Consider the following 43,508-nt stretch of genomic DNA (forward strand, 5'->3'; position numbering starts at 1 on the left):
CTGAAGTTTCCCAATAATTATTTATGGTAAAATTGAAACTATGCTACAACTATATGAAAAAAATAGTCTTTTCATTCGTTTCAAATGCTATTGCCTAAAGGGAATTAAGTAGGGGTTTGCTATAAACATGGCAAAACCACCTAAAATAAACCTCGATACACCAGCATTGTGTATTTCAGCTACTCAATAATTGGGAAACTTCAGATTATTACTATTGAAGACCCTATCGAATTTGTTCACCCTCATTTAGGTTGTATCGTTACTCAACGCGAAGTGGGTATGGATACTGAGTCTTACGAAGTAGCCCTGAAAAACACCCTCCGCCAGGCCCCTAATGTCATTCTTATCGGTGAAATTCGTGCCCGTGAAACCATGATGCATGCCTTAGCCTTTGCCGAGACTGGACATTTATGTCTATCTACACTACATGCTAACAATGCAAATCAGGCTATTGATCGTATTCTGCACTTCTTTCCTGAAGATATGCACAGCCAGGTATTTATGGATCTTTCGCTTAATTTAAAAGCCATTATTGCCCAGCAACTGGTTGCTCGGGCGGATGGTAAAGGCCGCTACCCAGTAATGGAAATCCTTTTAGGTACTCCGCTGGTTTGTGACATTATTCGCAAAGGTGATGTACATAAATTAAAAGAGCTTATGAAATCTTCCAGAGAGTTAGGTATGCAGACCTTTGATCAGGCACTTTATGATCTATATACTTCTGGAAAAATCAGCTATGAAGATGCAATTAATTCAGCTGACTCTAAAAATGAAGTACGCTTGATGATTAAATTAGGAGCACATAATGATTTCTCATCAACTGACAATGAAATCAGCTTAAGCAGTGTAGATGAAGAAGAAGGGGGAAATCTCCGATTTTAAATTCGCTAAGGCCTATAGGAGGAGCTGCTGAACTGAGGCTATCCTATCTCTATACTATGCCACGCGAGTATTCGTTGATGAGTTACGCATTAAACGCTCTACAGCATACCTTACCCTAACGTTGACTTTTATGCTGCAACCCGGAACCCTAAATAAGCAATTATTTGGGTTTAAATTAAAACTGAATCTTAAGCTCTAGTTTTAGTATAGGCAAAAGCGGACTAAAGTCCGCCCTACTCTCCCATATCAATAAAGCCTTGTTGCCGCCAGGCTTCATATAGTGTTACAGCAACGGTATTGGACAAATTCAGGCTTCTGCTTGCCGGTAACATGGGTAAGCGTAATCGCTGATGGTCCGCTAAGTTAGTTAGAATACTATCAGGTAAACCTCGTGTTTCCGGACCAAACATCAGCACATCATCAGGCTGAAATTCGGCATCAGAGTAACATTGTTTAGCTTTGGTGGTTAAAGCATAAACTGTAGCGTACTTCTCATTGCTTAAAAAAGCATGAATATCTTCATGCACTTTTATATCAGCCCATTCATGATAATCCAGCCCTGCCCTGCGCAGTTTTTTATCATTTAGTTCAAAACCTAAGGGTTTAATTAAGTGTAATTTAGCCCCCGTATTTGCGCATAAGCGAATAATATTACCAGTATTGGCGGGTATTTCTGGCTCGAAGAGTAGGATATTAAACATATACAATCCAGTTCAGGAAGAAGGCGCGCGACACACTTGAGCAACTGTGGGGCGCGGATCTTTAGTTCGCCTTTTAAAATGCAGGCTAAAGGCCTGCGCCCCTTATTAACGATGTAACTTATTTCGCGCACATTCCTTAGTAGTTTGTTGATCAAACAAAAAAGCCCGATGTATTTAAAATCTGAAGTTTCCCAATTATTGAGTAGCTGAAATACACAATGCTGGTGTATCGAGGTTTATTTTAGGTGGTTTTGCCATGTTTATAGCAAACCCCTACTTAATTCCCCTTAGGCAATAGCATTTGAAACGAATGAAAAGACTATTTTTTTCATATAGTTGTAGCATAGTTTCAATTTTACCATAAATAATTATTGGGAAACTTCAGTTTAAAATATACATCGGGCTTTTTATTTGAATATTAGCAACTTATTTAACAGTCACTGCTTTCAAATTCCAGATATCATCACTGTAGCTTTGAATAGTACGGTCAGTAGAAAATTTCCCACTATTTGCTGTATTTATAATACTCATTCGCGTCCAGAGATCTTTATCCTGATATGCTGCCTCTACACGTTTTTGTGCATCAATAAAACTACGGAAATCAGCAATAGTCATCCACATATCATCTGAACTCTTAATAGAGTTAATAACATCATCAAAAATACCAGGCTCACACTGATTAAAATGTCCACTTTCAAGCAAGTTCATAACACGCTGCAAGTCTTCATCCTGATTAATTATGCCCATAGGGTCATAATGGTGGCGCATTTCTTCAACTTCCCCTTCTGTTAAACCAAACTTAAAGAAATTATCATCACCCACTTCTTCGCGAATTTCTATATTAGCTCCATCCAGCGTACCAATGGTTAGAGCTCCATTCATCATAAACTTCATGTTTCCAGTACCTGATGCTTCTTTACCGGCAGTAGAAATTTGCTCAGATAAGTCAGCTCCAGGACATATTTTTTCCATCGCTGAAACGCAGTAGTTTGGCATAAATACCAATTTTAACTTCTCACCAACTTCAGGATCATTATTAATAATTTCAGAAACATTACTTATCAGCTTAATAATACGTTTTGCCATGTAATACCCTGGCGCAGCCTTACCACCAATCAATACACAACGATCTGTCCAGTTAGCTGTATCACCACGTTTAATACGATCATATAAATGTATTACATGTAATACATTTAACAACTGACGCTTATATTCATGAAAACGTTTTACTTGCACATCAAACAAGGCATTTACATTAAGATCTATATCATGCTCTGTTTTTTTGTAGTCTATTAGTATTTGCTTGGCACTTTGTTGTAATTCATACCATTTTTTACAAAACTGCTTATCATTAAGAAATTTTTCCAATTTCTTTAGTTCTGATAAATCGGTAATCCATTTATCACCAATTTTTGAAGTAATAAATTCTGCTAATTCAGGATTACATGCGGCAAGCCAGCGTCTAGGAGTAACGCCATTGGTTTTATTGTTAAATTTTTCTGGCCATAATTCATAGAAGTCTTTAAACAAGCCATCCTGTAATAATTGCGAGTGTAATTCAGCTACACCATTGACAGAAAAACTCCCTACAATAGCAAGATACGCCATTCTTACGTGCTTATCACCATGCCCTTCTTCAATCAAAGACATACGCGCTAAACGCTCGTTATCACCTGGCCAGCGCGATGAGACTTCAGCAAGAAAACGTGCATTTATTTCAAAAATTATTTCCATTATACGCGGCAATAAAGACTGAAATAAGCCTACAGACCAACGCTCTAGTGCTTCAGGCAACAACGTATGGTTAGTATAGGCCATCGTTTTTTGCACGATACCCCATGCATCATTCCATTCCAGCCCATGGTTATCAATCAACAAGCGCATTAATTCTGCAACAGCAACACTTGGGTGTGTATCATTTAATTGAAAACAGTTTTTTTCAGCAAAATGGGTAAAATCATTTCCATGTCGTCCCACCCAGTTAGCAACAATATCCTGTAAACTTGCTGACGCTAGTAAATACTGTTGTTGTAAACGCAAGGCCTTACCATTTTCATTAGCATCATTTGGATAAAGCACCATACTAATATTTTCGGCTGTATTTTTTGCAGCTACTGACTCGGCATAATCTCCTGCATTAAACTCGTCAAGTTTAAACTCCTCAGTAGCTGTAGCTTTCCACAAACGCAAAGTATTAACCGTACCATTTTGATAACCTGGAATAGGAGTATCGTAAGGTACTGCTAATATGTCATGCGTATCAATCCACATCCTTTTCTTTCCGCCATGCTCGTCTATAGCATCTACAACCTTACCACCAAACTTGATGCGGTTAGTATATTCAGGGCGCTCTATTTCCCAGACATTACCATTTTTTAACCAATGATCAGGTCGTTCAACCTGTTCACCATTAATAATTGCCTGTGTAAACATACCGTATTCATAGCGTAAGCCATAACCGGTAACCGGTAACTGTAAAGTCGCACAACTATCTATAAAACAGGCAGCTAGGCGTCCTAACCCTCCATTACCCAGACCGGCATCAGGCTCACTATCAATTAGTTCTTCGATATCCAGACCTAAACCATACATTGCCTTAGTAACTTCATCAGTAACACCTAGGTTAAGCATGGCATTACTAAGCGTACGCCCCATTAAAAATTCCATGGACAAGTAATATGCTTTCTTACAATCTGTCTCTCTATAAGTATTGTAAGTATTTTTCCAGCGCTCTACTAGCCGATCACTAATTGCCAAAGAAAGTGCTTCATAGGCGTAATGCGGAGATCGACAGTTCTGATCACGACCTAAGCGATGACTATAATAGCGTTTAAAGTCAGCGACAAAGTCTTTTTTATTGAGCCCTAATTTAGGTAATGTTGTAATATCTGCGCAGGGTTTACTTTTTTTAAAAATATTAGTTGGCATAGCCTTTTACAAGTTAAGATTTAAAATTTAATTCAATATTCATTGCCTAAGAACTGGCACTTAGATCAGTTCTACAGTTTACCGTGACACTGCTTATATTTCTTCCCTGAACCACAAGGGCATGGCTCATTACGGCCTACCTTTCTATCTTCTCGAACAAAGGGAACCTCTTGTTCATCTGGTTTAGTGTTTTCCTGGATTGCTTCCGGTTCTGCTAATGCACTCCCGGCTTCCGCATGTTCAAAATGCATTTCCTGAGGCACTTGGCGTTGCTCATCAATGGCATCTACATCCTCTTGCTGTGTTACTTTCACCTTGGCAAGAATACTAATAACTTCGTATTTAACCTGATCCAATAATGCAGTAAACATATCAAAAGCTTCACGCTTATATTCCTGCTTAGGATCTTTTTGTGCATAGCCTCTAAAGTGAATCCCTTGACGTAAACTATCCATAGCAGCCAAATGTTCTTTCCAGCTATTATCTAAAACCTGTAACATGACAGATTTTTCAAAATGACGCATCACATCTGATGTCATGAGCTCTTCTTTGTCGGCATACTCCTTAGCAATAATATCTACGATGGCCAGTCGCAAAGATTCTTCATGCAAGTTAGTATCTTCCTCCAGCATTTTGGCTACAGGTATTTCGATTTCGAACTCATCGTGTAAATGCGCTTCTAACCCTACTATATCCCATTGCTCTTCCATGGTTTTAGGTGGTATATATTTAGTAATTACTTCATTTACTACATCTTCACGAATGGCTGTAATAATATCGGTAATATCTTCAGACTCCATTAACTCATCGCGCTGCTTGTATACAACTTTACGCTGATCATTTGCGACATCATCATAAGCAAGAATTTCTTTACGCATATCAAAGTTTCTTCCTTCAACTTTTTTCTGCGCATTTTCAATTGATCGTGTTACCCATGGATGCTCAATTGCTTCTCCTTCCTCCATACCAAGTTTTTTCATCAAGCCTGCTACTCTGTCGGAAGCAAAGATGCGCATTAAATCATCTTCTAATGACAAATAAAACCGCGTAGACCCTGCATCACCCTGACGCCCTGAGCGACCACGTAGCTGGTTATCAATTCTGCGTGACTCATGCCGTTCAGAACCAATAACATGCAAGCCACCACTTTCTTTTACACGTTCATGACGCGCCAGCCAGTCTACTTTAACTTTATTTCTGTCTGTATCCGTTGGCTCTTCACCTAGAACAGCGATTTGTGCATCTAAATTTCCACCCAGGACGATATCAGTTCCACGTCCCGCCATATTAGTAGCAATTGTAATTGCTCCAGGCATACCGGCCTGTTCAATAATATGTGCTTCACGTTCGTGCTGTTTTGCATTAAGCACTTCATGTTTAATCTTAGCTTGCGTTAGAATACCGGAGATTACTTCTGAATTCTCTACAGATGTTGTTCCTACTAATACGGGTTGCCCACGTTTAACACAGTCTTTTATATCTTCCGTAATTGCTAGATATTTTTCTTTCGCAGTCAGAAAAATCAAATCTCCTTTATCATCTCTAATCATGTCCCTGTGCGTTGGAATAACAACAACCTCAAGACCATATATTTTATTTAATTCAAAAGATTCAGTGTCTGCCGTACCTGTCATTCCAGAGAGTTTCTCATACAAACGAAAGTAATTTTGAAAGGTAATTGATGCTAAGGTCTGGTTTTCATCCTGAATTTTAGTACCTTCCTTAGCCTCCATTGCCTGGTGCAAACCTTCAGACCATCTTCGGCCTTGCATGATCCGCCCGGTGAACTCATCTACAATGATAACTTCATTATTTTGTACTATATAATCAACATCACGATTGAATAGTGCATGGGCTCTTAATGACGCATTTAAATAGTGCATCAACCTGATATTTGCAGGTTCATATAAACTTGCGCCTTCAGCTAATAAACCATGCTCAACTAGTAATTCCTCTATATGTATATGTCCAGCTTCAGTTAAATGCAGCTGTCTGGATTTTTCATCAACTGTATAGTCGCCAGGCCCTTGTTCTTCCCCTTCTTTTTCACCTTCCTGACGTTCTACTTTCGTTAGATATGGAACAATTGCATTAGTTTTTAAATAAATTTCAGTACTATCTTCGACTGGTCCAGAAATAATTAATGGTGTTCTTGCTTCATCAATTAGAATCGAATCTACTTCATCTACAATAGCAAAATGCAGGCCTCGTTGAACTTTCTGGTCGAGGCTAAACGCCATATTATCGCGTAAATAATCAAAACCAAATTCGTTGTTAGTACCATATGTTATATCGGCGGCATAGGCTTGTTTGCGCTCAGCATGATCTAAATCACTGATTATGACACCGGTTGTAAGTCCTAGAAAACCATATAACTGACCCATCCAGACAGAATCTCGTGAGGCAAGATAATCATTAACGGTAACTACATGCACACCTTTACCAGGAAGAGCATTTAAATAGGCTGCTAACGTAGCCATTAATGTCTTACCTTCTCCGGTTTTCATCTCGGCAATTTTGCCGTCGTTAAGCACCATTCCGCCAATCAGTTGCACATCAAAATGGCGCATATCAAATACGCGCGAAGATGCTTCTCTGACTACTGCAAATGCCTCAGGAATTAAGTTATTTAATTTTTCACCATCAGCAAGTCGAGTTTTGAATTCTATTGTTTTTGCTTGTAATTCTTCATCTGATAATTGTGCATATTCGTCAGCTAACTTATTAACTGACTTTACTAACTTTCTCTTCTTTTTAATTAACCGATCATTACGACTACCGACAACAAATTTAACAAGCTTACCTAGCATCCTTTTTACCCAGTGTGAATTCTTAAATGAAACATATAACTTTGCAATTATAACCTGTTTGCTACCTCTCTGACATAAAAACAAACAGCTTTAATTCAATTTAAGTATATTTTTATCATTTTTAATTAGTACTTAAACGCAAAAAAGCCCCTGTTACTTGCGTAACAGGGGCCCTATGCTATGTAACTCCTACTTAGCCTAAGCTAAGTATTCATTCATTAGATGAATGTTGGAATTAGTGGAGCATCTACCATAACCATTTGACGGTTACCATCTTCGTCGAAGAAGAATAGTAAGCCAGCAAAACGACTATCTGGATCATAGATCAAGTCAGCTAAACGGTAAACTTCCCATGCAGCATCAGAAGCAGTTACTTCAACAGTTCTAGACTCACCTGGAGCGATAGGGCTGTTATCAGAAACAGTTAAACCTTCTTCAGCTAAAAGATCATCAGGATAACCTGACTCATCTTCTAATACATTAGGCTCTAGGAAACGTACAGATGCAGTATTGAACTCACCTAAACGAATACTAGAATCACCATTATTAGTGATAGTTAGAGTCATTTGCATAGCACGACCAGGAACACGATACGTAGCATCTTCAACTTTAACGTTAATAGTTGTTTCAGGCATATCAATCCACTGAATACCACGCATCAAACCCGCTTGTAATGGAGTTGTAATAGGGTATTTTTCATTTGTGGAACCCATAGATACCATGATTAAACCCAAAGTACCTACAGCAAATGCAATCGCAACTTTCTTATCAGTAGCACTGATTAGTGTATCAGCTTTACCAGAAGTTACAGCGATATGACGTGGTATGAACATAGGACGTTTAATCCAGAACAACAACCAAGCTGTACCGATACCCATCCACAATGCGTGCCAGAAATATACGTTATCTAAAGCGTAATTTTCTAGATCAATTGTATCACCAGTTAATGTAGTTAAAGGATTAACGAAGTCACCCATTGAACCAGTAATAGTTACCCATTTACCTGGACCAATAATTGGACCCCCGCCTTCAACGTTCATCATAGTATGTACGTGCCAGTCACCTGGACGACGTGCTTTTAGAAGAACTTTGAACTCATAAGTTTCGCCAAGTTCTAGTGTTACTGAACGAGGAACTAATTGACCACCGATCCAAGATCCTGCACGAATAAATACAGGGCCCGGAATACCAATGTTCAAGAAAGAAACTTCTGGCTTATCAACTGTTTCAGGCCATCCCGCGAAAACGTGGAATTTACCAGAAATAGTCATTGTATCGTTAATTGCAACTTCATCTTTTGACCAATCAAGATCAAACCAGTGAATTGTACGCATACGCATGAACGCTGCTTGAGACTTTTCACCATGTGCAGATGCTGTAGGCGTGTAGAACATCGCAGATGTTACAGCCAATAGCAATGCGACAAATGATAGCTTAGCTATTTTGTCTTTTATTGTTTTCATATATCTCCTCCAAACTAGAGAATTTAATTTCGTTTATTAATAAGCATAAATACTTATCAACTTATAATTATTATTAGATGCCTTCGCCACTAATGAAGTCAGTTTTGTTAAACCAACGACCAAAATAGTGCCATAAGAAGTAAATGATAATACAAACGAAAGCCGAGAAGAATGCAGATACTGGAGCAACATCTTTACCAAATGTTCTTAGTGTTCCTTTCTCTACCATTCTGATGTACTCAGGAGTACCAGTACGTACGTAGTGATAACCTTGTAAATCAGCTAGTGTAAACATCATACCGTTGTATTCAACAGGTACGTGTAAAGGAGCAATAATTGGCCAGTTACCTGGGTAGAAAACTAATCCCCAAGCCATACCACCAATAACCGCTGTCAATACAAAGCTACTAGACATCATTAATACAACGTCAAGTATAATCGCACCAGGAACTAGGTTAGATGGGAAACAGAAGTTTACTGGGAAGTAAGTCCAACCCCAGAAGTTTAAGTATCTGTTAATCCACTCACCGATCATAAGAGCCATAACACAAACTACCGCGCCGAAAGGCAGACGGTAACGGTACCATAACATTGATTGTACAGCAGCAGGAAAAGTGATTGATACGATTGGCGCTACAGTTACCCATAAACGTCTATCTTTCCAATCTGTCCAGAAATCCCAGTCACCACCAGTTAACATGTAGTGAATATGATATCCACCCAGTACTGCGGTGAATAGAGTAAATAAAATCATCCAGTCCAACGTGCGTGAAACTTGTACCGCTTCAGCGCGTGAACGTACAGCTGATTGAGATGCACTCATTAGCTTACCTCCAAAAAAATTATTTTTATTATCATTATCTCTCTTCCATCTCGCCATCAGATGATGGCGAAACAAGGAGATAACAAGTTTTACTACATTATATTAAAAAGCTTGCTTTATATTAAGCTAAGTCTTTTTTAAGTAGTTTAGTTAAAGCTTCAACTTCGATGTTTACAACACCCATGATCGCTAGAGCCGCCCATCCGAAGAATACGAAGCCGTAGTGAAGAGGTGCAACAAACAATTCTTCCATAAACCAGAAAGTGTGTCCCCACTCATTCAAGCCAACATTTGGTAGAATCATGAAAGGACCAATTACTGATACCATATACATTAAAGATAGACCTTCTTGGTAAGCAGGTAATCTTGTTTTTGCATATAAGAAAGCAGAAACACCAGTGATGATGTAAATTGGATATGACAAGTAGAACTCGATGATGTGACTAGGTGTAAAGTCAGTATCACGAACAATAGTTTGATGCCATGTACCATCTTGCTCTGTGAAGTATGAAGCTCCCCAGTAGATAGCCCAACCGTACATTACTAACCATGTCCAGTGAGTGAAATGTCTTCTTAACTCTTCACGTGGAGTGATAGACATAACGTTACGATCACGAGTTTTCCAGATATATCCCCATAGCGTAGAAGCGATTACCACTTCTAGTACTAATTCGATATACAGCATATTCATCCAATATGTTTCGAACTCAGGTGCGAATGAATCTAAACCAGCAGACCATCCGTAAACACCTTCGTACCAACGAATAAATGAATAGAACACTAAATACAACATCCAACCTGCAATCAGGTTAGTTTTGTTTAGTAGTGGTGCTTCTGAAGCATCAGCTTTCACTGAATCAGTTGTAGCAGCCATTATTACCTCCTAAAAGTAAATATTAAATCTCTCGACAAAGTCGAAAGCATTATTACATCCTGTAACATCACTATTAATGATGACACCATTCCATTTGAGTGTTGCTAAGTTTATCAACTTTACACTTCATGTCAAGAAAATCTACACCGTCGCTAACGTTGAGTCGATACTAATATTTTCAAATAGCTGATTTCCCTAATATATTAAAATCCGTTTTTACTTAAATATTATTTAAAGCCTGCCTTAATACTCCGCCATACATGCTATACAAACACCTGATTCGAATTTAAATCTACAGAGACTTTGTAATTCACTTATTAGCTATAAGTGCCACTCTACCTCAGCATTTAACAGCTGACTGCACACTATTAATACAAAAACCTTTCGGTCCTAACTATTTTAATTATGCAGTAGAAGGCACTACATGATTTACCCACTGATACTCGAGCACATAAAATGTTTCCCCTTCCCAGCATCCTCTCGCCAGTTTTTTCTGTTAGAATGGCCGCACTCTTTATTTTTATTTTGACTTAAACATGCAAAAGAAACTTGTTCCCCTTATATTTTTAGCTGGACTTGTTGCCCTAATCCTTTTTCAAAACAAAGCTGTTATGCCACTTGTTGAAAAGATTGCAGCTTCTGATCTTTTTCTTGTTGATACTGACGATCAAGGCAGCAGAATTGCATCTTCAACATCCATGACTAATTACGCATTTATGCATTGCAATAAAGAAATTAGAGATGAAATTGAGAGTGACAAACAAATCACTTTCCCATCCGAACCCTTGCAGCCCTGGTCTTTAGGAAACTATAAATATATCATCAATGCTGAAATTGAACTAAGCGAAGAAGACGGAACATCTTTTTTTAAAAAATATGCCTGCCATATTCAGTATGACAATGGCTCAGACATGGAAGGCGTTATGGATTCTGACAATTGGAGCCTTAATGGCCTGTCTGGAATTTCAGGGCTTTAAGCATATTAAGGTGATTTCTGTCAAAGAATATCACCTAAGCGGTGACTGGTTTTTCTGAGCCTACGCCCATATTTCATTTATTGGCGTATAGCTTTCAAGTAAATTTAAGCTAGTTGCAACTTGCTTATTTGTAATTCTTGATTTGTAGATGTTGATTGCTTTAGCGGATATTTCCTGTAAATGAAACGCAGATACACCCGTTTCAGCCAATTGCTGAATATATATTAAAGTTTCCGAGCACAAAGCTATCGTAGCAGTACGCGGATAGGCCCCCGGCATATTTGCAACACAATAATGAATTACTCCATATTGTTCATATATGGGATTATCATGCGTTGTCGCTCTTGATGTTTCAATGCAGCCGCCCTGATCTATACTAACATCGACGACAACCGCTCCTTTACACATGGATTTAACCATTTCCTCAGTTACAACATAAGGAGCCTTTGCTCCTTTATTTAGTACTGCCCCAATGACTAAATCTGCATCTAAACAATTTTTTGCAATTGTTTTCTTTTCTGAATACAAATATTCAATTCCTTTTAGTTCACCAGTCTTCTGCAGACCTACTTTAGAGTTTGTTAAACCAGCCTGAAACACATTAGCACCCATGCTATTTAATGCACGGGCAGCGTGAAAACCTACTACCCCATCACCTATCACTAGCACTTTCCCATGCCGCTTACCCAGGACTGATCCCAGCTGCACACCATTTCCATGATTAAATTTGGCCAAATAATAGGATCCAACTAAAGCAGCCATATTCCCCGCTATCGCACTCAACGGAGCCAATAGAGGCAAATCACCTTGCCTGTTCTCTAGTGTTTCATAAGCTATAGCCGTTGTTCCGCTCTCTAACAAGCGATAGGTTAACTCTTTTTCAACCCCCGCCAAATGTAAGAAAGTAAATAATAACTGCCCCTGCAAATAATTATATTCAGAATTTAATGGCTCTTTTACCTTGACCACCAACTGTGCCGCCCAGGCTTCCTTAGCTGAAACAATTCTTGCACCAGCCTGTTCATATTCAATATCCAGATAGGCCGAACCAATTCCTGCACCACGTTCCACTAAAACTTCATGTCCTGCAGTTACTAGCTTAATAACTCCCGATGGAATAATTGCAACACGGTACTCCTATATTTTAATTTCCTTTGGCACACCAATAATCATTAGTTTACTCTTTCATTCATTTCTTTACCGAAACAGATGCACTCCATTAGCACTTTTCTGGAGTACTCCTGAATCCGCTTGACTCACTTCTGCCGACCTACTATCTAATGCCTTATTTTAGTTAAATTAATTTACCTTGGGGCGTTAGTATTGATCGTATGCTTTATAAAGTGTTATCTGCCCATCCTTATCAAAAGCAACAACATTAAAAGGTGCTTTCTTACCCCCCATTTCCATACCTGGAGTGCCGGCTACCATACCAGGTACTGCTAATCCTTTAATTTCTGGTTTATTGAGTAGCATGGCTTTAATATCATTAGCAGGTACATGCCCTTCAACAATATAACCATCGATAATTGCTGTATGACAAGAGGCTAATGAGTTATTTATGCCGTATTTATCTTTGATATGCTGCATATCTTCGAGTACATTATCATGCACATTAAAACCATGCGCCTTCAAATGATCCAGCCATTTACCGCAACAGCCACAAGTAGGACTTCTATACACCACAATATCCAATGAACTGTCTTTCATCGCAACAACTGGCGTATCCCAGATACTTTCTGCCTGACTTACATTAAAGCCAAGAATACTGATTGCAAACATTGCTATTAGTAATTTTTTCATCATCACTTCTACTTATGATATGGCTTACTTAAATCATGTACCGCATCAACCATTGCTTTAACATGTTCAGGATTAATATCCGGCAAAATACCATGCCCTAAATTAAACACATGCCCTGATCCAGAACCATATTTTTCTAGTATAGTACCGACTTTAGTCCTGATCACATCAGGATTAGCATACAGAGTGATAGGATCCATATTTCCCTGCAGAGCGACACGCCCTCCTACTCTTGCCCGTGCTTGCTGTATATCTGTTTGCCAGTCCAGCCCGAGTGCATCGTAGCCTATGTCAGCCATTAATTCTAGCCATTGTCCGCCACCTTTAATAAACAAAACTGTAGGTATTTGTTTACCACCTTGCGTAGTATTTAACAATGAACGGACTTGTTCTGCATATCGCAGAGAAAACTCTAAATATTCTTCTGTACCTAAAGCGCCTCCCCAGGTATCAAAAAGCATAACCGCTTGTGCACCAGCGGCTATTTGCGCATTTAAGTAAGCTGCGACTGATTGCGCTAATTTATCTAGCATTTTATGCATCAACATAGGCTGCTCAAACATCAAACCTTTTACTTTAGAAAAGGTTTTACTGCTACCACCTTCTACCATATAGGTTGCCAGGGTCCATGGGCTACCTGAAAAGCCAATTAATGGCACACGCCCTTGCAGGTTTTTTCTTATCAGACTCACAGCATCTACAACATATTTCAATTCTAGTTCAGGATCTGGAATTGGTAATTTTTCTATATCTGCTGCACTACGTACTGGATTTTTAAAACGCGGCCCTTCTCCTTCACTAAAATACAGCCCCAAGCCCATTGCATCTGGAATAGTTAAAATATCTGAGAACAAAATAGCTGCATCAAAATCAAACCTCTCCAATGGCTGCAATGTCACTTCACATGCTAGCTCAGGATTGGTACATAGATTCATAAAGCTACCTGCTTGAGATCTTATTTCCCTATATTCAGGCAAATACCGACCAGCCTGGCGCATCATCCATATTGGCGTCTTATCTACTGACTGCTTCAATAGTGCTCGAATAAATCTATCGTTTTTTAAATCACTCATGTTATGTATTAGTCCTTTTACTATTAAACTTGAATAAGATACACCTTACACAAATTCCAGATATTTGTTTTGAAAACAGGGCGTAACTGCCGTCTACCACTATTGTTTAATTAACGGACATAATCACGCCATTAATAATTAAACGAGGCTTATGAAGTACATTTTGAATTGGTATTGCTTAAAACATCCAAAACACCAAACTTTGAATCAAAAATTTCTTGTTTTTAACTACCCCACTCCAAAGAGTTATTTAGATAATTAATCTCGCCCGTAGTTATTTAAAGTTGCCAGTAAAGCAGTTTTATCTACGCTTATAGGTAAACTCGCTTCACCTATTTTTTTAAGTAAAATTAGGCGTATATCTCCATCGGCATTTTTTTTGTCTACAGCCATTAATTTTATAAATTCCTGCGCGGATAAATCTGTAGGCGGCTGCGTGGGCAATCCCGCCTTTTTAAAAAGTGTCACTATTCGTTTTACATCAGCTTCATCCAACCAGCCTAAACGCTTTGACAAATCTGCTGCCTGACACGTCCCAATCGCAACAGCTTCACCATGTAAATAGCGGCCATAACCCATTCCAGTCTCTATTGCATGACCAAAAGTATGACCTAAATTTAGTATCGCTCTAATACCCGATTCTCTTTCATCACTAGCCACAATTTCTACCTTATTGCGGCAAGATTGTTCAATAATAATCGTTAATGCCTCTTCATCCCTGCTTAATATTTTTTCGATGTTGTCTTCTATCCACGTAAAGAACTCAGCATCCCGAATCAAGCCGTATTTAATGACTTCAGCTAAGCCTGCCGAAAACTGCCGGTCATCCAGCGTCTGTAGTACATTGACATCAATAATGACACATTGAGGCTGATAAAAAGCACCAATCATATTTTTACCTAACGCATGATTAACCCCTGTTTTTCCTCCTACAGAAGAGTCAACCTGTGCTAACAAAGTTGTAGGTATCTGAATAAAAGGGATTCCACGCTGGTAACAGGCAGCAGCAAAACCACTGATATCGCCTACTACACCACCACCCAGAGCAATGAGTGTTGCATTCCTGCTAAATCGATTATTCAACAAAGTGGAAAAAATAATGTCCATCGTTGCCAGTGTTTTGTACTGCTCGCCATCAGGTAACACTACAACTTCTACTTGATATTGCTGTAAATGAGCTGTTACTTGCTGCAAATACAGGGGAGCAATAGTCTCATTAGTTACAATCACCACTTGCTTCGATTTTATATGTTGAGTCAATAACTCAGGTTTACTCAGGTTACCCGCCCCCATATATATTGGATAACTTCTATCACCCAGCTGAACCTGCATGGTATTCATCATTAATTTACTTTACTCATATATTCTTTAAGAATTTCTTTCACAGCCGCCTTGCTTTGTATTTGACCGCTATCAATAACAAAATCAGCACAAGACAAATACAATGATTCACGCTCATCTAATATAGATTGTATTTTTTCTCTGGGGCTATCAACATTTAACAAGGGCCTTTGAGTATTTCGCGAAGTACGATCAAGGATTCTATCGACTGAGCACTGCAAATAAACGACAAAACCGTTTTCTTGTAATCGCTGTCTATTATCTGCATTTAAAATGACCCCGCCACCTGTAGCTAGCACTATATCTTCCAGCTCTGTTAGCTCATTAATCATTTTATTTTCTCTAACTCGAAAGCCCTTCTCTCCTTCAAATTCAAAAATAGTAGCAATATCAACGCCTGTTATATCCTCGATGGCTTTATCACTATCATAAAACGGCACAGCCAAGGATTTTGCCAATAAACGACCTACCGTTGTTTTCCCTGCACCCATCAAACCAATTAAATATATATTTTTTTTATTCATTAACATTTTTTATTCATAAAAAAAGGGGCATTATGCCCCTTTTTTTGTTGTAATTGAAGCTTACTAACGCATTTTCATCGAATCTTTAGTGATTTTAGGAGTAATAAAGATCAATAGTTCTTTTTTGAACTCATTTTCCGTCGTTTTTCTAAACATCCAGCCAACTAATGGTAAATCTGCAAACCAGGGCACTGAATTAACTTCATACAGTGTATCGCCCTCATAAACACCACCTAGAACAACAGTCTCGCCATCTTCTATATGCACACTAGTAGTAATTTGTCGCGTATTAATCGCTACACCATCAGGGGTAATCTCTCCAGGCGAGTCCTTAGTAATATATAAATCCATAATTACACTACCACTCGGGGTAATTTGCGGTGTCACTTCAAGAATTATCGAAGCATCCTGAAATTGAGTCTGCGTTCCATTTTGACTAACCGTCTGATATGGAATTTGTACGCCTTGTTCTATTCTAGCCTGGCAACGATCAGATGTTAAAACTTTGGGATTGGAAACAAATTCAGCCTTCTTATCATCCTGTAAAGCTGAAATTTCCAGATTCAACACATATTTTGCACCACTCGCCAGCGTCATCCCTAACGCACCATAAGGATTAGAAGCTGCCAGGTTAGATAATACAGGAGACACTATATCTCCTGGTGTTCCATTCTTAGGATTACTTCCAGTAGTCGCACCCACTGAGCCATTAGGACCCACATAAGCTGCGCCAAATTTGACCCCTAATTCCTGAGCAAACCCTTCTTCAGCAATGACAATCCTCGCTTCGATTAGGACTTAACGTACTTGCCTGTCTAACTTATCAATCATCTCCCTGATTTCTTCGTGAATTTTACCGGTATCCTTAACAATTAAGGTATTAGTTCGCGAATCAACTATCGCTGTTCCTCTATTTGATAAAAGTGAGTATCTGTCATTACCCTGCCCCGTACCGCCGCCGCCAATACCACTTTCCCCCGCCTTGGCCACCTGATGAACTTGCCCCTTGCGATATGGTACAGCCATCAGCACTGATAGAAGACATTCCAAATAAAATATTTCTAAAATTTTCAGCTTTTGCATAATTAACTTGTATATATTCTGTTTTTAAAGGCTCCAATCGCTCGGCCACCTCTTGTGATTTTAGCTCTTCTTCCTCTAGCTTTAATATTTCAGCTGTTGGAGCTACCAGAATAACATTCCCCGCCTCTCTTTTAGCCAGACCCTTAGATTTCAAAATAAAGTCTAATGCCTGATCCCAAGGCACATCATTCAAACGCAGTGTAATATTCCCACTAACAGCATAGAAGCGACAGTGTTAAGTTCGGTAAAATCCGCTAAAATCTGCAAAACAGAACGAATTTCTATATCCTGAAAATTTAATGATAAACGTTCGCCGCTATAAGGAAACTTATTCTTGCGCTTCTCTTCTTCCTCAGCTGTTGTAATCGCCCTTATTTCTACGGTTAATAATCCATCCGACTGAAAAGTAGAATACCCAAATTGACTATCCACCGGCGTGATTAATACTTTTACTTTTGTCCCTATTCTTTTTGCCTCGATCATTGAAACAGGCGTAGCAAAATCAAGAACATCCATTTTTTTAACGTATGCATCAGGTAACTTAGTGTTTATTCAATCTTTCCAGATCTTTCTTGTGTATTAACCACTGTATTAGGATTGGACAAGGATATTAATAAGCGCCCCTGGCCTTTCTCTCCTCGACGAAAATCAATTTTATTAATTGCCTGCTCAGGCATTAAGGACGCAAACTCAGTCAGGGGTTTTTTAGTTAATTTTTTATGACTATCGCGAGCGATTCTACCGGAACTATGAAAGGTAATGATCACTCGGTTCCCAAGCGATTTTACCTTATAATCAACCAGTTTTACTAGGTCAACAACTACTCGTAGCCGTCCTCCCGCTTCAACAGCAACAAAACTACTGATACCACCTGCATTTATAATATTTTTTCTGTTTTAAGTTACTTTTGACACCAGCAAAATCTAATATTATTCTTGCCGGATTATCGGTATGAAATACTTTTGGCTTAGCAACATTGCCTGTCATTTCAAAAGACAATTGCAAGTTATCGCCAGACAGCGCATTAAAGTTTACCTCACTAAGCGCGACAGCCTGAGCTTCTACTAAAGAAACCTGCCCCAAAAATAATATGCTTATTGCAACAACACGCAATAAAGACCACTGCTTTAAAAAGCTCATACAAAAACCACCTTGCTTAATATTCATATCAATCTCCAGCTCATTCAGATAGCGCTATTAATGTCTGGTGCTCACGCCATGTACCAGGCTGATCTGGAACAATTTCCACTATTTCTATTGCATCTTGCAAAATACGTAATATGCATCCGTAATTTTTGCCTAAATAATTCCCCTCACTAACTCGATGAATAGTACCATCACTGGCTTTAATCAAGCCCCATAAAACACTTTTCATTTTCACTGTGCCAACCATTCTCAAGGTATCTAATGAATAACTTTCCAATTCTTCTTTACGGCGATTAAAATCAGGCTGTATTCCATTTGAAGCAACAGCTTTCGCAGCTAACGTTTCCATGCTCTTTTCAATGGGCTTAAAGGGATCTCTTAAACCATCAGGGTTAAATAAAAAGCTCCCTACTGGCGGCATTGGTTCTATGGGCCTAACGGATATAGCCTTGATATTTTTTCTTTTTTCTTTTAATCTTTGTTCTAGCTCAGGATAAGTAACAACAGTGCTCTTCTTTTTACACCCTGCCACCACCAGACCGTCATGCTCAAGGCATACAAGGGCACTATTATCTAATACTTTGGCATCACTTTCTACTTGGCTATTTCCCTCTCGGTAAGTTGTTATTAAGGCACTCATAGCAAGCATATTATTAGCAGGGTTAATTTGAATATTCTTAATCGTAACAATTCTTGGTAGTGTCGCAAGACCACTAATAAACAATCCTAACTCACTATATTGACCTATAACCTTAATATTAATGGGCAACTCGATAACATCCCCTTTATTAATCTTGCCAGCAGGTTTAAATAATTCAAATTCCAGGCCACTAGATAATCCTGTTTGTGAAATATCTATCAATAAACTAGCAACCTCTGCTTTAGTAGGCATTAACTTCATCATCTCAGCTAAAGAGGATTGTATTTGTTTGTATTGCTTTTGATGTAACTCTAAATTTTGTGCCATCCTCCAGGCATACTGATAATTATTCAAGGCATCCGCGACTTCCTTTTTCTCAGTATTTAATTGCGCTACTTTTTCACTGGTAAATTTATAATATCCAAAACTTACTATAATTATGAACACCAAGACCCCAGCAGCTACTTTAATCGGCTTAGGCCACGCACCTGCTTCATTTATGTCCCAATTAATTTCAGAAAAATTCATTAGAACCCCTCATCTTCTGTTTTAATTTTCCGTTGTTTTGTATAAAGAACAAAATCACTTAACCTGCCATCATTGTTTCTACCTTTAATAACATTCAGTTCAGGACTAACTAGCCAGGGTGAAGCCTCAACATTACGCATAAAGGCTGATACTCTTGCATTTGATTGCGTTTTACCATTCAAAACTACATTAGAATTATTTTGTTTAATCTTGGTAAGAAACACACCGTCAGGTGTTACCCTGGCAATTGCATCAATAAAATGGACTATTTCAGGACGACTTTTTTGTAATGCCTGAATCGCATTTCTTTTACTTTGCAGAACTCCATTTTTCGCTTCAATATCTTTAATTTTAGCGGTAATCAAATTTACTTCAGCTACTTTCGCCATTACAATTCGTTTTTTATCTTGCTGTTCTTCAATCTGACTATCCAGGTATGCCTCAATGCCAAATAAGATTGCTACGGCAACACTTGCAACAAGAGCAATACCAATAAAAACTCCTGCTGCCGTTGCTTGCGTAGCTCGTCACTCCAGGGTAATAAATTAATTCGAGTCATTAATCAAAGCTCCTTAATGCCAACCCACAGGCAATCATCATTGCTGCTGCATCATTGCTTAAACTTTGTGGTTTGATTTTATTAGATAGAGCCATATTAATAAAAGGATTAGCAACAAATGCAGGAATCCCTAATTCTTCTTCAATTAATTTATCAAAAATCAGGAATTGATGCACAACCACCGGCTAACACTACACAATCAATACTTCTATTAGCACTCGAGGAAATAAAAAACTGCAGTGACCTTGCAACTTGCTGTACTAAAGCACGTTTAAATGGCCCTAATACATCACTATTATAATTATCAGGCAAACCACCATGACGTTTAGCAAGCCCAGCTTCTTCATAGGAAAGGCCATACCGTCGTTGAATCTCCTCGGTTAACTGCTTACCACCAAATCCCTGTTCCCGAGTATAAATTGCCCGCCCTTCCTGTAATATATTCAAGGTCATCATGGTTGCACCTATATCAGCAATAGCAACTGTTTGCTCATCATCCGCATTAGGTAGCTGATCCTTAAGCAAAGCAAATGAATTCTCTATAGCAAATGCCCCGACATCAACAATACTAGCCGTCAAACCAGCCATTTCCAGAACTTCTACACGCTCATCTACATTTTCTCTTCGAGATGCAGCTAGTAAAACATCCACCATTTCAGAATTTGCTTCGTTGACTTGCTGCACTTCAAAATCTAATCGTACCTCATCAAGAGAATAAGGAATGTATTGATCGGCCTCAACCATGATCTGTTCTTCCATTTCATCTTCCGACAACTGCGCAGACATGGTAATCACCTTTGTCATCACTGCCGAACCTGCAATAGCAACACAAGCATGACGCGCACGCGCCCCTGACTGCTTTAATGCAACTTTAATAGCTTCAGCTAACTTAAGTTTGCACAAATCTCTTGTCTTGGAGCAATATTTTCTGGCCCTTTATATCCCTGAAAACGTATAGATGACATTTTCAAAGTCGCGGCAGGGTAGGTTTCAATTGCCCAGCAACCCGGATTTAATTCCGGGCTCCAGGCTAAATCTACCTTAGCCCCTGTCAGCATGGTAATTGTATTTAATAATTGCAATGCAGTATGTGCTGTACGGGCAATTCTGTCAGCACCCACATCAAGCGGAAGCTTGCCGGTTTTTTCTTTTATAAATCGGTCGGTATCTCGGCGAAACAACGTATTTGCTTCTGTGTTTAATATTCCGCCCGCCACATGATTGAATAATTCCTGTCCTAGCGATACCGGCCAGCCTAATGGGGCATCTATCGCAAGTAACTGTGTGGATCCCGGCACAATCCAGCTCGACACAATTTCTGCAACGGATTGATTTTTAGCTGGCTTAACCAGCTTATCAACAATTAGTTTGCCATCAGACAGATAGCCATGCGCCAAACCAACTTTATTAGCCTGATGGCACAATCTATACCGATAATAGAAAGGGTCATCAATAATAACTAAATTCCGTATTGCTGCTGATACTCTCTAATTGCATCAATATTCGCACTATAAGATTTATCGTCTTCAATAAATGTAATAATATGCTCTAGCGCAATAATTGATATAACAGGTATATTAAAGCGTTCGGTAATTTCCTCTATTGCAGAAACATCATTTTCACCTTTTTCCTGCCTATCCAGAGCAATCAAAACTCCAGCGGGTGTTGCTGCTGCATTGATAATAACCACAGATTCGCGCACCGAAGTTCCGGCTGTAATCACATCATCCAGAATCAGCACATTACCTTTTAAAGGCGCTCCGACCAAGTTGCCACCTTCGCCATGATCTTTAGCTTCTTTACGATTAAACGCAAAGGGAATATCGCTGTTCTGCATTTGTGCATAGGCAATAGACGCAGCGCTAACTAAAGGGATACCTTTGTAGGCCGGGCCATATAAAACATCCACTTTGATGCCTGAATGTATCAGTGCCTGAGCATAAAACTGTCCCAGTTTCGCTAATTGCGCACCGCTATTAAACAGGCCGGTATTAAAAAAATAGGGGCTAGTACGCCCTGATTTTAATTGGAATTCACCAAATTTTAATACCCCGCAATCTAAAGAATATTGAATAAATTGTTTTTGATAATCAAGCATCTGTTATATCCGTGCCAAGAAAGTTTTCTAAAATACTGTCCAGAAAAAAACAACCTTTTTCCGAACAGACTATTTGTTGCTGGTGTTCATCTAACAAGCCTTGCTGTATACAATCTGCCAGGGCAGGTTGTAAAGATTGCAAAGCTAAACCCGTTCTTTGTCTATAGGTTTCTAATTGAAAGCCCTGCTTTAGCCTTAAATGATTCATGACAAATTCCAGCGGTAAATCTGTCTGACTAATTTCCTGAGCAAGTCTATCACCTTTACTAAGCTGGAGATATTTCTCAGGCTGCTTAGCTTTCATAGTACGCACAATATTATCCGGTAAACCCAGAGTAATCTTGCCATGTGCACCCGCGCCTATACCTAGATAGTCACCAAAAGACCAGTAATTAATATTGTGCTTACATTGTTTACCCGTTTTCGCGTAGGCAGAGATTTCATATTGCTGATAGCCATGCTCCTCTAACAACTGCTGACAGGCTAGTTGCTCATTAAAAATAGCTTCATCATTAGGTAAAACAGGCGGATATTTATGAAAATAAGTATTCGGTTCTATCGTCAATTGATAAAAAGAAATATGGCTGGGCTGAAGTGCAATGGCTTGTTGTACGTCGCTTAAACTATCATGATCACTACTCTCAGGCAGACCAAACATTAAATCCAGATTAAAATTATCAAACCCTGCTTGCCTGGCAATTTCAACCGCCCGTATCGCTTCCTGTCCCGAGTGTACCCGCCCCAGACGTTTTAAATGAGCATCATTAAAACTTTGTATACCGATAGATAAACGGTTAATACCAATAGCCCGGTAATCAGCAAATTTTTCACTCTCAAAAGTACCCGGGTTAGCCTCCAGAGTGATTTCTATACCATCGCCAAAGGGGATAAGACGCTCAATACCCGTCAGTAAGCGCTGTATCTGTTGGGCTGAAAATAAGCTAGGCGTCCCTCCACCCATAAAAATACTGTGCAGCGGTCGAGTTTCCTGAAATTGCTCCAGGTCTTTTGATAGGTCCTTAAGTAAGCTATCAATATAGTCTATTTCAGGTAAGGATCCTTTTACTGCATGAGAATTAAAATCACAATAGGGACATTTCTGAATACACCAGGGGAAGTGAATATAAAGACTAAGTGGGATAGTTGTTTTGCGAACACTGTGCATTGCTATAGGTAAAAAATAGGTAACTGTACTGCAAAGTAGCATAAATCATAAACAACAAAAGTGATATAAAAACTAATAATAACTATAAAAAGCCTTGAGAGGGCATAGTTTGCAAAGTCTTAACCCACTTTGATGATTTAATGCTGTAGAAAGAAAAATGGCATAAGTAAGCTGGTATATTCTTTGACAGAAATTACCTAAGTTTTATTCGGTGCAATGCAGGAAATGAGAGCTCAGTCACAAACGCTTTATAACAAACCAAGTACAATTATTAGCAGAATCTAATAATATCAGACTATAAAATAGAATAGCACAAGCAATACTTAGGACTAAGAATTTTATATTCATTAACAACGAACAGTACAAGTTTTGAAATTTTTTGGAGAAAACATGAACACATTAACTTCATTCATAAGTTACTTCATAACCGTTAGTATTTTATTTTTAATAATCAAATTCACACGGCCATTAATAGTGCTTTTAACAGGCTTAGCTACAGTACTAGCTTTATTAATATTTTTCATTGCAATTATTTCTGACATTAAAACACATAAATACACAACAAAAAGGGCCAATATAAGGTGCACAAAGAAAGTTATAAGAACCCAAGGTAAATTAAATAAGGCATCAATGTAGAAAATGAGAGGTCAGTCACAACCGTTTTATATCAGAACAAGTACAATCATTACTTACATTTGCAGAATCTAATAGAATTAGATGAATTGATTTTTTTAAAATAGGACGGTACTTTCTATGCTACGAACACAACATATCGTACAGTGCTCACCCGCCTCTATTAATGAGTTAAATAAGCATATTGCTTTTCATGAAGCAGGTCATGTAACGGCAATTTATATTAGAAATAAACAACAACAATTACCCCCTGTTTTTTTTCAAATTACTATTAATAAGAGCAGGCAAAAAGATTTCCCTTTTTTTGCCAGGGTTGAAGGTGGTAGGTTAATTGAAAACCTACCCGTTGCTGAAATTGAAAATAAGCATTTTGACACTGCCCTAGAAAAACAACCATTAAAACATGCCTATGAGGCAGATGTGATTAATTTGCTAGCCGGTGGTTTGGCTGAAGCAAAGTTTGTTGCATTACGTGACGACGAGATATTTAACCCGTACTTAGTAAATATAAATGCCTTGAAAAACTACGGTGGTCATTCAGATCTTGAACAGGCTAATCGTTATTTAGAATACTTTATTTCCAATATAGCCGAGCGTGAATTAAAAATTCAGTCACTCTTCGAGCAAACTTTTCAATTTATTGAAGAGCCTAAAAACTGGAAGTGCATTGAACATTTTGCAAACTACCTATTAAAAAATGGGCAATCAACTATTTCTTGTGAAGAAGCAAGCACCGTTCTTGAACAATTTTTGGTCACTTAAATTTAAATAAAGCCCATCTACTCACTCATTTAGCTCTTCTTTTCAAAGTGTGAATTAGAACCGTATTGCTGGGTTACGTTTTTTTACTCTGTAAAATCTAACCCAGCCTACGTCATATCTTATTAAAAAAATTCGTAAATAAACAGTGTTTTGCGTCTGAATATTTACCTTAACTTAATCGCATTTGATAATGCGCCCTTTTTATGCGAGTACAAGCCTATTTACCAGACGCTTTGTCAGGAGAGATCATTGCACCACAACTAGCTTCTTCGCCTTTCATGCCGCCCATTCCCTTCATATTTCCACCTTGCATGCCTTTCATATCGTCCATTCCCTTCATATTGCCACCCTGCATACCTTTCATACCGCCGCCCATCATTCCCATACCACAGCTGCCTTCTTTTCCTTTCATCATGTCACCACACATGCCTTCCATCCCTTTTTTCATCTTTCCGCCCTGCATCATGCCGCCGCACATGCCTTCGCCGCATTTGCCTTCCTTGCCTTTGCCCATATCCATTTTCATGCCGTTATTCATATTTCCAGATGTGGATTTTTTCTTACCCCAGCCGGATTTACTTACTGAATAACCTTTATTTTTTACTTTTTTGTCCGATGATTTAGCTTTCATATCACCGCAAGCTCCTTCTTTTCCTTTCATCATGGCGCCACAGGAATTTTCCAGACCTTTTTTCATTTTGCCATCTTCCATCATGCTGCCACATCTGCCTTCTCCACAAGCCGCTTCCTGCTTCTTGTTCATTTTAGAGCCGCACTCCATTTCGCCTACTTTATCTGACTGCGCAAGTTGCATATAGCCATTGTCTAACTCGCTCATTGCAAATGGGTTACTTTCTGCATTAACAGCGTTTGCCGCAAATGTTGAAGCAACTGCCGAACCAATCGTTGTTAAAGTTTTTGTTATTTTTTTCATGTTTTCCTCTCAATATTTAGTTTATTATTCTTTTATGATGTAACTCTTCCTTCTACACAATTTATGCACGTGTTGCAAGTGCTATTTGTTGACTTTTAATTCCTTGAATTACTTAAGGTATTTAATCAGTCTCCAATAGCTCCTTCATCGCTACACCCATATTTGAAGGTGAGTTGACCACTTCTACACCAGCTGTTTTTAATGCAGTAACTTTGCTTTCTGCCGTGCCTTTTCCACCTGTGACGATTGCTCCGGCGTGCCCCATGCGCTTTCCCGCTGGCGCTGTTAAACCGGTAATATAGGAAACTACTGGTTTAGTAACATGATTTTTAATATATTCGGCAGCCTCTTCCTCTTCACTGCCTCCGATTTCGCCAACCATAATAATGCCCTGCGTATTTTCATCAGCTTCAAAGCGACTAATCACATCAATAAAGTTCATACCGTGAATAGGATCTCCACCGATACCCACACATGTACTTTGCCCCAGACCTTGTTGAGTTGTCTGGTGTACTGCTTCGTATGTTAATGTACCTGAGCGCGAAACGATTCCAATCGAGCCTGGTAGATGAATGCTACCGGGCATAATACCTATTTTGCAGGCTTCAGGTGTGATAATTCCTGGACAGTTCGGACCAATTAACAGTGCATCACTCTCTGCCATCGCGGCTTTAACGCGTAACATGTGTAACACAGGAATTCCTTCAGTAATACAGACAATCAGTTTAATACCTGCATCAACAGCCTCTAAAATTGCATCTGCAGCAAAAAAGGGCGGTACATATATTACACTCGCATCTGCACCTGTTACTGAATAAGCTTCTTGTACGGTATTAAATACCGGTAAGCCTAAATGCTCCGAGCCTCCTCTTCCAGGAGTAACACCACCCATAAGCCTGGTGCCATAATCTAAAGCATGCTGAGCATGAAATGTACCTTGTTTACCAGTAAATCCCTGGCAAATCACTTTCGTATCCTTATTAATTAAAATACTCATCTGCTCGCTCCAGCAAGACTAACCGCCTGTTCAGCTGCATGATCCAGGTTGTCTGCGGCAATTATATTAGGTGCTGCTCCTTGTAGAAGAGCCCGGCCTTCCTCTGCATGCGTTCCTTCCAGTCTGACAATAACAGGTAAATCTGTTTTAATTTGTTTTAACGCGCCTAGAATGCCTTGTGCAATAACATCACAATGCACTATGCCACCAAATATATTTACCAGTACAGCCTGTACATTACTATCTGAGACAATAAGTTTAAAAGCCTCCGTTACTTTTTCTGTCGTCGTCCCTCCACCAACATCAAGAAAGTTGGCCGGTGTCCCACCTTTTAATTTGACTAAGTCCATAGTTGCCATAGCCAGCCCCGCGCCATTCACCATGCACCCTATATTGCCATCCAGAGTAATATAGCTAAGGTCAAATTGTTTAGCCTTATTTTCTTTCTCATCCTCTTGTGCAGTATCCCGTAAAGCAATCATGTCTTTATGCAGGGGCAACGCATTATCATCAAAATTAATTTTTGCATCCAGGGCAAATAATCTGCCATCCTCAATTTCTACTAAAGGATTAATTTCAATTTGACTGGCATCTTTTTCGACAAAGAGTTGTAGCATGCCTGACATTAAGTTTTGCAATGCTTTGATTTGCTCACCCTGTAGGGATAATGCAAACGCAATTTGTCGACACTGATAAGACTGTAAGCTTGCGGAAGGATTAATAAATAAACTGATAATTTTTTCAGGACTTTGCTCAGCAACTGCTTCAATATCCATTCCACCAGCTTCGGAAGCAACAAAACAAAGTTTTTCCTGATGCCGATCAACCAGTAAGCTAAGATAAAATTCACGTTTAATCGGATAGGTTTTTTCTACTAACACTGAATTAATAGGCAGGCCTGCCGCACCCGTCTGCTTTGTAACTAGACGTTGCCCCAACATTTGCGCAGTCAATTGACTAGCTTCCTCTGCAGTTTGCGCAATTTTAACCCCACCCACTTTTCCGCGTCCGCCAGCATGAACTTGTGCTTTGATTGCCCAACTATCACCTGCTAAGGTTTTTGCCGCATCAGATGCCTCATTAGCGCTGATGACCACTATGCTTTCGGGGACAGGTATCTGATAATCTTTAAACAGTTGTTTTGCCTGAAATTCATGGATATTCATCGTTGGCCTTATAGGTAGTATGATGAGCGAATAGTAACCTTACAGTATATATGCAGGGCACTTATATTGCAGTATTTTTTGCTATAGCTGTGCTGTATACAAGTTTAAAAAGCCTTGAACTTAGAAAAAATCAGCTTTATCTAAAACTCATAAAAAAAGGGCGGAACCTCTGTAGAGGTTCCGCCCTTTTATAGCCTGCCCAAAGAGGCAGGCTAATAATTCACGAACTCGTAACTATATAGCTATGATGTTCTCTGCCTGAGGACCTTTGTCGCCCTGAGTTACAGTAAATTCAACTTTTTGGCCTTCAGCTAAAGTTTTGAAGCCAGCACCAGAAATTGCGCTGAAATGAGCGAAAACGTCAGGACCAGACTCTTGCTCAATAAAACCAAAACCTTTAGCTTCGTTGAACCATTTAACAGTACCAGTTGTAGTAGACATAATAATATCCTTTTTCTTTATAAGAGTAATTGAAGCCTTGTAACAAGGCCATTTGGCTGGAAGTGATGCTATTTACTTATAAAAACAGGACGAGCTACTAAAGATAAAACACTAAAGATAAAACATCGAAACGGTGTGCATAAATATAAGACGTACTTTCAAGCTAGAATGATTATATACGGCTTTTCACAGTAGTCAACAAGTATTCCCTATAAATTTAATGGGGTTTGTCATCTGTACCTAGGTAAACCTAAATAAAAGCTTGAAAACTATGCAATTAATTCTTAACTGGCACCTATAATCTACAACTAAAACAAGTAACCCGTATTACGTAAACTGCATACGGGCTACTGTATATGTTAAAGCAACAAGCTGACTATCTAAGGATTGCAATTCCTTTTAATAGATTTAGTGCTTCTTTCAATGGGTAGTCACGCATATCAACGCCTTTAACATCTTCGTCCTTTTCATTCTTCTCTGCTTCTTTTTTAGTCTCTTTTTCCTCGTTCTTACCATTACCATTGGATAAATGACGTGATAAATCAGCTTCTTTAATAGGCTTAAAATTAGTTGCTTCCAGAGTCTCTAGCTTAAGACGTTCAAGTTCTATATCTGGCTCTATACCCGTTGCCTGAATAGATCTACCTGATGGTGTGAAATAACGTGCCGTCGTCATCTTAACCGCGCCACCATTGCCTGTAGGCATGATAGTTTGCACCGAACCTTTACCAAAAGATTTAGAACCCATAATAATTGCACGTTTATGGTCTTGCAAAGCACCCGCAACAATTTCAGAGGCAGAGGCCGAACCCGCATTAATTAATATAACAATCGGTGCTCCGTCTAATAAATCACCCGGTGTTGCATTAAAATCCATTTTTGCATCTTTAATACGGCCCTCTGTATAAACGATTTTACCCGAGTTTAAAAAGGCATCACTGACTGACACTGCGCCATTTAATACTCCACCCGGATTATTACGTAAATCCAGCACCATGCCTTTTAGCTCGCCGCCATTTTCTTTTTTAAGACTATTAACCGCTTCTTCAACAGCTTTACCAGTTGGCGATTGAAAACTACTAATACGTAAATACCCAAAGCCTTCCTCTAAAGTACGACTACGTACACTTTTTACTTTAATTATATCTCTGACTAAAGTTACTTTAAAAGGAGCATTTTTTCCTTTACGAACTACAGTTAATACAATCTCACTACCCACTTCGCCACGCATTATTTTAACTGCATTGGTTAAGGTCATTCCTTTTACGGGTTGTTCATCTAGTTTAATGATTAAATCGCCTGATTGCATGCCCGCTCGCTGAGCAGGAGTGTCATCAATAGGAGAAATAACCTTAACAAAACCATCCTCCATAGTAACCTGTATTCCAAGACCACCAAAACGTCCAGTTGTACCTACTTTTAATTCTTTATACTCTTCTGCATCCAGATAGCTAGAGTGTGGGTCCAGACCAACTAACATACCCCGGATTGCATTTTCCAGAAGCTCTTTGTCATCAACAGATTCAACATAATCCTGTTTGATACGCCCGAAAATTTCAGTAAATGTTCTTAATTCTTCAAAAGGTAAACTAACTGCCTGCTCTGCTTCCTTATCTGCAAGCACTGACCCTGCAGTAGAAACTAAAACACCAAGGCAACACCCAATAAGTAGCATTAAAATATTTTTTTGTTTAAACACGTTGTAAAACTCCGTCACAATATTCCTGATAAATTCTATCTGAACCCATGATCTTAGAAAAAATCAGTTGCTCACGGATTCAGATTTTTTGATTAAGGGTATTTTATATCAATATGCAAATAAATAATCTAATTCAATAAAAAAGAGAGAATATCAATACTTATTAATTAGTAATTTATACGCATTTCACCGCCCAGTCTAGCAATAGCGAGTAGGCTTTAACGCCTTTTTTTACACCATTTTTTCGGGTTAAGTGGCTTATTTTTCTTACGAATTTCAAAATATAGCCCTGCTTTATCCCTACCGCCACTATTACCCAGTGTTGCTAGTGTCTCTCCCGCATTAACCCAATCACCCACTTCTTTATATAAGCTCTGATTAAATGCATAGAGACTCATAAAGGTTTTATCATGCTTAACAATCACTAATAAACCATATCCTTTAAACCAGTCGGAAAAAACTACCTGTCCATGAGCGATAGCTTTTATTTTTGTACCTTCCTTTGCCCGAAGTAAGACTCCATTCCATTTACCATCAGCACGCTGACTACCAAAGCTTCTAACTATCTTTCCCTTTACTGGCCAGGGCATTTTTCCTTTTAATTTAGTAAAAGACTTAGCTGGAGCTTCAGCAACAATTTTAACTTGTGTTGCTTTTTGAAGCGTCGTAATAAGGCGCTTTAACTGCTTCTCGTTCTTTTTCAGCCTAGACAATTGCTTACTATTCTTTTTATAGTCTTGCTTAATTTTAACAAGCAATTGTTTGCGCTCTGTTTTGCTTATTACCAACTGTTCTTGAAGCAATTTATTTTCTGCCACGACCTTAGCCAGCACTTGCTTTTCTTGCTGCTTTTCCTGCTCTAGTGTTGTTAATAACTGCAAACTAGAATTAATCCGTTGCAGCTTATCCAGCCTAGCCTGATTAAAATACTGATAATAAGTCATAACCCGACTACTTCGGCTGACATCTTGCTGATTAAATAACAGCTTTAATTGTTCCTGCCGACCAAGAGCATAGGCGGTTTTTACTTGTTCTGCCAATTGTTCTTTTTGTGTTAACAACCAGCCATTTTGTATTTGTATTTCTTGTTGAATGTCATTAATACGCTTTTGCTTCTGCTTGCTCTGAGTATTTAATGTCTGGATAGTACGGGATATTTCCCCGTACTGTCGCTCTACACGCTTTAATTCAGAACTCGCATGCCCTTTCTGCTTATTTAAGCGCGATAAATTATCAGCCAGTGTTTTAATTTTCTGCTGAACCTGGCGCAACTCTTTATCATTATTTACCGCAGCCATAGTCATGCTATGGCTGCAAAGTAAAAAAATTAACAGAAAAAACCTCACCTGCACTTAAGACTCTGTCAATAAAGACTTGCCATCCATTTCTACAGGTTGCTGTATACCTAGTATATCCAGCATGGTCGGCGCCAGGTCTTTTAAACTTCCACCCTCAGCTAAAGGTTTTTGACCCCCAATATGCATTAATGGGACCGGACTGATCGTATGTGAAGTAAGAGGCCCACCCTGTTCATCACGCATTTGTTCAATATTGCCGTGATCAGCAGTCAATAACATTTGTCCGTCAACTTTTTCCAGTGCGCCTACAATAGCCGCTAATGAAGCATCTATTGTTTCTACCGCTTTCAGTGCCGCTTCCCATTTGCCTGTATGCCCCACCATATCGCAGTTTGCATAATTACACATAATGACATCATATTTTTGCTCGGTAATTGCATTGACTAAATGCTCTGTTACCTGTGCTGCATGCATTTCAGGCTGCAGATCATAGGTTTTCACTTTAGGAGAAGGCACCAGGATACGATCTTCGCCAACATTAGGCTCTTCGACACCGCCATTCATAAAAAAAGTGACGTGCGCATACTTTTCAGTTTCCGCTAAACGTAATTGCAACAGACCCTGCTGTGCCAAGACTTCACCCAGACTGTTTTTAATTTTCATAGCAGGATAAGCCTTCGGGTAAGGAAATTTTTCATTATATTCAGTCAGCGTGACAAAACACCCCTTAAAGCCTGCATGATTACGCTCAAACCCTGAAAAATCACTGTCGGTGATTGCCTGACTAATTTCGCGTGCACGGTCAGCTCGAAAATTCATAAAAATGATAGCATCATTTTCCGCTAAGCGTGTTGCCTCACCCTGTGCATTTAATATCGCTGTTGCTGCAACAAACTCATCAGTTTCTTCGCGCTGATAAGCGGCCTGCAAACCTTCTATTGCCGTTTGCGCAGTATATTCACCTTCACCTAAAACAAGCAGTTGATGCGCTTTTTGTACGCGCTCCCAGCGATTATCGCGATCCATAACATAAAAACGCCCGACGATTGAAGCAATATGTCCTACCCCTAACTCATCAATTTTATCCTGCAAAGCTTTAAGAGATTGCTCTGCGCTGCTTGGCGCAACATCACGACCATCTAAAAAGGCATGCATAGCGATTTTTTTTAAGCCTTTTTTTGCCGCCAGTTCCAGCATCGCTAAAATATGCTTAATATGGCTGTGCACTCCACCTGGAGAAAGCAACCCAAGGATATGCAATGTGCCATTATTATCAAGTGCCTGATCGACAGCCAGACATAAAGCCGGGTTTTCAAAAAAACTGCCAGACTCAATTGCATCACTGACTCTTGAAAAATCCTGGGGCACATAACGGCCTGTACCTATATGCATATGGCCAACTTCAGAATTACCCATTTGCTTATCGGGTAAACCCACAACGCTCCCAGAACAATCTAGTTCAGTCATTGGGTATTTTTTCTGCAAGCTATCCCAGAATGGAGTATTAGCCTGAGCGATTGCGTTATAGTCAGTCTCCGGCCTTACACCAAAGCCATCAAGAATTAATAATACTAAAGGTTTGGGTCTCGTCATGGTTTATCTCGTAGATTTTAAAAAATTAAAACAGTAAATATTTTATGATGCGCGCTATTTTATAACAATATAAGGTGATTGTCGGAAAAGAATAGTTCAGATTGCGCAGGGTTTTTGTTCATCTTCTAAAGCCTGCCCCGTACTTGACACGGGGGCACGACTACAGCCGCATAGTTGCGCTATGTCACTGTAGTCACAACGCCGAAGAAGGGCAACAGGCGCGCCATGCTACCTCACAACATTCTGGGACTCCTGTCACCAACATTCATTCGCCTACGCAGCGAATGGGAGATGCCCTGGTCGCCCTGCGTCCGTCTCAACTACGCACAAAACCCTGCTCCGTTAAGACTACCTCAAATGGCTGGACGGCTATTCGGAATGCAATTCTTGCCTCCCTCGCGCGCTACTAGCGCACTTCGGATCAGCGAATTGCCCTGTTGCCTACCAGGGACTAAAAATCATCACTCCGCTTAGGCTCCGTTTCCCTGATTTTAAGCGAAAGACAAGTAAGCTGGACTATTCTTTGACAGAAACCACCTAAAGAATCAGAATTCAATAATATACGCAAGGACTGGCAGTGCTACAGCAGAAAACTTTCGGACATTATTAAACCCTCGTCCCTAAGTATTTTGTACGCAACACTCACCACCAAGTTAAGATTTTATACACAATGAAACGCATAACCATGACTCACATTATAGGGGGCGATGAGTGCAGAGTTTGCAATTTTGAGTTGCTTGAATCTGAAAACCAGATCTACACCATTTCTAGCACAAGCTCCAAATTTCAAAGAAATTCAAAAAACACATGGATAATCCAAGTGTTAAACTAAGGTTATTACGTATTATATTGGCTTAATTCCTTACCCTAGTGCCTACAGATAACTAATTTTTTTTACGTTAAATTGATAATTATCATTGTAAATGAGAATCATATTTGCTAATAGTTGCGCTTTTTGATATATTTAAGAGTTTTCTAATAAGCTTTAATAGGCTAAACTAGGCATTTTTCTTCAACCTTAAAAAAAAATAACAACCTAGCGCCTGCTTCTAAATTCATTTAAAGCAGAACAAGTATGCAAATACAGCTTATTTGGATGTTATAATTACGCACCTTGCAAATAAAGTGAGCCCATGGAAATTCAAGATAATCAACCCTTATATAATGATGCCGATATAGAAAGAGCAGCGCGCTGCTTAAAAGCTATGTCGCACCCTCTACGCTTAAAAATCCTTTGTGTATTAGGTACAGAGGCGATTAGCGTTCAAGATATCGTCGAAAAAGTGGGCACTAGCCAGAGTAATATATCGCAACATCTCGCTATTTTAAGAGAAAAAGATATATTAAACTTTAAAAAAGATGCAAACCGCGTTTTTTACTATATTGATGACCCGCGTATGCTCAAGTTAATTGAGATGATGCGTCAGATTTTTTGTAATCAATGCTAATTTTAACCTATTAATAAAACTCATAATGGATCAATATATCGAATTCGCTTCCGAACACTGGATGCTCGTTACTGCTTTTTTTGCAGTTATTTATTTTTTAATCCAGGATATTTTCGAAGCTAGCGTACGTAAATACCAAACGATTTCTCCCATGCTTACTGTGACCAAATTAAATACTGGCCACCCTATCATCCTTGATGTCCGCGAAGCCGGTGAGTTTAAAAAAGGACATATAGCAGATGCCATTCATATTCCACTGGATAGCATAGAAAATCAGGTTAAAAAAATTGATCTATATAAACAAGATGAAGTAATCGTCGTCTGTCACTCAGGTTCTCGTTCTGCTCCTGCTTGCTCAAATCTTCAAAAATTAGGTTTTGAAAATGTTTTTCTTATGACTGGCGGCATGCAATCATGGGAAGAAAATAAACTGCCTATCGTTAAAAGCAAGAAATAATAAATCCAATACATGTAAATTAAATGTGCCTTAAGGACTAAAGTCTTAGGCTTACTTAAGAGCTAATAATTCGAATTAAACACTAACACACAAAATCATGGCTGAAGAAAAGCAGGCACAAGAAAAGCAATTTTCAATACAAAAAATCTACACTAAAGATATCTCTTTTGAATCACCTGGATCGCCTAAAATTTTCACTGAAAAATGGGAGCCTACGGTTGACTTTAATTTAGGTACTAATGCATCACCTTTAGAAGACTCCCTATTTGAAGTTTCAATTACCGTTACTGTCACTGTAAAAACAGGCGAAACAACAGCTTACCTTGTGGAAGCAACCCAAGCGGGTATTTTTTCTTTGGCTGCTTTTTCAGATGAAGAAATGGGTCCTATGCTAGGTAGTTTTTGCCCTAATATTTTATTTCCTTATGCGCGCGAAGTAATCTCTGATTTAGTGGCTAAAGGTGGATTCCCACAACTTTTACTAGCACCTGTTAATTTTGATGCCTTATATGCACAGCATATTAAACAAGCGCAGCAACAATCGGCTAGCACAAGCACTTTAAATTAAAATCTGCAATGACTAGCAAGATCAGTGTCTTTGGCGCAGGCTCATGGGGAACAGCCCTAGCCATACAAGCCGCTAAAAATGGTAATCAAACCTTGCTCTGGGGTCACCTTCCAGAGCATATTGCAAACCTGGCTAAAGACCGCCAAAATAAACGCTATCTTGCTAACCTGCCATTTCCCGACACCCTTCAAGTTACCGATAATCTAAAAGAAGCAGCTCAATTTAGTGACATCCTTTTAATCTCGGTTCCTAGCCATGTATTTCAAGAAACCCTACTTAAAATAAAGCCCTTTGTTAATGATCAGGTAAAAATTGCCTGGGCAAGTAAAGGCTTTAATCCAGAAACAGGCGAATTACTAAATAAAATTGTTGCTAATGTTTTCTCCACTGAAACACCCGCTGCAGTTCTATCAGGACCCTCTTTTGCTCAAGAGGTTGCTGCAGGCTTACCATCTGCTGTCACTATAGCTGCAACCCAGCAAAGCTTTGCAGATCAGCTTGCACAGATTATGCACAGCCCACGTTTTCGTATTTATACAACTAATGACATCATTAGCGTACAAGTAGGTGGTGCGGTTAAAAATGTACTAGCTATTGCTGCCGGAATTGCTGATGGTATTGGTTTTGGTGCGAATACCAGAGCTGCACTGGTTACCCGAGGAATAGCGGAAATTATTCGCCTGAATACTGCTTTGGGAGGACAACAGGAAACCCTAATGGGCCTCGCGGGATTAGGTGACTTGATTCTTACCTGTACCGACAATCAATCACGGAATCGCCGCTTTGGTATTGCGTTAGGGCAGGGAAAAAACAGAGAACAAGCAATACAAGAAATTGGCCAGGAAGTAGAAGGTATCTCGGCAGCAAAAGAAACCTATATGCTGGCTAAAAAACATGGCATTGATATGCCAATTACCGAACAAACCTACCGTGTATTATACGAAGGACTAGCACCATTAAGTGCAGTACAGAACCTATTACAACGCGACCAAAAGTCAGAAACATTGTAGGACTTTTTTTAATTCTATCCTTTGCCTTTATCAGGACAAAAACTAGCTAAATAGCTCACTACTCCTGCATTAAATTTTAAACAAAGGCTGTAAAGGGTCTTCCTGCTCACTGCCTTCCCCCTTGGCTAGTTTATTGTTTTGAAAAGCAAGCCATAACTCGGTCCCTTGCCATTCTTCCACCTTAGCACTATATAAAGCCGCATTTAATACTAAAATTTCTCGCTGCAACAACTGATCACATTGCTCGGCAATTTTCGTTAGACTAGACTGATTAAATTTTTCACGGCCCCATTGAAGTAAGGCATCTTTAGCCATTATTGAGTCGTTATTTGAACAAGCTTGTTTCAGGTTCTTATTAACATCCGGTTTTTTTTCTACAGCGACTTGTTTCTTTTTCGTGTTGCTCGATTTTCTGGATAAGAAATACACTAAAGTAACTAGCCACGCAGCAGCAAAAAATAATGCTAACCAGAACCATAAGGTATTTGTTTGCTGAAAAGTCCCCATTTCCTGCTGAGTATTACTCTCAGTTGATGCAGGTACAGGCGAAACAATAGGCGGAGTTGGTTCTAATGTTGCAACTGAACCAATTGCAGCAGTCGCGGTAATAGTCCGCTCTGCAATTCGCGCCATTTCCATTTTCTGAGTTCTAGTATTCCACCAGGGAATCGTAATTTCCGGTAATGTATAGCTACCTGCCAGGCCAGGAATTAAAGCAATTTTTTCTTCTCTAAAAGCAACCATACCATCATCTTTAGCCTCTTCCTTTAATACAGGTTGGTCAGGATAAGCTTTTATATGCTGTGGCATATTATCTTTATATAGTTCGGGTAATATACCGACAGTTGCGCCTTTAACAAATAAAGTGATTGTTCGTGTCACCGGCTGGCCAACAATCATCTCGCCTGAGTTATCCGACCATTTTTCCTGTAAATAAACCTGTTTGGCTGGTAACCAATTTAATCCTGCACTCGCTGGTTTAGCTTGTACATCCAGATTTATCGCTGTTGATGCAACACGTTTAGTACGTGTACTTTGTCGATTAAAAAAACTATTAGTTCGGCGTTGGCCAGGAATAATTACTTCAGCCGTCATGGTCAGAGGAGCAATAGTCATAATGCCACTTTTTTGTGGAAAAATAACATACTTACGCTCTGTTACCACATAGTTTTCTCCCTGAAACTGGGTATTATAATTCTTATCTGCGCCCAGCTTTTCTATCACGGCATCCGATAGCATTGGCTCGGTTAAACTAGCCTGTGAGATATTAACTTTACGATAGAGCTTTAAGGTATATATAACTTGTTCTTGAATATAGGGCTTAGATGAACTGACTTCAACCTGTAAAAACAAATCTTCATTCGTCTTATCTATAGCTTGCACATTATTAACTACAATAGCGGCAAACTGGCTGCTATCCTGACCAAACTTAATGGCAGGAATAACCAGATTTCCCTCATGTTTAGCCATAACAGTTAATACCCATTGCAGAGATTTTGTTTTTTTCCAGTTAACAATCTCTACAGATTGTTGTTGCGACTGATTTAAAACCTCAAAATCTTTATCTAATGGTGAAAAATCAGGTTCATCATCCGGATCATCATTTGCTGTAAAAACAATCTGAAAGGATTCTTTTAAATTAACCGGATTACGATCGGTATTTACACTAATTTCAGCTGCTAAAAGTGAACCTGCCAGAGAACTAAAGAGCAAAAAAAACAGCAGAAAAGGGAACTTATAAATATAAGAAAAAATCATACCTGGTTAATAAATGTTATTAGTAAAAACTGCATATATTTTACCTTTTAATCTTTTTAAAAGCTTCCCAAATTCACCTATGCTCATAATCCTGAAACCGCTGTTGAGCACGCTGTTATGCAAAATATGAGTGCGAAAGACAAGGGATAGCCCGCAGGCAAGGGCTGAAATGCTGTATTAGTACCCAGTTTATTCAGAAAACTATGAAGCAAAGTATACTCATACAGAAGAAAATATAGATTCCATTTACACCATCAACTCTCTAAATGATGCGAAGACTTATCTATTATTTGCAAAGAACCCTTCGAATCTTCAATTTCCGATGTTTCAACACGCCTTAATTTACGTGCCATCGCACTAGTTCGTGTTGATTGTAAATTCTCCAGAGAACTAGAAGCAGTGTGTAATTGCTTTTGCACTTTCTCTAGTTGGCCTGCATATTTAACAAACTCAGTTTTCACTTCTGCCAGTATCTTCCAGACTTCACTGCTACGTTTTTGTACTGCCAACGTTCTAAAACCCATATGCAGGCTGTTGAGTAATGCTGATAAAGTTGTTGGCCCAGTAATGGTTATCCGGTAAGTACGTTGTAATTTTCCAAACATTTCAGGGTGCCGCAAGACCTCTGCAAAGAGCCCTTCAACAGGCAAAAACATAATTGCGAAATCGGTAGTGTTGGGCGGATCAATATATTTGGTACTGATATCTTTGGCAAAACTTTCTATGGTTCTTAACAACTGCTTTTGTGCCAGTTCAATTTTATTGACATCACCTTCATCAACCGCCTGTAATAACCGTTGATAGCTTTCCAGAGGGAATTTAGAATCAATCGGTAACCAGACTACTTTTTCATCAGATTTACCTGGTAATTTGACCGCATATTCGACATTAGCCTGGCTACCTTTTTTAGTGGCGACATTAATATCATATTGCTCAGGAGAGAGCACTTGTTCCAGAATATTACCTAATTGATATTCCCCCAGGATACCGCGTGTTTTAACATTCGAAAGTACCTTTTTCAGATCACCAACACCGACAGCCAGGTTTTGCATTTCACCCAGACCTTTATGTACTTGCTCAAGACGCTCACTCACTAACTTAAAAGATTCTCCTAATCTTTTCTCCAGAGTTTCATGCAGTTTTTCATCAACTGTTTTACGCATCTCACCAAGCTGTTGAGTATTGTCTTCTCTAATCGATTTTAATTGTTTCTCGATGGCTTCTCTAATTTCAACTATACTGGTTTTTGCTTGTTGACTTGCGCTTAATTGCTGTTTATTCAACTCGGAAAAATGTACTCCTAATTGCTCGGTAAATTCCTTGATAAGCTGGGAAAGTTTCTGTTCAAATGATTGTAAACGATCACTTAGCTCTTGCCGATTCTCCTTGGCATCTACTTTAATACTTTGCTCAAAACCATCAAGTTTTAACAGTGTCTTTTCCCTGAATTTATCCTGCTTTCTATTAAGTGATTCACCTGTTTCCTGAAATGATAAATTGACACTGCGCTTCAGTTCAGTGAAATTACTAATTAAATTTTCCGATAATTGATGAAGTGCGGTTTTAAATGCATCTAATTGACGATTTTGCTCAATACTATTTTCGCTAACCCGTTTTAACAAGGTATCCTGAAAGACTTTAAATAATTCATGTATTTCCCGACGATTATCTGCGCTGACATCACGCAATTCTTTACGTGAATCAATTAAGCCTTCCTTTAATGTCTGTTCATTTTGTTGTAGCAAACTGACTAATTCAAATTTAATTTGTTCTGCATTAGATTTAGACAATGCATTCACTTTTCTTAGCACGAAAAAAAGTAATAACAGACAGATAAACAATAATAAACTGCTTATCGTGCCAAATAAGAGGATTGGATCAGTCATTAGTTCTTTCATTAAATAGGTTTAGTTTCGTTAACAGGTTTAGGGGGGCAATTCAGCTACTGCTCTTTAGTTCTTCTATCTATCTGGATAGGACTAGTATGAGGGAAAATAACAAGGGTCTGAATAATGATAGCCTACCTTATTACTCAGCAACCTCAGACGGTATGCTCAGAATTAGATACATCCAATAACAATCCACCCTGTGGACTCATATCCGCTCGATATTGCAGCACGCAAAATTGAGTCAATGTGTCGTCTCCAGGTTGCTGTTTGTGTTCTTTATCATTGTGCGCAAAAAGCAAGTCACTGTCAAAGCCGGCAAATAAATTACATTGAATATGTTTCGCAACGCTACGCAGTATATAATTAAGCTCTAGAAAGACATAAGGTAGCAAGATGCATACAGATTTTTGGCTGGAACGCTGGGAGAAAAATCAGATTGGCTTCCATGAACAAGAAATAAACTCACATCTACAGGAGTTCTTGGCAACACTTAATATTCCCAAGGGCAGCACAATATTTGTGCCTCTCTGCGGCAAAAGTAGAGATATTTTATGGTTACTCTCTCAGGGCTACCAGGTAATTGCCGTTGAGATCAGCCCTCTAGCGGTAACAAACTTTTTCTCTGAAAATAACCTACAAGCCAGGATCACTGACTGTGAAAATTTTCAGTGCTGGGAAATAGAGGGTTTAAGCATTTATCTGGGCAATTTCTTTGACCTAAATAACATGCAAATAGCGGCTTGTAAGGCAATCTATGATAGAGCGGCATTAATTGCCCTACCACCAGAAATGCGCCAGCAATACGTTCAGCACCTAAGTAATATTGCACCGACATTAAGCCATAGTTTATTAGTTACACTGGAATATGCGCAACATGAAATGCCAGGCCCACCATTCTGTGTCGACGAAAATGAAGTACAAAACTTATTCAGAAACACTTGTGACATAGAACTTTTGTTTGCAGAAGATATTTTGTCAGACAATGATAATTTCAATGAAAGAGGCCTAAGCAGTCTAGTGGAAAAAGTGTACCGGCTAAGTACAAGTCAGAATAACTGAGCTATATTTATTAGTCTGCATGAACTGCACTAGTTTATATCGGTGCAAACTCATATAATACCCAAACTAATACTCTCCCTCTTAATATATTAATAGTTCATTACCCGTAACTCTCAGCTAAATGTTATACGTAATTCAGGTAAGAGACAAAGCTTAATTACACCTTATTGTCGGCGCTATCGCTTTATTCCGCTTACACCTTCAACTAACACATAAGATGCAAATGACCAAAAAACGTCCTTTATATACAAGCTATACGGGGTCTATTTTGCTAGAAACAGCATTATTAAATAAAGGCTCAGCGTTCACAGCATCAGAAAGACAAGAATTCAATCTGGATGGTTTGTTACCCACAGCTGTTGAGAGCATTGAAGAGCAAGGAGAGCGAGCATATCACCAGTTTTCCCACCTTAGAAATGACCTTAATAAACATATCTTTCTGCGTAACATTCAGGACACCAACGAAACTCTTTATTTCAATCTGCTGACCAGGCACCTTGAAGAGATGATGCCGATAATCTATACCCCGACAGTGGGTCTAGCCTGTCAGCAATTTTCACGTATTTATCGGCGCAAAAGAGGCTTATTTATTTCCTATCCAGATCGGGAAAAAATGGCTGATATGCTTAAAAATCTGGTTAAAGAAAATGTCAAAGTTATTGTTGTGACCGACAGCGAACGAATACTCGGTTTAGGTGACCAGGGTATTGGTGGCATGGGCATACCTATAGGGAAACTGGCCCTTTATTCAGGATGTGGTGGCATCAGTCCTGCCTATACTTTACCTATCACTCTTGATGTAGGAACGAACAATCAAGAATTGCTTGATGATCCAATGTATATGGGTTGGCGGCATAAACGGGTAACTGGCGAAGACTACTTCAATTTTATTGATTTGTTTATTCAAGGTCTTAAACAACGCTGGCCAGATGCTTTAGTACAGTTTGAAGATTTTTCCCAGAATACTGCTACTCCCTTATTAAAAAAATACCAGCATAAACTGTGCTGTTTCAATGATGATATCCAGGGCACTGCAGCTGTAACAGTTGGAACTTTGCTAGCTGCTTGTCATGCTAACAACACTTCAATAATAGACCAACGTATAGTTTTTATTGGTGGTGGATCGGCAGGCTGCGGTATCGCAGAACAGATTGTTGCACATATGATAAAAGATGGTCTGACAGAAGAACAGGCACTAAGCCGAATTTATCTGTTTACCCACCTTGGTTTGCTAACAACAGATATGGATCCTCTGCTCGATTTTCAAGAAAAATTTGCCAAAGATCCCGATGAAGTTTCCAGCTGGAATAACGATGGGGAAGCAGTCAACTTATTAGATATAGTACGTGAAAGTAAACCAACAATATTGATCGGGGTATCAGGGCAATCAGGTTTAATGACTGAAACTATCATTAAAACTATGTCTGCTAATTGTAAGAGGCCTATCATATTACCTCTTTCCAACCCCACCTCACATGTCGAAGCCTTACCAGAAGATATTATTAACTGGACCGAGGGCAATGCCATTATCGCAACGGGTAGCCCTTTTTCTCCGGTTGAGTATGGAGGAAAACATCATGTGATAGCACAATGTAACAATAGTTATATTTTTCCAGGTGTAGGTTTAGGTGTTATTGCCAGTCAAGCAACCCGCGTTACCGAAAAAATGTTTATGGTTGCCAGTGAAACCCTGGCAGAATATTCGCCTCTAGTTAAAGGCACCGACACAAACCTGTTACCGGCATTAAGTCAGATAAGAGAAGTCAGCCTCTCAATTGCTCTGGCAGTAGGAATGCAAGCTATAGCTGAAGGGTTTGCACCCGCTACAAGTAAAGAAAATCTAGAGAAAAATATTCAGGCTAATTTCTGGACCCCCGAATACAGGGATTATCGCCGTAAATTGTAAGCTCGTTTGATTGGTAGAAGCTAAAATTGGGTCAGACTCTAATACTGCTTACTTAAGAAATAATAGCAAAGTAAACAACAGCTTATAACCGTAGGCTGGGTTAGCTTATTAAGCGAAGCAGTAACTACTCAGCGGAGCTGAGTAGTCCAATGAAATTATAAAGCAAATTCAGGTAACTTTCCCTCAAAGACCAGGGTCATTGCCTGAGTTGCACTTAGACCTTGTTTACGGCACGTTGATAAATACCCTCTGACACGACAAAATATCTCTGCACCCTTGGTGCTACGAAAGCAGCCGGATATTTTCTGTTGAACCTTGGTCATCCGAATCGAATTTTCTGCGGCATTATTGGTAAATGGCACCCAGGTATTTGTCATGAAGCGCAAGACATCCTCTTCATAATTAATCAGCCTTTCCAGTAAGTTTCTAGCTTTACTGCGTTTTATTCGCCCCCGTTTTACTTCTTTAGGCT

General features: G+C 39.1%; 42 protein-coding genes and 3 pseudogenes. 11 read left to right on the plus strand and 34 right to left on the minus strand.

The annotated features are described in order from the left end of the window. Positions 1 to 204: 204 nt before the first annotated feature. A pseudogene (locus tag CDZ78_RS07795) lies at positions 205 to 882 on the plus strand (ATPase, T2SS/T4P/T4SS family); the annotation flags it as partial. A 233-nt stretch (positions 883 to 1,115) separates the two neighbouring features. Here CDZ78_RS07795 and trmL read toward each other — a convergent pair. The 6 genes from trmL to amoC form a co-directional block, all read right to left on the minus strand. After that, positions 1,116 to 1,583 (minus strand): tRNA (uridine(34)/cytosine(34)/5-carboxymethylaminomethyluridine(34)-2'-O)-methyltransferase TrmL, encoded by a 468-nt coding sequence (trmL, locus tag CDZ78_RS07800; protein WP_087869503.1) that lies wholly within the window; start codon positions 1,581 to 1,583, stop codon positions 1,116 to 1,118. A gap of 426 nt (positions 1,584 to 2,009) precedes the next feature. Next, entirely contained in the window at positions 2,010 to 4,511 is a 2,502-nt protein-coding gene (locus CDZ78_RS07805; RefSeq protein ID WP_087869504.1) for a glycogen/starch/alpha-glucan phosphorylase, read from the minus strand. Between the two features lie 71 nt (positions 4,512 to 4,582). Continuing rightward, entirely contained in the window at positions 4,583 to 7,321 is a 2,739-nt protein-coding gene (gene secA / locus CDZ78_RS07810; RefSeq protein WP_087869505.1) for a preprotein translocase subunit SecA, read from the minus strand. 218 nt (positions 7,322 to 7,539) lie between these two features. Beyond that, on the minus strand, positions 7,540 to 8,784 hold the full coding sequence (gene amoB, locus CDZ78_RS07815; RefSeq protein ID WP_087869506.1) for a bacterial ammonia monooxygenase, subunit AmoB: 1,245 nt from the start codon (positions 8,782 to 8,784) through the stop codon (positions 7,540 to 7,542). Between the two features lie 73 nt (positions 8,785 to 8,857). Further along, complete coding sequence (gene amoA, locus CDZ78_RS07820; RefSeq protein ID WP_087869530.1) at positions 8,858 to 9,607, minus strand: bacterial ammonia monooxygenase, subunit AmoA; 750 nt, start codon at positions 9,605 to 9,607, stop codon at positions 8,858 to 8,860. Between the two features lie 121 nt (positions 9,608 to 9,728). After that, complete coding sequence (amoC, locus tag CDZ78_RS07825; protein WP_087869507.1) at positions 9,729 to 10,481, minus strand: bacterial ammonia monooxygenase, subunit AmoC; 753 nt, start codon at positions 10,479 to 10,481, stop codon at positions 9,729 to 9,731. 536 nt (positions 10,482 to 11,017) lie between these two features. Here amoC and CDZ78_RS07830 point away from each other — a divergent pair. After that, on the plus strand, positions 11,018 to 11,458 hold the full coding sequence (locus tag CDZ78_RS07830; protein WP_087869508.1) for a hypothetical protein: 441 nt from the start codon (positions 11,018 to 11,020) through the stop codon (positions 11,456 to 11,458). 60 nt (positions 11,459 to 11,518) lie between these two features. Here CDZ78_RS07830 and CDZ78_RS24015 read toward each other — a convergent pair whose 3' ends face one another. From CDZ78_RS24015 to hemW, 18 genes and pseudogenes are all read right to left on the minus strand, one after another. Beyond that, on the minus strand, positions 11,519 to 12,220 hold the full coding sequence (locus CDZ78_RS24015; RefSeq protein WP_307190468.1) for an alanine dehydrogenase: 702 nt from the start codon (positions 12,218 to 12,220) through the stop codon (positions 11,519 to 11,521). Between the two features lie 18 nt (positions 12,221 to 12,238). After that, a pseudogene (locus CDZ78_RS24020) lies at positions 12,239 to 12,583 on the minus strand (alanine dehydrogenase); the annotation flags it as partial. Between the two features lie 192 nt (positions 12,584 to 12,775). After that, positions 12,776 to 13,261 carry a DUF411 domain-containing protein gene (locus CDZ78_RS07840; protein WP_307190466.1) on the minus strand — a complete coding sequence of 162 codons (486 nt, stop codon included), beginning with the start codon at positions 13,259 to 13,261 and terminating at the stop codon, positions 12,776 to 12,778. A gap of 8 nt (positions 13,262 to 13,269) precedes the next feature. Further along, positions 13,270 to 14,334 (minus strand): uroporphyrinogen decarboxylase, encoded by a 1,065-nt coding sequence (gene hemE, locus CDZ78_RS07845; RefSeq protein WP_087869510.1) that lies wholly within the window; start codon positions 14,332 to 14,334, stop codon positions 13,270 to 13,272. A gap of 258 nt (positions 14,335 to 14,592) precedes the next feature. Then, on the minus strand, positions 14,593 to 15,675 hold the full coding sequence (aroB, locus tag CDZ78_RS07850; protein WP_087869511.1) for a 3-dehydroquinate synthase: 1,083 nt from the start codon (positions 15,673 to 15,675) through the stop codon (positions 14,593 to 14,595). Positions 15,676 to 15,677: 2 nt separating this feature from the next. Beyond that, positions 15,678 to 16,205 (minus strand): shikimate kinase, encoded by a 528-nt coding sequence (locus CDZ78_RS07855; RefSeq protein WP_230990674.1) that lies wholly within the window; start codon positions 16,203 to 16,205, stop codon positions 15,678 to 15,680. 57 nt (positions 16,206 to 16,262) lie between these two features. Further along, positions 16,263 to 16,919 carry a secretin GspD/PilQ domain-containing protein gene (locus tag CDZ78_RS22955; RefSeq protein ID WP_244559185.1) on the minus strand — a complete coding sequence of 219 codons (657 nt, stop codon included), beginning with the start codon at positions 16,917 to 16,919 and terminating at the stop codon, positions 16,263 to 16,265. Between the two features lie 78 nt (positions 16,920 to 16,997). Beyond that, positions 16,998 to 17,225 carry a secretin N-terminal domain-containing protein gene (locus tag CDZ78_RS22960; protein ID WP_244559186.1) on the minus strand — a complete coding sequence of 76 codons (228 nt, stop codon included), beginning with the start codon at positions 17,223 to 17,225 and terminating at the stop codon, positions 16,998 to 17,000. Continuing rightward, positions 17,137 to 17,466 carry a hypothetical protein gene (locus CDZ78_RS22965; protein WP_244559190.1) on the minus strand — a complete coding sequence of 110 codons (330 nt, stop codon included), beginning with the start codon at positions 17,464 to 17,466 and terminating at the stop codon, positions 17,137 to 17,139. The genes CDZ78_RS22960 and CDZ78_RS22965 overlap by 89 nt, the downstream gene beginning before the upstream one ends. 5 nt (positions 17,467 to 17,471) lie before the next feature. Further along, on the minus strand, positions 17,472 to 17,834 hold the full coding sequence (locus CDZ78_RS22970) for an AMIN domain-containing protein (RefSeq protein WP_338070456.1): 363 nt from the start codon (positions 17,832 to 17,834) through the stop codon (positions 17,472 to 17,474). Beyond that, the gene (locus CDZ78_RS22975) at positions 17,831 to 18,049 is read right to left on the minus strand and encodes a hypothetical protein (protein ID WP_147774333.1); all 219 of its coding nucleotides are present in this window, start codon (positions 18,047 to 18,049) and stop codon (positions 17,831 to 17,833) included. The genes CDZ78_RS22970 and CDZ78_RS22975 overlap by 4 nt, the downstream gene beginning before the upstream one ends. A 91-nt stretch (positions 18,050 to 18,140) precedes the next feature. Continuing rightward, entirely contained in the window at positions 18,141 to 18,449 is a 309-nt protein-coding gene (locus CDZ78_RS22980) for an AMIN domain-containing protein (protein ID WP_147774334.1), read from the minus strand. A gap of 13 nt (positions 18,450 to 18,462) precedes the next feature. Continuing rightward, complete coding sequence (locus CDZ78_RS22985) at positions 18,463 to 19,596, minus strand: pilus assembly protein PilP (protein WP_230991196.1); 1,134 nt, start codon at positions 19,594 to 19,596, stop codon at positions 18,463 to 18,465. Next, positions 19,596 to 19,985 carry a PilN domain-containing protein gene (locus CDZ78_RS07870; protein ID WP_087869512.1) on the minus strand — a complete coding sequence of 130 codons (390 nt, stop codon included), beginning with the start codon at positions 19,983 to 19,985 and terminating at the stop codon, positions 19,596 to 19,598. The genes CDZ78_RS22985 and CDZ78_RS07870 overlap by 1 nt, the downstream gene beginning before the upstream one ends. Positions 19,986 to 20,154: 169 nt before the next feature. Continuing rightward, positions 20,155 to 21,043 (minus strand): annotated as a pseudogene (locus tag CDZ78_RS07875) (pilus assembly protein PilM); the annotation flags it as partial. After that, on the minus strand, positions 21,040 to 21,468 hold the full coding sequence (locus tag CDZ78_RS07880) for a DUF429 domain-containing protein (RefSeq protein ID WP_373862454.1): 429 nt from the start codon (positions 21,466 to 21,468) through the stop codon (positions 21,040 to 21,042). The pseudogene CDZ78_RS07875 and the gene CDZ78_RS07880, both read right to left, overlap by 4 nt. A gap of 146 nt (positions 21,469 to 21,614) precedes the next feature. Then, positions 21,615 to 22,253, minus strand: a complete 639-nt coding sequence (gene pyrE, locus CDZ78_RS07885) for an orotate phosphoribosyltransferase (protein ID WP_087869514.1) — start codon at positions 22,251 to 22,253, stop codon at positions 21,615 to 21,617. Further along, on the minus strand, positions 22,246 to 23,418 hold the full coding sequence (gene hemW / locus CDZ78_RS07890; protein ID WP_087869515.1) for a radical SAM family heme chaperone HemW: 1,173 nt from the start codon (positions 23,416 to 23,418) through the stop codon (positions 22,246 to 22,248). Before hemW ends, pyrE begins: the two co-directional genes overlap by 8 nt. Before the next feature lie 390 nt (positions 23,419 to 23,808). Here hemW and CDZ78_RS21125 point away from each other — a divergent pair, with 390 nt between their 5' ends. Both CDZ78_RS21125 and CDZ78_RS07895 read left to right on the plus strand, forming a co-directional pair. Continuing rightward, on the plus strand, positions 23,809 to 24,054 hold the full coding sequence (locus CDZ78_RS21125) for a hypothetical protein (RefSeq protein ID WP_140413930.1): 246 nt from the start codon (positions 23,809 to 23,811) through the stop codon (positions 24,052 to 24,054). A gap of 117 nt (positions 24,055 to 24,171) precedes the next feature. After that, positions 24,172 to 24,813 (plus strand): hypothetical protein, encoded by a 642-nt coding sequence (locus tag CDZ78_RS07895; protein ID WP_087869516.1) that lies wholly within the window; start codon positions 24,172 to 24,174, stop codon positions 24,811 to 24,813. Positions 24,814 to 25,030: 217 nt separating this feature from the next. Here the strand turns inward: CDZ78_RS07895 and CDZ78_RS22990 are convergent, their stop codons facing one another. From CDZ78_RS22990 to gpmI, 7 genes are all read right to left on the minus strand, one after another. Beyond that, on the minus strand, positions 25,031 to 25,747 hold the full coding sequence (locus CDZ78_RS22990) for an HvfA family oxazolone/thioamide-modified RiPP metallophore (RefSeq protein ID WP_244559187.1): 717 nt from the start codon (positions 25,745 to 25,747) through the stop codon (positions 25,031 to 25,033). A 121-nt stretch (positions 25,748 to 25,868) separates the two neighbouring features. Then, a complete protein-coding gene (gene sucD / locus CDZ78_RS07905) occupies positions 25,869 to 26,744 on the minus strand; it encodes a succinate--CoA ligase subunit alpha (protein ID WP_087869517.1) in 876 nt (291 codons plus the stop codon). Continuing rightward, positions 26,741 to 27,910, minus strand: a complete 1,170-nt coding sequence (gene sucC / locus CDZ78_RS07910) for an ADP-forming succinate--CoA ligase subunit beta (RefSeq protein WP_087869518.1) — start codon at positions 27,908 to 27,910, stop codon at positions 26,741 to 26,743. Before sucC ends, sucD begins: the two co-directional genes overlap by 4 nt. A 234-nt stretch (positions 27,911 to 28,144) precedes the next feature. Continuing rightward, on the minus strand, positions 28,145 to 28,351 hold the full coding sequence (locus CDZ78_RS07915; protein WP_087869519.1) for a cold-shock protein: 207 nt from the start codon (positions 28,349 to 28,351) through the stop codon (positions 28,145 to 28,147). 376 nt (positions 28,352 to 28,727) lie between these two features. Beyond that, entirely contained in the window at positions 28,728 to 30,050 is a 1,323-nt protein-coding gene (locus CDZ78_RS07920) for a S41 family peptidase (protein ID WP_087869520.1), read from the minus strand. Between the two features lie 218 nt (positions 30,051 to 30,268). After that, positions 30,269 to 31,354, minus strand: a complete 1,086-nt coding sequence (locus tag CDZ78_RS07925; RefSeq protein WP_087869521.1) for a murein hydrolase activator EnvC family protein — start codon at positions 31,352 to 31,354, stop codon at positions 30,269 to 30,271. A 48-nt stretch (positions 31,355 to 31,402) separates the two neighbouring features. Then, positions 31,403 to 32,941 (minus strand): 2,3-bisphosphoglycerate-independent phosphoglycerate mutase, encoded by a 1,539-nt coding sequence (gene gpmI / locus CDZ78_RS07930; RefSeq protein WP_087869522.1) that lies wholly within the window; start codon positions 32,939 to 32,941, stop codon positions 31,403 to 31,405. 143 nt (positions 32,942 to 33,084) lie between these two features. On the opposite strand from gpmI, the gene CDZ78_RS21810 reads away from it, so the two are divergent. The 5 genes from CDZ78_RS21810 to CDZ78_RS07950 all read left to right on the plus strand — a co-directional run bounded on the left by CDZ78_RS21810 (position 33,085) and on the right by CDZ78_RS07950 (position 36,424). Further along, positions 33,085 to 33,351: a hypothetical protein gene (locus tag CDZ78_RS21810; RefSeq protein WP_167374215.1), complete on the plus strand. Its 267-nt coding sequence runs from the start codon at positions 33,085 to 33,087 to the stop codon at positions 33,349 to 33,351. A gap of 723 nt (positions 33,352 to 34,074) precedes the next feature. Then, positions 34,075 to 34,389 (plus strand): ArsR/SmtB family transcription factor, encoded by a 315-nt coding sequence (locus tag CDZ78_RS07935; RefSeq protein WP_087869523.1) that lies wholly within the window; start codon positions 34,075 to 34,077, stop codon positions 34,387 to 34,389. Between the two features lie 25 nt (positions 34,390 to 34,414). After that, positions 34,415 to 34,846 (plus strand): rhodanese-like domain-containing protein, encoded by a 432-nt coding sequence (locus tag CDZ78_RS07940; protein ID WP_087869524.1) that lies wholly within the window; start codon positions 34,415 to 34,417, stop codon positions 34,844 to 34,846. Between the two features lie 97 nt (positions 34,847 to 34,943). Next, positions 34,944 to 35,414 (plus strand): protein-export chaperone SecB, encoded by a 471-nt coding sequence (gene secB, locus CDZ78_RS07945; RefSeq protein ID WP_087869525.1) that lies wholly within the window; start codon positions 34,944 to 34,946, stop codon positions 35,412 to 35,414. A gap of 8 nt (positions 35,415 to 35,422) precedes the next feature. Further along, positions 35,423 to 36,424, plus strand: coding sequence for an NAD(P)H-dependent glycerol-3-phosphate dehydrogenase (locus CDZ78_RS07950; protein ID WP_087869526.1), 1,002 nt, complete (start codon positions 35,423 to 35,425; stop codon positions 36,422 to 36,424). A 69-nt stretch (positions 36,425 to 36,493) separates the two neighbouring features. Here the strand turns inward: CDZ78_RS07950 and CDZ78_RS07955 are convergent, their stop codons facing one another. Continuing rightward, positions 36,494 to 38,137: a BatD family protein gene (locus CDZ78_RS07955; protein ID WP_244559188.1), complete on the minus strand. Its 1,644-nt coding sequence runs from the start codon at positions 38,135 to 38,137 to the stop codon at positions 36,494 to 36,496. A gap of 299 nt (positions 38,138 to 38,436) precedes the next feature. Beyond that, entirely contained in the window at positions 38,437 to 40,068 is a 1,632-nt protein-coding gene (locus CDZ78_RS07960) for a DNA recombination protein RmuC (RefSeq protein WP_087869533.1), read from the minus strand. A gap of 396 nt (positions 40,069 to 40,464) precedes the next feature. Between CDZ78_RS07960 and CDZ78_RS07970 the strand changes: the two genes are divergently transcribed. Both CDZ78_RS07970 and CDZ78_RS07975 read left to right on the plus strand, forming a co-directional pair. Further along, on the plus strand, positions 40,465 to 41,130 hold the full coding sequence (locus CDZ78_RS07970) for a thiopurine S-methyltransferase (protein ID WP_087869529.1): 666 nt from the start codon (positions 40,465 to 40,467) through the stop codon (positions 41,128 to 41,130). 217 nt (positions 41,131 to 41,347) lie between these two features. Then, positions 41,348 to 43,036 (plus strand): NAD-dependent malic enzyme, encoded by a 1,689-nt coding sequence (locus tag CDZ78_RS07975; RefSeq protein ID WP_244559189.1) that lies wholly within the window; start codon positions 41,348 to 41,350, stop codon positions 43,034 to 43,036. A gap of 155 nt (positions 43,037 to 43,191) precedes the next feature. On the opposite strand, the gene CDZ78_RS07980 is transcribed toward CDZ78_RS07975, so the two are convergent. Beyond that, positions 43,192 to 43,508 (minus strand): IS66 family transposase (locus CDZ78_RS07980; RefSeq protein WP_140413931.1); only part of this gene is annotated, 317 nt, incomplete at its 5' end.

The sequence above is a fragment of the Bathymodiolus platifrons methanotrophic gill symbiont genome (assembly GCF_002189065.1).
In the GTDB taxonomy this organism is placed as follows: Bacteria; Pseudomonadota; Gammaproteobacteria; order Methylococcales; family Methylomonadaceae; genus Methyloprofundus.

What these genes read in the sequence shown, in the direction of transcription:
- CDZ78_RS07805 (WP_087869504.1), bottom strand. Translation starts at nt 4,511, where the DNA reads ATGCCAACTAATATTTTTAAAAAAAGTAAACCCTGCGCAGATATTACA.
- pyrE (WP_087869514.1), bottom strand. Translation starts at nt 22,253, where the DNA reads ATGCTTGATTATCAAAAACAATTTATTCAATATTCTTTAGATTGCGGG.
- CDZ78_RS21125 (WP_140413930.1), top strand. Translation starts at nt 23,809, where the DNA reads ATGAACACATTAACTTCATTCATAAGTTACTTCATAACCGTTAGTATT.
- CDZ78_RS07855 (WP_230990674.1), bottom strand. Translation starts at nt 16,205, where the DNA reads ATGTTAATGAATAAAAAAAATATATATTTAATTGGTTTGATGGGTGCA.
- CDZ78_RS07830 (WP_087869508.1), top strand. Translation starts at nt 11,018, where the DNA reads ATGCAAAAGAAACTTGTTCCCCTTATATTTTTAGCTGGACTTGTTGCC.
- trmL (WP_087869503.1), bottom strand. Translation starts at nt 1,583, where the DNA reads ATGTTTAATATCCTACTCTTCGAGCCAGAAATACCCGCCAATACTGGT.
- CDZ78_RS24015 (WP_307190468.1), bottom strand. Translation starts at nt 12,220, where the DNA reads ATGGCTGCTTTAGTTGGATCCTATTATTTGGCCAAATTTAATCATGGA.
- amoA (WP_087869530.1), bottom strand. Translation starts at nt 9,607, where the DNA reads ATGAGTGCATCTCAATCAGCTGTACGTTCACGCGCTGAAGCGGTACAA.
- CDZ78_RS22990 (WP_244559187.1), bottom strand. Translation starts at nt 25,747, where the DNA reads ATGAAAAAAATAACAAAAACTTTAACAACGATTGGTTCGGCAGTTGCT.
- CDZ78_RS07970 (WP_087869529.1), top strand. Translation starts at nt 40,465, where the DNA reads ATGCATACAGATTTTTGGCTGGAACGCTGGGAGAAAAATCAGATTGGC.
- amoC (WP_087869507.1), bottom strand. Translation starts at nt 10,481, where the DNA reads ATGGCTGCTACAACTGATTCAGTGAAAGCTGATGCTTCAGAAGCACCA.
- sucC (WP_087869518.1), bottom strand. Translation starts at nt 27,910, where the DNA reads ATGAATATCCATGAATTTCAGGCAAAACAACTGTTTAAAGATTATCAG.
- CDZ78_RS22985 (WP_230991196.1), bottom strand. Translation starts at nt 19,596, where the DNA reads ATGAATTTTTCTGAAATTAATTGGGACATAAATGAAGCAGGTGCGTGG.
- CDZ78_RS22980 (WP_147774334.1), bottom strand. Translation starts at nt 18,449, where the DNA reads ATGAATATTAAGCAAGGTGGTTTTTGTATGAGCTTTTTAAAGCAGTGG.
- hemW (WP_087869515.1), bottom strand. Translation starts at nt 23,418, where the DNA reads ATGCACAGTGTTCGCAAAACAACTATCCCACTTAGTCTTTATATTCAC.
- gpmI (WP_087869522.1), bottom strand. Translation starts at nt 32,941, where the DNA reads ATGACGAGACCCAAACCTTTAGTATTATTAATTCTTGATGGCTTTGGT.
- CDZ78_RS07895 (WP_087869516.1), top strand. Translation starts at nt 24,172, where the DNA reads ATGCTACGAACACAACATATCGTACAGTGCTCACCCGCCTCTATTAAT.
- CDZ78_RS07940 (WP_087869524.1), top strand. Translation starts at nt 34,415, where the DNA reads ATGGATCAATATATCGAATTCGCTTCCGAACACTGGATGCTCGTTACT.
- amoB (WP_087869506.1), bottom strand. Translation starts at nt 8,784, where the DNA reads ATGAAAACAATAAAAGACAAAATAGCTAAGCTATCATTTGTCGCATTG.
- CDZ78_RS07915 (WP_087869519.1), bottom strand. Translation starts at nt 28,351, where the DNA reads ATGTCTACTACAACTGGTACTGTTAAATGGTTCAACGAAGCTAAAGGT.
- CDZ78_RS07840 (WP_307190466.1), bottom strand. Translation starts at nt 13,261, where the DNA reads ATGAAAAAATTACTAATAGCAATGTTTGCAATCAGTATTCTTGGCTTT.
- aroB (WP_087869511.1), bottom strand. Translation starts at nt 15,675, where the DNA reads ATGAATACCATGCAGGTTCAGCTGGGTGATAGAAGTTATCCAATATAT.
- CDZ78_RS07935 (WP_087869523.1), top strand. Translation starts at nt 34,075, where the DNA reads ATGGAAATTCAAGATAATCAACCCTTATATAATGATGCCGATATAGAA.
- CDZ78_RS07925 (WP_087869521.1), bottom strand. Translation starts at nt 31,354, where the DNA reads ATGACTATGGCTGCGGTAAATAATGATAAAGAGTTGCGCCAGGTTCAG.
- CDZ78_RS07950 (WP_087869526.1), top strand. Translation starts at nt 35,423, where the DNA reads ATGACTAGCAAGATCAGTGTCTTTGGCGCAGGCTCATGGGGAACAGCC.
- CDZ78_RS07975 (WP_244559189.1), top strand. Translation starts at nt 41,348, where the DNA reads ATGCAAATGACCAAAAAACGTCCTTTATATACAAGCTATACGGGGTCT.
- secA (WP_087869505.1), bottom strand. Translation starts at nt 7,321, where the DNA reads ATGCTAGGTAAGCTTGTTAAATTTGTTGTCGGTAGTCGTAATGATCGG.
- CDZ78_RS07960 (WP_087869533.1), bottom strand. Translation starts at nt 40,068, where the DNA reads ATGACTGATCCAATCCTCTTATTTGGCACGATAAGCAGTTTATTATTG.
- CDZ78_RS07870 (WP_087869512.1), bottom strand. Translation starts at nt 19,985, where the DNA reads ATGGCGAAAGTAGCTGAAGTAAATTTGATTACCGCTAAAATTAAAGAT.
- secB (WP_087869525.1), top strand. Translation starts at nt 34,944, where the DNA reads ATGGCTGAAGAAAAGCAGGCACAAGAAAAGCAATTTTCAATACAAAAA.
- hemE (WP_087869510.1), bottom strand. Translation starts at nt 14,334, where the DNA reads ATGAGTGATTTAAAAAACGATAGATTTATTCGAGCACTATTGAAGCAG.
- CDZ78_RS22960 (WP_244559186.1), bottom strand. Translation starts at nt 17,225, where the DNA reads ATGGCTGTACCATATCGCAAGGGGCAAGTTCATCAGGTGGCCAAGGCG.
- sucD (WP_087869517.1), bottom strand. Translation starts at nt 26,744, where the DNA reads ATGAGTATTTTAATTAATAAGGATACGAAAGTGATTTGCCAGGGATTT.